General features: G+C 63.4%; 45 protein-coding genes, 2 pseudogenes and 1 riboswitch (2 of these 48 only partly in view). Of the genes and pseudogenes, 36 read left to right on the top strand and 11 right to left on the bottom strand.

Annotated elements, in window-relative coordinates:
- The 19 genes from OZ911_RS13715 to OZ911_RS13625 all read left to right on the top strand — a co-directional run.
- Positions 1-901, top strand: partial view of a LacI family DNA-binding transcriptional regulator gene (locus OZ911_RS13715; protein ID WP_016486740.1) — the 3' portion only. Its footprint begins 146 nt before the window's first position; only the last 901 of its 1,047 coding nucleotides appear in the window; its start codon lies off the left edge, out of view; its stop codon occupies positions 899-901.
- Between the two features lie 84 nt (positions 902-985).
- On the top strand, positions 986-1,876 hold the full coding sequence (locus OZ911_RS13710; RefSeq protein ID WP_016486739.1) for a LysR family transcriptional regulator: 891 nt from the start codon (positions 986-988) through the stop codon (positions 1,874-1,876).
- Between the two features lie 217 nt (positions 1,877-2,093).
- Positions 2,094-3,230: an acyl-CoA dehydrogenase family protein gene (locus OZ911_RS13705; RefSeq protein WP_070086608.1), complete on the top strand. Its 1,137-nt coding sequence runs from the start codon at positions 2,094-2,096 to the stop codon at positions 3,228-3,230.
- A complete protein-coding gene (locus OZ911_RS13700; protein ID WP_016486737.1) occupies positions 3,227-4,171 on the top strand; it encodes a D-isomer specific 2-hydroxyacid dehydrogenase family protein in 945 nt (314 codons plus the stop codon). Before OZ911_RS13705 ends, OZ911_RS13700 begins: the two co-directional genes overlap by 4 nt.
- Before the next feature lie 23 nt (positions 4,172-4,194).
- Positions 4,195-4,989: a class II aldolase/adducin family protein gene (locus tag OZ911_RS13695; protein WP_023048624.1), complete on the top strand. Its 795-nt coding sequence runs from the start codon at positions 4,195-4,197 to the stop codon at positions 4,987-4,989.
- Between the two features lie 129 nt (positions 4,990-5,118).
- Positions 5,119-6,747 (top strand): ABC transporter substrate-binding protein, encoded by a 1,629-nt coding sequence (locus OZ911_RS13690; protein ID WP_016486735.1) that lies wholly within the window; start codon positions 5,119-5,121, stop codon positions 6,745-6,747.
- On the top strand, positions 6,744-7,694 hold the full coding sequence (locus tag OZ911_RS13685; RefSeq protein ID WP_016486734.1) for an ABC transporter permease: 951 nt from the start codon (positions 6,744-6,746) through the stop codon (positions 7,692-7,694). The genes OZ911_RS13690 and OZ911_RS13685 overlap by 4 nt, the downstream gene beginning before the upstream one ends.
- A 2-nt stretch (positions 7,695-7,696) precedes the next feature.
- Positions 7,697-8,587 (top strand): ABC transporter permease, encoded by an 891-nt coding sequence (locus OZ911_RS13680; RefSeq protein ID WP_023048621.1) that lies wholly within the window; start codon positions 7,697-7,699, stop codon positions 8,585-8,587.
- Complete coding sequence (locus OZ911_RS13675) at positions 8,584-10,206, top strand: dipeptide ABC transporter ATP-binding protein (protein WP_268968679.1); 1,623 nt, start codon at positions 8,584-8,586, stop codon at positions 10,204-10,206. Before OZ911_RS13680 ends, OZ911_RS13675 begins: the two co-directional genes overlap by 4 nt.
- Positions 10,207-10,536: 330 nt before the next feature.
- On the top strand, positions 10,537-11,871 hold the full coding sequence (locus tag OZ911_RS13670; protein WP_060516412.1) for an LLM class flavin-dependent oxidoreductase: 1,335 nt from the start codon (positions 10,537-10,539) through the stop codon (positions 11,869-11,871).
- Positions 11,872-11,898: 27 nt separating this feature from the next.
- Positions 11,899-12,999, top strand: coding sequence for an LLM class flavin-dependent oxidoreductase (locus OZ911_RS13665; RefSeq protein ID WP_070086606.1), 1,101 nt, complete (start codon positions 11,899-11,901; stop codon positions 12,997-12,999).
- Positions 13,000-13,143: 144 nt separating this feature from the next.
- Entirely contained in the window at positions 13,144-15,618 is a 2,475-nt protein-coding gene (locus OZ911_RS13660; RefSeq protein ID WP_095117178.1) for a TonB-dependent receptor plug domain-containing protein, read from the top strand.
- Between the two features lie 194 nt (positions 15,619-15,812).
- Positions 15,813-16,035: riboswitch (cobalamin riboswitch) on the top strand.
- A gap of 94 nt (positions 16,036-16,129) precedes the next feature.
- On the top strand, positions 16,130-16,318 hold the full coding sequence (locus OZ911_RS13655; protein WP_016486728.1) for a CbtB domain-containing protein: 189 nt from the start codon (positions 16,130-16,132) through the stop codon (positions 16,316-16,318).
- Positions 16,319-16,327: 9 nt separating this feature from the next.
- Positions 16,328-17,014: a CbtA family protein gene (locus tag OZ911_RS13650; RefSeq protein ID WP_016486727.1), complete on the top strand. Its 687-nt coding sequence runs from the start codon at positions 16,328-16,330 to the stop codon at positions 17,012-17,014.
- Complete coding sequence (locus OZ911_RS13645) at positions 17,014-17,403, top strand: cobalamin biosynthesis protein (protein ID WP_024717644.1); 390 nt, start codon at positions 17,014-17,016, stop codon at positions 17,401-17,403. Before OZ911_RS13650 ends, OZ911_RS13645 begins: the two co-directional genes overlap by 1 nt.
- Before the next feature lie 33 nt (positions 17,404-17,436).
- A complete protein-coding gene (cobM, locus tag OZ911_RS13640) occupies positions 17,437-18,189 on the top strand; it encodes a precorrin-4 C(11)-methyltransferase (RefSeq protein ID WP_023049465.1) in 753 nt (250 codons plus the stop codon).
- Between the two features lie 66 nt (positions 18,190-18,255).
- Entirely contained in the window at positions 18,256-18,498 is a 243-nt protein-coding gene (locus OZ911_RS13635; protein ID WP_016486724.1) for a DUF1272 domain-containing protein, read from the top strand.
- A gap of 219 nt (positions 18,499-18,717) precedes the next feature.
- Positions 18,718-19,332: a response regulator transcription factor gene (locus tag OZ911_RS13630; protein ID WP_016486723.1), complete on the top strand. Its 615-nt coding sequence runs from the start codon at positions 18,718-18,720 to the stop codon at positions 19,330-19,332.
- Between the two features lie 13 nt (positions 19,333-19,345).
- Complete coding sequence (locus tag OZ911_RS13625) at positions 19,346-22,615, top strand: transporter substrate-binding domain-containing protein (RefSeq protein ID WP_070086732.1); 3,270 nt, start codon at positions 19,346-19,348, stop codon at positions 22,613-22,615.
- Here OZ911_RS13625 and OZ911_RS29010 read toward each other — a convergent pair.
- From OZ911_RS29010 to gnuR, 3 genes and pseudogenes are all read right to left on the bottom strand, one after another.
- Positions 22,590-23,021, bottom strand: a pseudogene (locus OZ911_RS29010) (methyl-accepting chemotaxis protein); the annotation flags it as partial. The gene OZ911_RS13625 and the pseudogene OZ911_RS29010 sit on opposite strands and share 26 nt — an antisense overlap.
- Before the next feature lie 153 nt (positions 23,022-23,174).
- A pseudogene (locus tag OZ911_RS29005) lies at positions 23,175-23,804 on the bottom strand (PAS domain-containing protein); the annotation flags it as partial.
- 232 nt (positions 23,805-24,036) lie between these two features.
- Positions 24,037-25,056 carry a transcriptional regulator GnuR gene (gene gnuR / locus OZ911_RS13615; protein WP_016486720.1) on the bottom strand — a complete coding sequence of 340 codons (1,020 nt, stop codon included), beginning with the start codon at positions 25,054-25,056 and terminating at the stop codon, positions 24,037-24,039.
- 207 nt (positions 25,057-25,263) lie between these two features.
- Here gnuR and OZ911_RS13610 point away from each other — a divergent pair, with 207 nt between their 5' ends.
- The 3 genes from OZ911_RS13610 to OZ911_RS13600 all read left to right on the top strand — a co-directional run bounded on the left by OZ911_RS13610 (position 25,264) and on the right by OZ911_RS13600 (position 27,652).
- Positions 25,264-25,803, top strand: coding sequence for a gluconokinase (locus OZ911_RS13610; protein ID WP_016486719.1), 540 nt, complete (start codon positions 25,264-25,266; stop codon positions 25,801-25,803).
- Between the two features lie 110 nt (positions 25,804-25,913).
- Entirely contained in the window at positions 25,914-27,266 is a 1,353-nt protein-coding gene (locus OZ911_RS13605) for a GntP family permease (RefSeq protein ID WP_268968678.1), read from the top strand.
- A gap of 83 nt (positions 27,267-27,349) precedes the next feature.
- Positions 27,350-27,652 (top strand): hypothetical protein, encoded by a 303-nt coding sequence (locus tag OZ911_RS13600; RefSeq protein ID WP_016486717.1) that lies wholly within the window; start codon positions 27,350-27,352, stop codon positions 27,650-27,652.
- A 95-nt stretch (positions 27,653-27,747) separates the two neighbouring features.
- On the opposite strand, the gene OZ911_RS13595 is transcribed toward OZ911_RS13600, so the two are convergent.
- From OZ911_RS13595 to OZ911_RS13580, 4 genes are all read right to left on the bottom strand, one after another.
- Entirely contained in the window at positions 27,748-29,175 is a 1,428-nt protein-coding gene (locus OZ911_RS13595; protein WP_023049198.1) for a sigma-54-dependent transcriptional regulator, read from the bottom strand.
- Positions 29,144-30,637, bottom strand: a complete 1,494-nt coding sequence (locus OZ911_RS13590) for a sensor histidine kinase (RefSeq protein ID WP_016486716.1) — start codon at positions 30,635-30,637, stop codon at positions 29,144-29,146. The genes OZ911_RS13595 and OZ911_RS13590 overlap by 32 nt, the downstream gene beginning before the upstream one ends.
- Before the next feature lie 301 nt (positions 30,638-30,938).
- Positions 30,939-32,396, bottom strand: a complete 1,458-nt coding sequence (locus OZ911_RS13585) for a sensor histidine kinase (RefSeq protein ID WP_016486715.1) — start codon at positions 32,394-32,396, stop codon at positions 30,939-30,941.
- 90 nt (positions 32,397-32,486) lie between these two features.
- Positions 32,487-33,065 (bottom strand): lytic transglycosylase domain-containing protein, encoded by a 579-nt coding sequence (locus OZ911_RS13580; protein ID WP_016486714.1) that lies wholly within the window; start codon positions 33,063-33,065, stop codon positions 32,487-32,489.
- 184 nt (positions 33,066-33,249) lie between these two features.
- Between OZ911_RS13580 and gspG the strand changes: the two genes are divergently transcribed.
- Entirely contained in the window at positions 33,250-33,675 is a 426-nt protein-coding gene (gene gspG / locus OZ911_RS13575) for a type II secretion system major pseudopilin GspG (RefSeq protein WP_024717645.1), read from the top strand.
- A gap of 11 nt (positions 33,676-33,686) precedes the next feature.
- Positions 33,687-34,877, top strand: a complete 1,191-nt coding sequence (locus OZ911_RS13570; protein WP_060516432.1) for a type II secretion system F family protein — start codon at positions 33,687-33,689, stop codon at positions 34,875-34,877.
- Here the strand turns inward: OZ911_RS13570 and OZ911_RS13565 are convergent.
- Together OZ911_RS13565 and OZ911_RS13560 are read right to left on the bottom strand one after the other, a co-directional pair.
- Positions 34,871-36,178, bottom strand: a complete 1,308-nt coding sequence (locus tag OZ911_RS13565) for an LLM class flavin-dependent oxidoreductase (protein ID WP_023048547.1) — start codon at positions 36,176-36,178, stop codon at positions 34,871-34,873. The genes OZ911_RS13570 and OZ911_RS13565 overlap by 7 nt on opposite strands.
- Positions 36,179-36,317: 139 nt before the next feature.
- Positions 36,318-37,253 carry an ABC transporter substrate-binding protein gene (locus OZ911_RS13560; protein ID WP_060516435.1) on the bottom strand — a complete coding sequence of 312 codons (936 nt, stop codon included), beginning with the start codon at positions 37,251-37,253 and terminating at the stop codon, positions 36,318-36,320.
- 302 nt (positions 37,254-37,555) lie between these two features.
- Here OZ911_RS13560 and OZ911_RS13555 point away from each other — a divergent pair, with 302 nt between their 5' ends.
- The 10 genes from OZ911_RS13555 to OZ911_RS13510 all read left to right on the top strand — a co-directional run bounded on the left by OZ911_RS13555 (position 37,556) and on the right by OZ911_RS13510 (position 52,948).
- On the top strand, positions 37,556-38,164 hold the full coding sequence (locus OZ911_RS13555; RefSeq protein ID WP_016486709.1) for a cysteine dioxygenase family protein: 609 nt from the start codon (positions 37,556-37,558) through the stop codon (positions 38,162-38,164).
- A complete protein-coding gene (locus tag OZ911_RS13550) occupies positions 38,161-39,747 on the top strand; it encodes a rhodanese-related sulfurtransferase (RefSeq protein WP_070086730.1) in 1,587 nt (528 codons plus the stop codon). The genes OZ911_RS13555 and OZ911_RS13550 overlap by 4 nt, the downstream gene beginning before the upstream one ends.
- Before the next feature lie 158 nt (positions 39,748-39,905).
- Positions 39,906-40,436, top strand: a complete 531-nt coding sequence (locus tag OZ911_RS13545) for a sigma-70 family RNA polymerase sigma factor (RefSeq protein WP_023048544.1) — start codon at positions 39,906-39,908, stop codon at positions 40,434-40,436.
- Positions 40,433-41,395: a FecR domain-containing protein gene (locus OZ911_RS13540; protein WP_016486706.1), complete on the top strand. Its 963-nt coding sequence runs from the start codon at positions 40,433-40,435 to the stop codon at positions 41,393-41,395. Before OZ911_RS13545 ends, OZ911_RS13540 begins: the two co-directional genes overlap by 4 nt.
- Before the next feature lie 86 nt (positions 41,396-41,481).
- Complete coding sequence (locus OZ911_RS13535) at positions 41,482-43,908, top strand: TonB-dependent siderophore receptor (protein ID WP_023048156.1); 2,427 nt, start codon at positions 41,482-41,484, stop codon at positions 43,906-43,908.
- 167 nt (positions 43,909-44,075) lie between these two features.
- Positions 44,076-45,317 (top strand): multidrug efflux RND transporter periplasmic adaptor subunit MexE, encoded by a 1,242-nt coding sequence (gene mexE, locus OZ911_RS13530; protein ID WP_016486704.1) that lies wholly within the window; start codon positions 44,076-44,078, stop codon positions 45,315-45,317.
- Positions 45,318-45,329: 12 nt separating this feature from the next.
- Positions 45,330-48,509, top strand: a complete 3,180-nt coding sequence (locus OZ911_RS13525; protein WP_016486703.1) for an efflux RND transporter permease subunit — start codon at positions 45,330-45,332, stop codon at positions 48,507-48,509.
- Positions 48,506-49,921, top strand: coding sequence for an efflux transporter outer membrane subunit (locus tag OZ911_RS13520; protein WP_023048157.1), 1,416 nt, complete (start codon positions 48,506-48,508; stop codon positions 49,919-49,921). Before OZ911_RS13525 ends, OZ911_RS13520 begins: the two co-directional genes overlap by 4 nt.
- Positions 49,922-50,198: 277 nt before the next feature.
- Positions 50,199-51,254: a HEAT repeat domain-containing protein gene (locus tag OZ911_RS13515; protein WP_023048158.1), complete on the top strand. Its 1,056-nt coding sequence runs from the start codon at positions 50,199-50,201 to the stop codon at positions 51,252-51,254.
- An 80-nt stretch (positions 51,255-51,334) separates the two neighbouring features.
- The gene (locus OZ911_RS13510) at positions 51,335-52,948 is read left to right on the top strand and encodes a response regulator (RefSeq protein WP_023048159.1); all 1,614 of its coding nucleotides are present in this window, start codon (positions 51,335-51,337) and stop codon (positions 52,946-52,948) included.
- Between the two features lie 6 nt (positions 52,949-52,954).
- Here the strand turns inward: OZ911_RS13510 and OZ911_RS13505 are convergent, their stop codons facing one another.
- Positions 52,955-55,018: an ATP-binding protein gene (locus tag OZ911_RS13505; RefSeq protein ID WP_016486699.1), complete on the bottom strand. Its 2,064-nt coding sequence runs from the start codon at positions 55,016-55,018 to the stop codon at positions 52,955-52,957.
- A gap of 182 nt (positions 55,019-55,200) precedes the next feature.
- Here OZ911_RS13505 and OZ911_RS13500 point away from each other — a divergent pair, with 182 nt between their 5' ends.
- Positions 55,201-55,887, top strand: a complete 687-nt coding sequence (locus tag OZ911_RS13500; RefSeq protein WP_016486698.1) for a type 1 glutamine amidotransferase domain-containing protein — start codon at positions 55,201-55,203, stop codon at positions 55,885-55,887.
- A 132-nt stretch (positions 55,888-56,019) separates the two neighbouring features.
- The gene (locus OZ911_RS13495) at positions 56,020-56,826 is read left to right on the top strand and encodes a CSS-motif domain-containing protein (RefSeq protein WP_023048160.1); all 807 of its coding nucleotides are present in this window, start codon (positions 56,020-56,022) and stop codon (positions 56,824-56,826) included.
- 22 nt (positions 56,827-56,848) lie between these two features.
- Here the strand turns inward: OZ911_RS13495 and hppD are convergent, their stop codons facing one another.
- Positions 56,849-57,671, bottom strand: the 3' portion of a protein-coding gene (gene hppD / locus OZ911_RS13490; protein WP_016486696.1) for a 4-hydroxyphenylpyruvate dioxygenase. It continues 254 nt past the right edge of the window; 823 of the gene's 1,077 nt are visible here — the last part of the coding sequence; the start codon falls outside the window, past its right edge — the gene reads right to left on this strand; its stop codon occupies positions 56,849-56,851.

The following is a 57,671-nucleotide window of genomic DNA, read 5'->3' as shown; positions in this document are numbered from 1 at the left end:
GCGTATCGAAGCCGCCGTGCAGGCGCTGGGCTATGTGCCCAACCTGGTCGCTGGTGGGCTGGCCTCGGCCCGTGGGCGCATTGTCGGCATGGTGATCCCGAATATCTCCGGGCCGATCTTCGCCCAGACTATCCAGGCGTTCAGCGACACCCTCAGCAGCCACGGCTACCAGTTATTGCTGGCCTCCAGTTATTTCAGCGAAGCGCAAGAAGAAAGCGCAGTACGGGCCTTTCTCGGCTGGTCGCCGGCAGCGTTGGTGGTGACCAGCCATTTCCACAGCCCGGCCACGGAAAAGATGCTGGCCGACGCAGACGTGCCCGTCGTGGAAATCTGGGACTACCGCCCTGAGCGGGCGCCCTTGCAAGTGGGTTTCCTTCATCACCAGGTAGGCGTGCAGGCCTGCCGCTACCTGCTGGACAAGGGCCACCGGCGCATTGCCTTCGTGCAAAACAGTGCGGCCGGCGACCTGAGTGCGCTGGAGCGGCGCGATGGCTATATTGCGGCATTGCATGAAGCCGGGCTGGAACCTTGGGTGTTCGTGCCCTCAACCGACTGCGCACCGTTCGAGGCGGGCAAGCAGGCAATGGAAGCATTGATTCGTCGCCAGCCACGGCCCGAAGCGATCATCTTTGCCAATGACAACCTGGCTGCCGGCGCCCTCCTGGCGGGCCAGCGCGCCGGTTTGCGCCTGCCCGAAGACATGGCCATCGTCGGCTTTGGCGACTACCCCTTTGCCGACATGCTGTTGCCCAGCCTGACCACCCTGCGCCCGCCCTCGCGGGCAATTGGCGAACTGGCGGCGTTGCGGGTGCTGCAGCACCTGGGGGTGGTAGCGTGTGAGGGTGAGGTGCAACGGCTTAACCTGTTGGCGTGTGAGTTGATTGCCCGCGAGAGCGCGTGAGATGCACAGGCGCTGTGACAACCCGGCCATTGAGGATTATTCTCCTACGGTATGTCCCACCGCCCCAATATGTGAGCGCCGAATATGAAAATCGATGACATGGACGCCTTCGTGGCGGTCATCCGTTGCCAGTCGACCAACCTCGCCGCCGAGGCCCTGCAACTGACCCAGCCGGCCATCACCCGCCGGGTGCAAAACTTCGAGGAAGACCTGGGCGCCACCCTGCTCGACCGCAACACCAAGCCGCTGAAGCCGACCCCCATGGGCCTGCGGGTGTACGAGCAGTGCAAGGCGATCTTGCGTGAGATCGACTCGCTGCGTGAACTGGTGGCCAACGACGGTGCCCCGTCCGGGACCCTGCGCCTGGGCGTGCCGCAAACGCTTGGCGATGTGGTGCTGCTCGATGCCTTGGCACAAATTCGTGAAACCTATCCCGACCTGCGCACCCAGGTCACCAGTGGCTGGGGCAGCAGCCTGATCGCACGCATGGAAAACGGCGAGCTGGATGGCGCCGCGGCACTGTTCCCGCCCGGCAAGATCTTCCCCGAGGGCATCGCCAGCCAGTCGATCGCACGCATGCCGCTGCGCGTGGTGGCGGCCAAGGGCACTGTCGGCAAGCGCAGCCTCAAACTCAAGGACTGCTACACCCGTGGGTGGGTACTCAACCCCGATGGTTGCGGCTTTCGCGCCGGGCTGCAGCGCGCCCTGAGCGAACAGGGGCTGAGACTGTCGATCAACCTGGAGACCTTCGGCACCGAGCTGCAGCTCGGGCTGGTGGCCAATGGGCAAGGGCTTGGGCTGGTGCCCGAGCCCTTGTTGCAGAACAGCCGCCACCGCGATGCACTGGACGTGGTCAATGTGACGGATTTCAAGCCGCAGGTGGATTTGTGGTTGTTCCACCCGCGCTACCTGGGCAACCTGCAGGAGCCGGTTGAGCAGTTTGGCCGGGTGGCAGGGCAGCAACTCTGCGGGTGAGCCGAAAGCGCAAGCGCTTGCGGGAGCGGCCTTGCGTCGCGATTGGGCTGCGCAGCAGCCCTTGGCAACTCAATCGCAATAAAATAACCAACACGCATAACTTGATCCAAAAGTAATTCTTACAACTAATAATTAGCATAGAACCAAAAAGACTTTTACAGCGCTCATCCATACGAATACGGTCTTAGAAACCAACGTGTTCCAGGGATGAATACCCATGAGTCACCCCCCTTCTGCCAGCGCGCTTGCCGAACTCACCCAGGCCCTGGCCGCCAACGCCGAACGCTACGACCGCAGCGGCCAGTTCCCCGCCGATAACTTCGACCTGCTGCAGCGTCACGGCCTGCTGGGTTTCACCGTGCCGCGCCATTTGGGCGGCGGTGGCGCCGACCTGGCCAGTGCGCGCCAGGTAGTCGCCGCTGTCGGCAAAGGTTGCCCGTCCACCGCACTGATCCTCGTAATGCAGTATCTGCAGCACTTTCGCCTGCAGGACGAAGACCGCTGGCCCGAGCACCTGCGCCTGCAAGTGGCCCGCGACGCGGTGGCCGACGGCGCGCTGATCAACGCGTTTCGCGTCGAACCCGAACTGGGCACGCCCGCCCGCGGCGGCCTGCCGGCCACCGTCGCCCGGCGCACCGCCGAGGGCTGGCGGTTGTCCGGGCGCAAGATCTACTCCACCGGCAGCCACGGCCTGACCTGGTACCTGGTATGGGCCCGCAGCGACGACCAGGACCCACTGGTGGGCGGTTTCCTGGTGCGCAAGGACACCCCGGGCATCCGCATCGTCGAAGACTGGGACCACCTGGGCATGCGCGCCACCTGCAGCCATGAAGTGCAGTTCGACGAGGTGCTGATCCCGCTCGATCATGCCGTCAGCGTCAGCCCGGCCAGCGCACCGCGCGCCGAGCTCGACAGCACCGGCCTGCTGTGGATGGCAGTGTTGCTGCCTGCGCTGTACGACGGGGTGGCCCAGGCCGCACGCGACTGGCTGGTGCAGTTCCTGAACCAGCGGGCGCCATCCAACCTCGGCGCACCGCTGGCCAGCCTGCCGCGTTTCCAGGACGTGGTCGGGCGTATCGACACCCTGCTGTTCGCCAACCAGAGCCTGTTGAACGCGGCCGTGACCGGGCAGGTCGATCCGCGCCACGCCGGGCAGCTCAAGCACCTGGTCAGCCGCAACGCCATCCAGGCCGTGGAACTGGCCATCGAGGCTGCCGGCAACCCTGGCCTGTCGCGGCGCAACCCGCTGGAGCGGCACTACCGTGATGTGCTGTGCAGCCGCATCCACACCCCTCAGGATGACGTGGTACTCGGCCATGTCGGCCGCGCCGCCTTGGCAGAGGTGGCAGCATGAGCCATTCGATCATCGCCAGCCAGCTGGACGCACCGGCCAACCAGTACCTGCGCGAACGGTTGCCCGACCATGAGGTGATCGATATCGCCCCGGGCCAGTTGCATCTGGACGTTCCTGCCGACGTGTTCATCGTGCGCCCGATCAATGTACGCGGTAACCGCGTGGACAACCCTCCAGCGGGCTGGCCGTGGTCGTTGCGCTGGGTGCAGGTGGTGTCCTCGGGCATCGACTTCTACCCTGGCTGGGTGTTTCAGGGCCCGCCGGTCACCAGTGGCCGCGGCGCCAATGCCGAGCAGGTGGCCGAATTCGCCCTGGGCCTGGTGTTTGCTGCGGCCAAGCAGTTGCCAGGCCTGTGGGTCAAGGACGCCGACTGGCGCCTGACCCCGCTGGCCCCCGTGCGTGGTCGCACCTTGGGCATCTTCGGCTTCGGCAGCATCGGCCAGAGCCTGGCACGCAAGGCGGTGGCGCTGGGCATGTCAGTACTGGCGCTGAACCGCCCAGGCCAGCCCATTGCCCAGGTGCCGGGCGTGCAGCGCGTCGACAACCTGCAGCAACTTTTTGCCAGCAGCGATCACCTGGTCATCGCCGCCCCGCTCACCCCCGCCACCCACGGCCTGATCGACCGTCAGGTGCTGGCCCAGGCCAAGCCCGGGCTGCACCTGATCAACATCGCCCGTGGCGGGCTGCTGGACCAGCAGGCCCTGCTCGAAGCCCTGGAAAGCGGCCTGATCGGCCGCGCCAGCCTTGATGTCACCGATCCGGAACCACTGCCGGCGGGCCACCCGCTGTACCAGCATCCTCGGGTGTTTCTGTCACCGCACACCTCGGCGATTTCCGAGGACGGTTACCCGGCCCTGCTCGATGCTTTTCTCGACAACTTCGCCCGTTACCGCGAACAGGCACCGCTGCACAACCTGGTCGACACCCAGCGCGGCTACTGAACCCACACTTATTGGAGAACACCATGACTGCACTGTCTGTCGTCATCGCCCAGGAAAACACCGTACGCCAACGGGTCAGCGCCGAAGAGTGGGAGGTGCGGGTCAAACTGGCCGCCGCCTACCGCCTAGCCGCGCTGTTCCGCTGGACAGACCACATCTACACCCACTTTTCGGCACGCGTGCCGGGGCCCGACGAGCATTTTCTGATCAATGCCTTTGGCCTGCTATTCGACGAGATCACCGCGTCCAACCTGGTGAAAGTCGACGTGGACGGCACCATCATCGACGACCCGCTGGGCCTGGGCATCAACCAGGCGGGCTATGTGATTCACAGCGCGATCCACCGCGCCCGGCAGGACCTCAAGGCCGTGCTGCACACCCACACCCGCGATGGCGCGGCGGTGTCAGCGCAGCGCGACGGCCTGCTGCCGATCTCGCAGCACGCCCTGGCGTACTACAGCCGGGTGGCTTACCACGACTACGAAGGCGTCGCCCTGGACCTGGACGAGCAGCAGCGGCTGGTGGCCAACCTGGGCGACAGCAACATCCTCATCCTGCGCAACCATGGCCTGCTGACCGGGGGTGTCAGCGTGGAGCATGCCTTCCGTGAACTGCACGGGCTGGAGCGGGCCTGCAACATCCAGGTAGCGGCGCAGGCCGGAGGCAATGACCAGTTGCTGCATGCTGCGCCGGCGGCGATTGCCAAGGTGCATGAGCAGTCCAAGCGGTTTTCCGACGGGTTGGGTGAAGGGATCCATCGGCACTGGGATGCGCTGATCCGGCAGCTGGACCGGGAGGGGCTGGATTACCAGCACTGACAGGTTTTCTGTGGCCTCCAGCCCCCACAAGAACCCCACTGGATTGAGGCCTGTGGTGATCCTGTGCGAGCTGGCTTGCCGGCGATAGGGCCCGAACAAACACCTCATACCCCATTTAAGGATCACCCAATGCCCCCATTACACCTGGCCAGAAGCCTGCTGGCCTGCGCAACCCTGGCCTTCACGCTCGCCGCCTGCTCCCCCTCCGGCGAAGATGCCACCAGCAAAACCCTGAACATCGCCTTCTGGGGCGACAACACCACGCTGGTCAGCGTCGACCCGTTCCAGGTCTACTGGCTGGAGCACCGCGTACTGCTGCGCAACGTCGCCGAATCGCTCACTGACCAGGACCCGGCCACAGGCCGCATCATCCCTTGGCTGGCCAGCAGCTGGGAGGTCAGCGACGACGCGCTGCAGTACACCTTCCACCTGCGCCAGGACGTCTCCTTCAGCAACGGCGAGCGCTTCGACGCCCAAGCCGTGAAAACGGCCTTCGACAGCAACAAGGCCTTCGCTGCACAACTGCCCGCTACATTCGGCGCCACCTACCTGGCCGGCTTCGACCATGCCGAAGTGGTCGACCCGTTCACCGTCCGCCTGGTGCTTTCACGGCCCAACGCCGGCTTCCTGCAGGCCACATCCACCACCAACCTGGCCATTCTCGCCCCGGCCTCCTACGCGCTCAGTGCCCAGGAGCGTTCATTGGGCAAAATCATCGGCACCGGCCCGTTCATCCTCGAACACTACACCCCGGAAGTCGGCGCACGCCTGGTCAAGCGAGCGGACTATGCCTGGGCCTCGGCCAACGTCAAAAACCCTGGCGCCGCCCACCTGGACCGCGTGGAGATCAGCTATATCCCCGAAGAAAGCGTGCGCAACGGCCTGTTCCTGCAGGGCAAGGCTGACATCCTCTGGCCACGTAACCCGTTCTCCGAGGTTGACCTGAAGCTGTTCCAGGCAAAGGGTGCGGCCATCCAGAGCCGCTCGTTGCCAGGCCCGGCGCTCAACCTTTACCCCAACACCCGCAACGGCCGCCTGCTGGGTGACCGCCAGGTGCGCCTGGCCTTGCAGAAGGCCATCGACCGCACCAGCTATGCGCACACCGTCTACAACGCCGAATTCCCGGTGGTGACCGGCGTGTACGACGTGACCACGCCGTACTTCAAACCACAGACCAGCAAACTGGCCTACGACCCGCAGGGCGCCGAGCGCCTGCTGGATGCCGCCGGCTGGCGCAAGGGCGATGACGGCTACCGGCACAAGGACGGCAAACGCCTGACCCTGCGCTACAACCTCACCCCTGCCGAAAGCGCCGGTGATGTGCTGGTGCAGGACCAACTGCGCAAGGTTGGCATCGACCTCAAGCTGAACGTGCTGACCCGTGCCGAATGGGTGGCCGGCAACGCTTCGGGCAACTACGACCTCACCTCCACCTACATGACCCGCGCCGATCCGATCATCCTGCAGACCATCCTCGACCCGCGCGCCGCCAGCAGTGCCACCTTGGCCACCAATACTTACGAGCCACACGCACTGGCCCAGGCACAAACCTTGTTCGACAACGGCATTACCGCCACCCACGACGAACAACGCGCACAGGCCTATGGCCAGCTGCAAGACCTGCTGGTTGACGAAGCCTCGGCGTTCCCGCTGTACGAACGCGTGTGGCAAGCCGCCACCGCACCTCGGGTCAAGGACTTCCGCTGGACCGCCGAAGGTTTTGCCTTCCTCAGTGACATCCAGGTCGCGCAGCCATGAACCGCTACCTGATCGGCCGCATCGGCCAGGCGCTGCTGGTGCTGTGGGGCGCCTACACCATCACCTACTTCATTCTCTATCTGCTGCCTGGTGACACCCTGGCGATCATGCTCAGCGCCTCGGGTATGGAAGCCGATGGCCTGTCGCCCGAGGACCTGGCGAAGGCACGCGCCTACTACGGCCTGGACAAGGGCATTTTCGAGCAGTATTTCGACCTGCTATGGCGGGCACTGCACGGTGACCTGGGCCAGTCGTTGTCACTGAACCGCCCAGTGACCGCGCTGCTGGCCGAGCGCCTGCCGCAAACCCTGGCCCTCGCTGGCTTTGCCATCGCGCTGTCGTTGCTGGGCGGCATCGGCCTGGCCTACCTCACCGCCTACCTGCAATGGCAACCGCTGAAGGTGGCGCTGTCACGCTTGCCGTCACTGGGTTTTTCGGTACCGGTGTTCTGGATGGGGCTGCTATTGATCCAGGTGTTCGCCTTTGGCCTGGGCTGGTTCCCGGCCACCGGCAGCCAGGGGTTTGCCAGCCTGGTACTGCCGGCGGTGACGCTGGCCATCCCCAGTGCTGCGGTGTACGCGCAAGTGTTGCAACGCGGTTTCCAGGGTGTGTGGCAGGAGCCCTACATCGCCACCGCATTCGCCAAAGGCCTGAGCCGTGCGCAGGTGCAGGCACGACACGGCCTGCGCAATGCTGCCCTGCCAATTCTGACCCTGGTCGGTTTGCAGGTGGGCAACACGGTGTCCGGGGCCGTACTGGTCGAAACCATCTTTTCGCGCAACGGCGTTGGCCGTTTGGCCCAGGAAGCTGTACTGCGCCAGGACATTCCGGTGGTGCTGGCGATTGTGGCGGTATCGGCGGCAGCCTTCGTGCTGGTGAACCTGATCGTCGACCTGCTCTACCCGTACCTTGACCCCCGAATCGCCCATGCCACGAAGGTGACCTGACCATGACCGCCGATACTCACCTCCTGTGTGCTGCCCCACCGTCAGCCACCTGGAAGCGCCGCACACGCCTGCAACGCTTGGGCCAGGCGCTCGCCCCTTTGCTGGCGCGACCAGGCTTCAGCCTGGCGCTGCTGGTGGTGCTGTTCGCCCTGCTGGCGGCACTGGCGCCGCACTGGCTGACCAGTTTCGACCCTTACGCCACGTCGCCGGTCGACAAGCTACGGGCCCCTGACGCCGTCCACTGGTTCGGCACCGACGAGCTGGGCCGTGACCTGTATACCCGCGTGGTGTATGGCGCCAGCCTGTCGGTGCAGGCGGCATTGCTGGCAGTTGGCATTGCCCTGGCAGGCGGCTTGAGCCTGGGCGTACTCGCCGGGTTTGCCGGCGGGCGTCTGGCTGCCGCCCTCATGCGCCTGGTCGATGTACTGTTGGCCCTGCCCGGCCTGCTGCTGGCCCTGGCCATCGTTACCGCTATCGGTTTTGGCACGGTGCCGGTGGCGATCGCCGTCGGCGTCGGCATCATCCCCGGCTTTGCCCGCACCACCCGCGGCGAAGTGCTGCGGGTCAAGACCCTGCCCTATGTCGAGGCCGCACGCCTGGGTGGCGCCAGCTGGCGCCGCACCTTGCTGCGGCATGTGCTGCCCAATGCCTGGGGGCCTGTGGCCGTGCTGGCCACCTTGGACTTCGGCGCCGCCATCCTGGCCACTGCCGGCCTGAGCTTCCTCGGTTTTGGTGCAGCACCGCCAGCGGCGGAATGGGGCACCTTGATTGCCAACGGCCGGCACTTCCTGATCACCGCACCCTGGGTGTCGCTGCTGCCCGGCCTGTTCGTAGTCGCCGTGGTGTTCAGCCTCAACCACCTTGCCCGCAGCTTCGAGGAACATCCACAATGAACAACCAGCCTTTGCTTGTGGTACGCGACCTCAGCATCCGTTATCACGCCTCTGGCCAGACCACGCAAGCCGTCAAGCACCTTGCCTTCAGCCTGGGTCAGGGCGAAACGGTGGCCATTGTCGGCGAGTCAGGTTCGGGTAAGTCGACCTTGGCAAACGCCCTGCTCGGCCTGCTACCAGGCACGGCGCGCATCGACAGCGGCCAGCTGTGGGTTGACGGGCTGGATGTGGTGCGCGCCAGCGAGCGGCAGAAGCGCCAGCTGCGTGGGCGTACGGTGGGCCTGGTACCGCAAGACCCGATGGTCAGCCTGAACCCCACCCTGCGCATCGGGCAGCAGATTGGTGAGGCACTGGTGCTGGCCCAAGGCGTCCGCTCACGCAGCGTGGATGCCGATGTGCTGGCACTCCTCGCCCAGGTTGGCCTGGACAACCCGGCCCTGCGCGCCCGCCAGTACCCGCACGAGCTGTCTGGCGGCATGCGCCAGCGGGTGCTGATTGCCATCGCCCTGGCCGGCAACCCACGCCTGATCATCGCCGATGAACCCACCAGCGCGCTGGACGTGACCGTGCAACGCAAAATCCTCGATCATTTGCAGCGGCTGGTGGCCGAGCGTGGCATCTCATTGCTGATCATCACCCACGACCTGGGCATGGCCACCGACCGCGCAAACCGCCTGCTGGTGATGAAACAGGGCGAGCTGGTGGAACACGGCTCACCTGCGCAGATCCTGAAGGCACCGCAGCACCCGTACACCCGCGCCCTGCTCAATGCCGCGCCGGCATTCAGTGCCCGTCGCCAGCCCCGGCAACCGCCGCCGGGCGCAAAGCCGATCCTTAGCCTGCAGGGGGTTGGCAAAACGTTCGCGTTGCCCAAGGTAAAAGGCCAGAACAACGGCTTTGTCGCGTTGCAGGGCCTGGACTTGCAGGTTCACCCGGGGCAAACGCTGGCCATCGTCGGTGAATCCGGTTCGGGCAAGAGCACCACCCTGCGCATCGCCCTTGGCCTGGAGGCGCCCAGCCAGGGCCGTGTGCTGTTCGACCAACAGGACGTCACCGGCCACGGCTGGCGCCAGTTCCGCCCCTTGCGCCGACGCATGCAGCTGGTCCAGCAAAACCCCTTCGCCGCCCTCGACCCGCGTTTCACGGTGTTCGACGGCATCGTCGAGCCGCTGGTGGCGTTTGGCCTGCTCAAAGGTGCGGCACTGGAGCAGCGCGCACGCGAACTGATCGAACGCGTGCACCTGCCTCTGCATTACCTTGACCGCCTGCCCCGCGAACTGTCCGGCGGCCAGCGGCAGCGGGTGGCCATCGCCCGGGCGCTGGCACTACAGCCAGAACTGTTGCTGCTCGACGAGCCAGTAAGTGCGCTGGATGTATCGGTACAGGCACAGATTCTGGCACTGCTGGATGAGCTGCAACGGGAGCTGGGCATGGCTTATGTGCTGGTATCGCATGACCTGGCGGTGGTAGCGAGCATGGCTGACCAAGTGCTGGTGCTGCGCCAGGGGCAGGTGGTGGAGCGCGGGACGGTGGCGCAGGTGTTCGACAGGCCGACGAGTGATTACACGCGAGAGTTGATTGCTGCCGTGCCTGGGCGGTTGGTCACTGTTGCAGCTTGAGTTTGAAGGCCTCGGGGGCGCTTTGCGCCCCCAGCAATCTCAGGTCAGCCTCAAACTCAAAATGCGTATTAAGCATCATTAAACACTGCTGTTATTTTTGTTTTTCATAATTAGCATAGAACAACAAAGCCTTTCACAACCCCGCCCCACACCCGCTAAGGTCACTCCAGACCGACCCCTTTCCTGGCGGAGGCCGTCCACCACGACCACCCCAGGAGCCTTGCACGCATGCCACCTCTCTCACCCGCACCCCTGCTTCATCTTCGCCCACGGGCCAGGTGACGCATGACTGTCCCCATTCCATTTGCAACACAACCCACAGGTACTCCGATGAGCAAACGACAAATCCGCCTGGGCGCCATGATCCATGGCGTCGGCCACGGCTGGGGCGAATGGCGCCACCCACAGGCGCTGGCCGATGCCAGCGTCAATTTCGGCTTCTACAAACAGCAGGCAAAGCTGGCCGAGGCGGCAAAGTTCGACTTCGCCTTCATCGCCGACAGCCTGCACATTCACGCCCGCTCCAGCCCGCACTACCTCAACCGTTTCGAGCCGCTGACCATCCTTTCGGCACTGGCGGCGGTGACCGAGCACATCGGCCTGGTGGCCACGGTCACGGTCAGCTACACCGAGCCGTTCCAGGTAGCTCGCCAATTCGCTTCGCTGGACCTGATCAGCGGCGGGCGCGCAGGCTGGAACGTGGTGACCTCCTGGCTTTCCGGCACCGCTGACAACTTCGGCAAGGCTGAACACCCGCCGCATGCCGTGCGTTACCGGATTGCACGTGAGCATGTGGATGTGGTCAAGGGGCTGTGGGACTCATGGGAAGACGACGCCTTTACCCGCAACAAGCACAGCGGCCAGTTCTTCGACCCGGCCAAGTTGCACACCCTTGGCCACCAAGGTGAGTTCTTCAAGGTCAAAGGCCCGTTGAACATCCAGCGCTCGCCCCAGGGCCAGCCGCTGATCTTCCAGGCAGGCGTATCGGAAGACGGCCGCAACTTCGCGGCGCAGAACGCCGACGCCATCTTTGTCAGCCCGGAATCGTTCGACGACGCCCACGCCTATTACCAGGACCTCAAACAGCGAGCCGCACGCCATGGCCGCGCCCCGGACGCACTGTTCATCCTGCCCGGCATCCGCCCCATCGTCGGCCGCAATGTCGAGGAGGTCGAGCAGCGCTACCAGCAGGCCGTCGACCTGGTGAGCATCGAAGATGCCCTGGTTGCCCTGGGCCGCCCCTTCAACGACTACGACTTCAGCCAACATGATCTGGATGCGCCCTTCCCCGATCTCGGCACCCTGGGCAACGACAGCCACAAAGGCACCTCGGACCAGCTCAAGCAGCTGGCCCGGGATGAAAGCCTGAGCCTGCGCGAACTGGCACTGCGCTTTTCGCGCCCGCGCAGGGACTTCGTCGGCACCCCGGAGCAGGTTGCCGATGCCTTGCAGCACTGGTTTGAAAACGGGGCTGCCGACGGCTTCATCATCAACTCATTGCTACCTGACGGCCTGCAGTACTTCACCGAACACGTGGTGCCGCTGCTGCAAGCCCGTGGCCTGGTTCGCCGTGAGTACAGCGATACAACCCTGCGCAGCCATTTTGGCCTCGACGTGCCAGAAAACCGCAACACCCTGCGCCGCAACCAGGCAGCGCTTGCCTGAGCCCCCCCAGACAAGGAGTTTTGTTTCATGAGCCTCGAGTTCATCGGCCTCATCGGCCCGCAGGAAAGCAGCGAATCCCAAGCACCCCGTGGCCCGCTGGTTGATCTGGCGTTCATCAAGGCCTTCTCCCAGGCCCAGGAATATGGCGGCTTCGACAAGGCATTGCTGGCGGTCAACACCAGTGCGCCGGACTCTATGATCCTGGCCAGCTACGTGGCAGCACTGACCGAGCGCATCGGCCTGCTGGTCGCCCACCGCCCGGGCTTCCAGGCGCCAACCTTCGCTGCCCGCCAGTTCGCCACCCTCGACCAGCTGAGCCGTGGCCGAGCTTCGATCAATGTCATCACCGGGGGCGACAGCGGCGACCTGCAGCGCGATGGCGACTTCCTCGACAAGGATGCCCGTTATGCCCGCACGGATGAATACCTGCAGGTACTGCGCGACACCTGGACCCGCCAGGAGCCTTTCGACCACCAGGGCACTCACTACCGCGTTGAAGACAACCTGACCTTGGTCAAACCGGTGCAGCATTTGCCCATCTACTTCTCCGGTGCGTCAGACGCCGCGGTCGAAGTGGCCGCCAAGCACGCCGACGTCTACATGATGTGGGGCGAACCGCTGGAGCAGGTGCGCGAGCGCATCGCCAAGGTGCGCAAGGCCGCCGCCCGCTACGGGCGCGAGAAGCACATCCGCTTCAGCCTGTCGTTGCGACCGATTCTGGGCGGTACCGAGGCAGAAGCCTGGGCCCGCGCCGAACGTATTCTGGCCGATGCCCAAGCGCGCATCGGTATCCGCCAGGGCAATCGCCGCGAGAAAAACTTCGGCAAGAGCAACGCCGGCTCCGAACGCCTGGTGCAGCTGGCCAGCCAGCGCAAGGTGCATGACACCCGGCTGTGGACCGAGATTGCTGCGTTGGGCGGCGGTGCAGGTAATTCCACTTCGCTGGTAGGGACTGCGGACCAGGTGGCCGAGGCGGCGTTGGCCTACTACGAACTGGGGGTGACTACCTTCCTGTTCCGCGGCTTTGACCAGCTGCGCGATGCGGTGGAATACGGCCAGGACCTGATCCCGCGGATTCGTGCGCTGGTTGAACAACGTGAGGCTGGGCGCACCGCGCGCACAGCCTAGATCTCGACTCGCAGCACCGGCCTCTTCGCGGCGGTTCGACGCGAAGAGGCCGGTGCAGGAAAACACTTCCCAAACACCTTACGCCAGCCCTGTCAGGGCCTGGCGCCTATTCGCCTGCGTGCTCCACCGTATTCCGAGGACATGATGTCTAGAACACCGCTTTTCGCCCTGCCCCTGGCCTGCCTGCTCACCCCGTTCGCCGACGCTGCTGCAACCACCGAAGACCAACGCCTGGACACTGTCACGGTGATCTCCACTGGCATGCGTGGCAACCAGCGCACCGTCGCCGACAGCCCGGCCCCCATCGACGTGATCAGCAACGAACAGTTGCTGCGCACCGGCCGCGCCGAGCTGTCCGAGGCCATTTCCAAACTGCTGCCCTCGTTCAACTTCGGCACCAACATCGCCGGTTTCCAGTCTGGCGTGCGGCCGCTGAGCAACCGCGGCCTGGGCCCGGCCTACACCTTGGTACTGGTCAATGGCAAACGCCGCCACAACAGCGCCGTGCCGGCCAGCGGCTCGACGGACAACAGCGGTGCCAACGCCGTGGATATCGACATGATCCCGGTCAGCGCGGTGTCGCACATCGAAGTCCTCAAAGACAGCGCGGCGGCTCAGTACGGCTCGGATGCGGTAGCCGGGGTGATCAACATCATCCTCAAAAGCGCCAGCAGTGGCGGCCATTACGAAAGCAGCTATGGCCAGCTGTACAGCGGCCAGGGCGAAACCATCAAGCTGGCTGGCGACCAGGGTTTCGGCCTGGGTGACGGCGGTTTCCTGCACCTGTCGGGGGAGGCACGCAAGCGCGGCACCGCCAACTGGATCGACAAAGCCGACCCTGGTTACCGGGCCTACTTCGAGGACGACCGCCAGGCCGCCTGGGACCACCGCGCTGTGAAGAACGGCGACCCCGACCTGCGCGCCTTCAACCTCGGTTACAACGCCGAACTGCCCATCAGCGACGACCTGAAACTGTATTCGTTCGCCACCTATGCCGAGCGCAAGCTCGAAGCCTTCAACAACTATCGACTGCCCAACAGCAACGCCTCGATCCCCGAGTTGTTCCCCGACGGGTACTTCCCGCTCAACAACATCAAAGACACCGACTACCAGTGGCTGCTCGGCACCCGGGGTGCCGCCGGTGCCTGGGACTGGGACCTGTCCACCACGTACGGGCGCAACAAGAACCAGCAGTCCAGCGACCTCACCATCAACCCTACCTACGGCCCGGCCTCGCCAACCTCGTTCGATGACCTGGCGACTTTGCAGTTCGACCAGTGGGTAAACAACCTGGACATCACCCGCGCTTTTGATCGCGTGTTTGGCCTGGCCGTACCAACCCGCGTCTCGGCGGGCCTGGAACACCGTTGGGAGCGCTTCCAGACCTTCGCCGGCGACCCCGTCGCCTACGGCGTCGGGCCCTACACTTACCCGGCCACCCTGGCCGACGGGCGCCCCAACCCGCTCTACGCGCTGGCCAACGGCCAGACCGCCGTGGGCGCCCAGGCTGCGCTGACCATCCGCCCGGAAGACGAGGCCGATGTGAAGCGCAACAACTATGCCGCCTACATCGACCTCGGCCTGGACCTGACCCCGCGCTGGTACCTGGGCACCGCCGCGCGCGTCGAGCACTACGACGACAACTCGGGCAACACCGCCAGCTTCAAGCTCAATTCACGCTATGAACTGAGCGAAACCGTGGCAATCCGCGGCACTTTGGGCAGCGGTTTCCGTGCCCCGTCGCTGACCCAGAGCGGCTATACGGTCAGCGACAACCGCACCGCGCTGGACGCTGACGGCAATGTGGTGCCGGCCTTGCGCCGCACCGTGGCGCCTGGCAGTGCCGCGGCGCTGGCATTCGGCGGCGACAAGCTCGACCCGGAGAAATCGCGCAACGCCGGCCTGGGCCTGACCTGGCAACCGGCGCGCCGTACCAGTGTCACCCTGGACACCTACCTGATCGACATCGACGACCGCATCCTGTTGACCGAAAACCTCTACGACCGGCAGAACGGTGCCGGTGCCATTGGCGATATGCTCCAAGCACTGGGCCTGGCACGCACCACCTGGATCAACTACTACACCAATGCCTTCGACACCCGTACCCGCGGCCTCGACCTGGTAGGTGACCACACCAGCGAATTCGGTGCCTGGGGCGATGTGCGCTGGACCTTGGGCTTCAACTGGAACAAGACCACTGTGCGCGGCAGCCGGGGCACGCCCGCAGCGCTGGCGGCAGCCGGTATCGAGGTGGTCGGCCATGGCCGCGAAGGTGACCTGGTGGCGGCCTCGCCGAAAACCAAATGGGTACTGGGCAGTCAGTGGTTGCTGGGTAGCTTCACCGGCACCTTGCAGACCACCCGCTACGGCAAGGTCGAGACCTGGCAGCAGAATCAGGCCCAGGACCGCACCTTCGGCGCCAAGTGGATTACCGACCTGGACCTGTCGTACCTGCTGTTCGACAGCTTGACCGTCAGCCTGGGCGGCACCAACATCTTCAATGTACGGCCCGACAAGAACGGCGTGTACAACGCCAACGGCAACCAGGCGGCCTACGGCAACCCGCCGTTTCATCCAGGTGGCGGGTACTGGTACACCAAGCTGGCGTATGACTTCTGAAAACATCCTTTGGGTTTAGCGCGGACCTCAGTGGGAGCGGGCAAGCCCGCGAATCAGGCAGATGCGGTGGATGGCACCGGCTTTGCCGGTGTTCGCGGGCGAGCCCGCGCCCACAATGATTGGGCAAACTTTCACCCTGAGCACGGCAGTCACTCGCACACATGGCAATTGACGCAAACCCCGCCCCATGCTCTCCTTATGCCTCACGTTCAGGTGCCCCCCAGGGGGTGAAACGGGAAACCGGTGCGTCGCAGGCCCTCCATCAGGGCCGGACAAGCCCGGTGCTGCCCCCGCAACGGTAAGCGAGTGAAGCGTCTGTGCCACTGTGCCTTATAGTCCGGCATGGGAAGGTGACGCTTTTCAGGAGCCCTGCTCCTCCTCGCAAGCCCGGAGACCGGCCTGGCGTTCATGAACACCCCGCGGTGGGCGGGCGCTGTTGCATTCCCCTGGGCGGCCACGCATCAGGGATGCCGCGCTTGCCCGTTGCCCACAAAAAGCAGAGGAACGCGTCATGCCCGTCACCAGCGCCAAGCCACACAGCCTTGCCACCCCCGTCACCCTCAGCCAGCGCATCGTCATTGCCGTTGGCGCAAGCCTGCTGGGCCTGTGCCTGGTGTACTTCGCCGGTTTTTCGCACATCGAGGCCGTGCACAACGCCGCTCACGACACCCGCCACAGCGCCGCCTTCCCCTGCCACTGAGTACGCCTGATGATCACGCGCATTGCCCGTACCGCGGGCTTCAGTGGGCTGCTTGCGGCCCTGCTGCTGACCCTGCTGCAAAGCTTCTGGGTCGCCCCGCTGATTCTTGAGGCGGAAACCTACGAATCCTCGGCCCCGGCCGCACACCACGAACATGGCGGCGAAGTGGCCGCCCATGAGCACAGCGCCGACGCCTGGTCGCCGGAAGACGGCTGGCAGCGGGTGCTGTCCACCACCGGTGGCAACCTGGTGGTTGCGGTCGGCTTCGCCCTGATCCTCGCCGCCCTCTACAGCCTGCGCGAACCGCAGCGTGCCGGCACCGGTGTGCTGTGGGGCCTGGCCGGTTTCGCCGTGTTCTGTCTGGCGCCAACGTTGGGGCTGCCACCGGAACTGCCCGGCACCGCTGCCGCCGACCTGGGGCAACGCCAGGCCTGGTGGATTGGCACGGCCAGCGCCACCGCCCTTGGCCTGGCCTTGCTGGTGTTCGCCCGGCACTGGCTGTTGAAGGCGCTGGGCGCCGTGTTGTTGATAATCCCCCATGTGATCGGCGCGCCACAGCCCGACGTGCATGAAAGCCTGGCCCCCGCAGCACTGGAGACTCAGTTCAAGATGGCCTCCTGGCTGACCAACGCTGCATTCTGGGTGGCCTTGGGCCTGCTCAGTGCATGGCTGTTCCGCCGTTCCAGCCAGGCCTGATGCCGGCCTTCTACGCCGGCTTCGGCTGCCGCCGAGGTTGCCCGGTGGATACATTGCAAACCCTGCTGCACCAAGCCTTGGCTAGCCAGGGCCTGGTGCTTGCCGACCTGCGCGGCATTGCCAGCATCAGCCTCAAGGCCGACGAACCCGGCTTGCAGCAACTGGCCGAACGCCTTGGCTTGCCCTTGGTGCTGTACCATAGCGCACAACTGCAAGCCTTTGAGCCGCTGCTCAGCCACCGCTCTGCCACAGCCCATGCCCACAGCGGCTGCTGGGGCGTGGCCGAGAGCGCGGCACTGGCGTTGGCCAGCCAGCGGCCCGGCTGCACCGCCGGGTTACTGCTGACCCGCCAGGTACTGGGCCCGGCGACCCTGGCCCTGGCCTGCTGAACATTTCGCTCCTCTTTCCTGCAAGGACTTTCCATGACGGTGTACTTCATCGGTGCCGGCCCCGGCGACCCTGAACTGATCACGGTCAAAGGCCAACGGCTGATTCGCCAGTGCCCAGTGATCATCTATGCCGGCTCACTGGTACCTGCTGCCGTGCTCGAAGGCCACAAGGCCCAGATCGTGATCAACAGTGCCGAGCTGCACCTGGAACAGATCATCGCCGCCATGCGCAGCGCGCACGAACAAGGCCAGGACGTGGCCCGTGTACACAGCGGCGACCCCAGCCTGTACGGCGCCATCGGTGAACAGATCCGCCACCTGCAGGCGCTGGGCATCGATTACCAGATCATCCCCGGGGTCACCGCCACGGCGGCCAGCGCGGCGCTACTTGGCTGCGAACTGACCCTGCCACAGGTGGCGCAGACGGTGATACTCACTCGCTATGGCGACAGTTCACCCATGCCACCTGGGGAGCAACTGGGCGACCTGGCGCGCCACGGCAGCACCTTGGCGATTCACCTCGGGGTCAAACACCTCTCGCGGATCGTCGAAGAACTGCTGCCGCACTACGGTGCGCACTGCCCGGTGGCGGTGGTACGTCGTGCCACCTGGCCGGACCAGGACTGGGTGCGCGGCACCCTTGGCGATATCGTCGAACGCGTCGCAGCCAAAGATTTTCGCCGCACGGCGCTGATCCTGGTAGGCCATGTGCTAGGGGATACCCCCTTCGCCGAATCGGCCTTGTACCGTGCCGGGCATGCCCACCTGTACCGCCCTGGGGACTGAGCATTGCCAGTATTGCCGCCCGCGTAGCAGACTCCGGGTTCCCGCCTGCGAACAGGAGTCACGCCCATGCTGGAATTACGCCCCAACTGCGAGTGCTGCGATACTGACCTGCCGGGCGACAGCCCCGATGCGCTGATCTGCTCCTTCGAATGCACCTTCTGCCGTGCCTGCGCCGACACACGCCTGCAAGGCCGCTGCCCGAACTGCGCCGGCCAGCTAGTGCCCCGGCCGACGCGTGTCGGTCAGGCGCTGGCCAATAACCCCGCCGCCACCCAGCGTGTGAACAAAGCGCACGCCACCTGCGCCTGACGCCCTTCCAAACAGACATCGCCGCTTTCTCGGGGTGATGTCTTTCACGCTTCTTGTAGGATTTTTCCACAACAAGCACGCGGATTATCAACACTTCTATACTCGGCATTACCAAACTTCGGGATTGGTCGTATCTTGCAGCGCTTCCGATTAACCCACTTGCAGACGTATTCCGGAGTGATCCAGGAAGCGGACCACATCCCGACAGGAGTTTTCCACATGACAACCGTGCTGATCGTCGACGACCACCCCATTGTCCGACTGTCCTTGCGCCTACTGCTCGAGCGTGAACGCTTTCATGTTGTCGGTGAGGTGGGTAACGGCAGCGAAGTGGCTCAGGTAGCCCGCGATCTGCGCCCGGATGTAGTCGTGCTCGATATTGGCCTGCCCGGTCTGGATGGCATGGAAGTGATCAAACGCCTGCAAAGCCTTGAGCCGGTGCCCAAGATCATGGTGCTGACGGGCCAAGCCACTGACCTGTACGTACGGCGTTGCCTGGATGCCGGCATCGGCGCCTTCGTCACCAAGGAAGAAGACCACGAAGCACTGCTGTTCGCCCTCAAGGCGCTGGTCAAAGGCTATTCGACCTTCCCGCAAATGTCGGTCAACAGCAACTCGCTGGAAAGCGAACCGGTGCGCCTTGCCAGCCTGTCGAACCGTGAAATGGAGGTGCTGCGGCGCCTGGCGCGCGGTGAAAACAACAAGAATATCGGTACCCGCATGAATCTGAGTGCCAAGACCATCAGCACCTACCGAGGCCGGATCATGGAAAAGCTCAAAACCGAATCTCTGGTCGAGATGGTCGACCTGGCCAAACGCAACAGCGTCTACTGAGCGTTCGGCCGCCATGAAGCGCCTGCTGGCGTGCATGCTCCTGGCCATCGGCCTGGCCGCCCCCACCGCGCTGCTGGCCCGCAGCGAAGCTCGGCAACTGCTGGCGCGCTCTGTCAGCGCAGCAGCCCCACTGCAACTGTCCAGCGAAGACCGGGCCTGGCTGCAGCGACGTCAATACCTGGTGCTAGGCAGTTCGCGGCCCGACTATCCACCGTTCGAATTGAACGCCAGCCAACAGGACTACGAAGGGATCAGTGCAGACTACGCAGGTATCATTGCCGAACTGCTGGGCATACACGTCGAGGTGCGCCGATTCGATAGCCGCCACGAAGCCATCGCCGCGTTGCGGGAGGGCGGTATTGACCTTCTGGGCAGCTCCAATGCCTTCGAGGCGGCAGATGCCGAGCTTGAACTGAGCACGCCGTATGCAGACGACCTGCCGGTCATCGTCACACGCGAGGGGAGCAGCCTGAAGAACCAACCCGACCTCGCCGGCTTGCGCCTGGCCATGGTCGATCACTACCTGCCGGCCAGCACCGTACGCGGTCTGTATCCAAAAGCGCAGTTAAGCTTGTACCGCTCGACCCTTGCCGGGTTGGCAGCCGTCGATCTGGGCGAGGCCGATGCGTACCTGGGCGATGCCATCAGCACCGACTTCACGATTGGCAAGAACTATCAAGGCACGCTGAGAATCGACCACTTCTGTCAGGTTCCGGCTGGCGCATTTGCATTTGCCTTGGCCAGCGACAACCCTCGCTTGCATCGGCTGGTCGACATGGCGCTGGCCCGCATAAGCGAAAGCGAGCGCCTTAACATCCTGCGCCGCTGGAGCAGTGGCAACACCAGCCTGCTGTTGCAGCGCCACCTCACTGACTTGAGCAGCGAAGAAAAAGCCTGGATCGCAGCCCACCCCTACATCGATGTATTGGTCAACACTTCGCTGGCGCCATTGACGTTCAACGACGCCGAACACCGCCCAACCGGCATCACCCTTGACCTGCTGAAACAGATTTCATTGCGTACCGGGCTACAGTTCCGCCCGGTCGAAAGCGATTCGGCGCAGGCGATGGTCGAGCGCCTGGTCCGCGGCGATGCACACATGATCGGCGCCCTGGGCTACGGCGCGGAGCGCTCGAAACAGCTGCGCTATACCCGCCCCTACCTGGTCAGCCCACGCGTACTGGTTACGCGCAGCGACAGCACTTACCCCGCACAAACCAAAACGCTGGATGGCCAGCGCATCGCTTTGGTACGCGGCTCGCCGCAGAGGGCACTGCTGCAACAGCGCTATCCGCAAGCCAGGCTGGTCGAAGTGGACAACCCGCTCGGCCTCATGGAGGCCCTGGCCGGCGGGGCTGCCGATGTGGCCCTTGCCAGCCACATCAATGCCGCCTACTACATCAGCCATGTTTTCAAGGGCCGCTTGCGCATCGCCAGCGTACTGGATGAAGACCCGGCCATTGCGGCCTTCGCCGTGGCTGCGGACCAGCCGCAGCTCCAGGCCATTCTCGACAAGGCGCTGCTGAGCATTCCACCCGAAGAGCTCGACCAGCTGGCCAATCGCTGGCGCACCAGCACCCTGGTCAGCGACAGCGCTTGGCGCGATTACCGCACACTGGCCTTGCAGGTACTGGTGTTGTCGGCCCTGCTGCTGGCAGGCGTGGTGTTCTGGAACAGCTACCTGCGCAAACTGATCAATCAGCGCACCGAGGCCCAACACGCGCTGCAAGCTCAGCTGGCCCTGAGCCGAGGCCTGCTCGAACAGCTGCGTCAGGCAAAGGACGACGCCGAACAAGCCAGTCAAACCAAAAGTACCTTCCTGGCCACCATGAGCCATGAAATCCGCACCCCGATGAATGCCGTGATCGGCCTGCTGGAGTTGGCCCTGGAAGACAGCCGCGAGGGCCGTTGCGACGCCCAGACCCTGCAGACTGCCCATGACTCGGCCATCGGCCTGCTTGAACTGATTGGCGATATTCTGGACATTTCCCGCATCGAGTCCGGGCACATCACCCTGCAACCGGTGCCCACAAACCTGGTCGAACTGGTACGCGCTACCGTGCGGGTTTTCGAGGGCAACGCCCGGGCCAAAGGCTTGCTTCTGCACGCTGAGCTGCCTGCCGGGCCGGTCTGGGTGCTGGCAGACCCGCTGCGACTCAAACAGATCCTGTCCAACCTGATCAGCAACGCCATCAAATTCACCGACCGCGGCGAGGTCCAGGCCAGCTTGCTGACGCCCCCAGCCGATGGGCAAAGCCGCCTGCCAGTTGAACTGTCTGTGCGCGACACCGGCATCGGCATCAGCCCACTTGATCAGGCCCGGCTGTTCCACGCCTTCGTTCAGGCTGACGGCCCGCGAACCCACCAAGGGGCGGGCCTGGGATTGGTCATCAGCCGCACCTTTGCCGAACTGATGGGTGGCAGCTTGAGCCTGCAAAGCGTCGAAGGCGTTGGCACCAAGGTACAGGTCAGCCTGCAATTGCCAACCTGCCCAGCACCAGAGCCCGCACAGCAACTGGACCCGGTAGCGGAACGCAGCACTGGCCCGTTGGAAATCCTGGTTGTCGACGACTACCCGGCCAACCTTCTATTGCTGGAGCGGCAACTGCACACCTTGGGCCATCACGTGACCTTGGCAGACAACGGCCAGATTGCCCTGGAGCGCTGGCAGGCAGCGCGTTTCGACCTGGTGATCACCGATTGCAGCATGCCGGTCATGGACGGCCACGAACTCACCCGTCGCATTCGCAGCCTTGAAGCCGAACGCGACCTGCCGGCGTGCCAGATCCTCGGCGTGACTGCCAATGCCCAGGCCGAAGAGCGTGACCGTTGCCTGGCCAGCGGCATGGACGAGTGCCTGTTCAAGCCGATCGGCCTGCACACACTCAAGGCCCATCTCCCCCAGGCCCGCGGCGCCCAAGAAACGCCACTGCACAGTAGCGGCTTCAACCTGGCTGAGTTGCGCCACCTCACCCAGGACGACAAGCAACTGACGCGTCATCTGCTGGAACAGCTGTCGATCAGCGTTGGCGAGGACCTGACCGCCTTGCGGGCGCTGGCGCCCGGGGCCGCCGATGAGGACGTGCGTACCCTGGCTCACCGAATCAAGGGTGGCGCGAAGATGATCAGGGTGCGCGGCGTGGTGAAGGATTGCGAAGCCATCGAGAACGCTCATGCGCGGGGCCTGCCAACGGCTGTCGAACGTGAACGGCTGCAAATCAGCCTGCAGGCCCTGCTGAACGAACTGAAGGATGCGCTCAATGCAATTGCAACGTCGAGCTGATCTGGCTGATCGCATCCACCACGTGCCGTGAGCCCTGCTGGATTTCCATGATCACCGTACCGGCCTCATTGGCCAGCGCAACCCCATGACCGGTGCGGGTCAAACTCGATTGCATGCTGGCCACCGCCAGCAGTGACAGGTCGTGGTTCTGCCGTACAACGTCGACGATTTCCAGGGTTGCCTTGCTGGTCCGCGCCGCCAGGTTGCGCACCTCGTCGGCTACCACGGCAAAACCTCGCCCGTGCTCACCGGCGCGGGCCGCCTCGATGGCCGCATTCAGGGCCAACAGGTTGGTCTGGTCGGCAATTCCACGTATGGTCAGCACGATCTGACCGATTACATCCGATTGCTTGCTGACCGCGTCGATGCTGCGGGCAGCGTCGTTCAGCTCATGGGAAATCTGCTCGATTACCTGCACCGTCTGCTGTACCACCTCGGTGCCCTTGCGCGCGCAGGCATCGGTCTGCATGGAACTGGCATGGGCGGCATCGGCGGCGGTTTGCTGCGTGCTGACCTGGCGGGTGATGTCACTGGCGAACTTCACCACTTTGTACAAGCGGCCCTTGCTGTCGAATATCGGGTTGTAAGAGGCCTCCAGATAGACCATCTGGCCCTGCTTGTTGATGCGCTCGAAGCGGTGCGAATGGTACTCGCCGCGGTTGAGCGATGCCCAGAACTCGCGGTACTCAGCCGACTCGCGCTCCTGCGGCAGGCAAAACAGCCCGTGATGGCGGCCGACTACCTCGTCCAGGCGATAGCCCATGGTATCGAGGAAGTTCTGGTTGGCCTTGATCACGCGGCCTTGCGGGGTGAACTCGATCACCGCCATGGAGCGGCTGATGGCCTTGAGCAGGCTCTCGCTCTCGTGCTCCAGCACCACCCGCTGGCTGATGTCCGCTGCCACCTTGATCACACTGGTGACTTGGCGGTGCTCATCCAGCACCGGCATGTAACTGGCCTCCAACCAGACCTCACGGCCGGCCTTGTCGAGGCGTTCGAATGTACCGCTGATGGCCTTGCCTTGGCCCAATTCGCGCCACAATTGTTGGTATTCGGCACTTTGCGCGTAGCCCGGCTCGCAAAACACCCGGTGATGCTTGCCACGCAGTTCGTCGGCGCTATAGCCCATGGCCTGGCAGAAACGCTCGTTGGCATCGAGGATGGTGCCATCCGGGGCGAACTCGATCATCGCCATCGAACGGCTGATCGCCGCCAATTTGGCTTGCGTGCCGCTCAAGGCCTGGTGAGTGCGCTGGATCTCAACCAAATCGGATTTGCGATGGAAATCGAACATGACGCCGGGCTCCTTTATGCGCGGTGTCCTGAGCATAGATCGCCGTTGGCGCCGTGCAAGCACAGTGCTATCACTTTAGGATTACTACATTAATAGGACAGAACGCCTGCACAGCTACGGGCTCCCGCTACGAACTCTCGCGCACCATCAGCTCAAAGCCCAGATCCTGCTGCGTATCCGCCACCCGCTTGCCATCGAGCAACGCCAGCAGCGCCTGCGCCGCGCCACGCCCAACGGCTGCCCGGGGCGTGCGAATCGAGGTCAGGCGCGGCACCATGTGGGCCGACGCCGGCAAGTCGTTGAACCCCACCATCGCCACCTGGCGGGGCACTTCCACCCCTTGGCGCAATGCCTGCAGCACCGCCCCCTGCGCCAGGTCGTCGTTGCAGAAGAAGATACCGTCGACATCTGGCGCCTGCTGCAGCAACTGGCTGAACAGCACACTGCCCAGGGCAATGGATGAAGGCTGCGGCGCCAGTACCTCCAGCTCGGCCGCCTGCAAACCGGCCTCAGCCAACGCCTGGCGGAAACCTTCGGCCCGCTGCATCACCCGTGGGTCGAGCTGCGCGGCAATGAACGCCAGGCGTTTGCGCCCGCGCTCGATCAAGTGCCGGGCCGCGGCGCGCCCGGCCTGCTGCTGCGAAAAACCGACCGACAATGCCCCTGGCTCGCCATTGAGTTCCATCATGTGCACACACGGCACACCGCTGGCGGTCAACATCTGCCGCGCCGCGTCGCTGCGCTCGAAACCGGTCAACAGCATGCCGCAGGGCTGGTAGGCCAGGTAATTACGGATCAGGTTTTCTTCTTCGGCAAGGTCGTAGTGATAGTTGCCGATCAGCACCTCGAGCCCACGGGGGCGCATGACCTCGTGAATGGCTTCCAGGGTGTCGATGAACAGCTGGTTGGACAGCGACGGGATCAACACCACCACCGACTGGCTGCGAGCCGAGGCCAAGGCGCGGGCTGCCGGGTTGGCCACATAGCCCAGGCTCGCCGCTGCAGCGACGACCTTCTCGACCAGCTCTGGCGCAACCGTGCTGACCCCGCGCAAGGCGCGCGAAGCGGTGATGGGGGAAACCCCGGAAAGCCTGGCAACTTCTGCCAGGGTTGGACGACCTGTAGTACGGGAGCCGGTGCGGGTCATGGATGTTGTAATTTTACTACTTGCAAGGAGAGGGAACGGCCACTAAGGTAGCGCTGTCTCAGGACGCAGGCAATGTAATCTTTGGCGGCAGCCACCGCGCGCTCGCTACCAAGCGTCCATACTGCGTAAGGACAAGACCAATAACACCGGGGAGGTGGCTGTTCGTCGGCGACGAGACAGCGCTATCTCACCCCGCAGGAGGTACTGATGAATTCTCCCCTGTCCGCCATCGTGGTAATGGGCGTGGCCGGTTGCGGCAAAAGCTGCATCGGCGCTGCCATTGCTGCCAGAAGCGGCGGCCGCCTGATTGAAGGCGACGCTTTTCACCCTGCCGAAAACATCCGCAAGATGAGCGCTGGCATCCCGCTGGACGACAGCGACCGTGCCGGCTGGCTGGTGCGCCTAGGCCAGGAGTTGCAGGCCACCACCCAGGCCGGGGAACGCCCGATACTGACCTGCTCGGCGCTCAAGCGCCGCTACCGCGATACCCTGCGCGATGCCATGCCAGGGCTGGTGTTCGTATTTCTCGAACTGTCGCCCGCCGAGGCCGAAAAACGCGTGCTGGCGCGCCCTGGGCACTTCATGCCGGCCAGCCTCATCGACAGCCAGTTTGCTGCCCTCGAATCGCCACATGGCGAGCCGCTCACACTGGCACTGGACGCCACCCAGCCCATCGATGCGCTCGCCGAAGCGGTAGACCGCTGGCTAAAGCGCGCCGGTGAGCAGGGCCTGGCGCAAACCGCCTGACCCCGCGGTTTTCCCGGCTCACCAAAGACAGCGCTACCTCGACCCGCAGGTGCGGGAATAGTTCCAAGACGCTACGCCAAAAACAACGATAAGATCGAGGCCTTCAAACCATGTTCGGACTGGCTACTGACACCTTTCTGCTGCTCGACGCGCTGGTTACCATCGTCGGGCTGATCCTGCTGATCACCCACTTCAAAGTGCACCCCTTCGTTGCCCTCACCCTCGCGGCCGGCTTCCTTGGCCTGACCTCCGGCATGCCGGTGGCCAAGGTCATGAAGTCGTTCCAGGATGGTTTTGGCGGTGTGCTTGGCTTCGTCGGCATCGTGCTCGCCTTGGGCACCATGCTGGGCAAGCTGATGGCCGACTCTGGGGGGGCCGACCAGATCGCGCAAACCCTGATCCGCGCCTTCGGCAAGAAGAACGTGCATTGGGCGATGATGTTCGCCGCCTTCCTGGTGGGCATACCGCTGTTCTTTGAAATCGGCTTTGTGCTGCTGATTCCGCTGGTGTTCATCGTTGCCCGGCGCTCCGGGGTGTCGCTGGTGAAAATCGGCATACCGCTGCTGGCGGGCCTTTCGGTGGTGCACGGCCTGGTGCCGCCACACCCGGGCCCATTGCTGGCGATTGGCATTTTCCACGCCGATATTGGCAAGACCATCTTCTACGGCCTGATCGTCGCACTGCCCACCGCGATCATCGCCGGTCCGCTGTTCGGCAACTTCATCTCCCGCTACATCCCGGGCAACCCGTCCCAGGAACTGATGGACCAAATTGCCAAGGAGTCCGACCAGGGCAACCTGCCAAGCTTCAGCATCACCCTGATCACGGTGCTGCTGCCGGTCGCGCTGATGCTGCTGAAGACCTTCGCCGACGTGGTGTTGCCGGCCGAGCATATCGTGCGCCAGTGGATGGACCTGATCGGCCACCCCATCACTGCCCTGCTCGCGGCCCTGCTGCTGGCCTTTTACACGTTTGGTTCTGCCCGCGGCTTCAACCGCCAGCAGATCATGAAAATGCTCGACCAGAGCCTGGCCCCCACGGCGGCCATCGTGCTGATCGTGGGTGCAGGCGGCGGCTTCAAGCAGATGCTGGTGGACACCGGTGTCGGCAACGTGATCGGGCAAATGGCCGTGCAGGCGGAGATTTCGCCCATCATGCTGGCCTGGCTGGTGGCAGCGGTAATCCGCATCGCTACTGGCTCCGCCACGGTCGCCACCATTACCGGTGCGGGCATTGTGGCACCGGTAATCGACCTGGTACCGGGCGTGAACCGTGAGTTGCTGGTGCTGGCCACCGGTGCGGGCTCGTTGATCCTGTCACATGTGAACGACGCCGGCTTCTGGCTGGTGAAGCAGTATTTCAACATGACTGTAGCGGAAACCTTCAAGACCTGGAGCATGATGGAAACCATCCTCTCGGTGGTTGGCATCATCTTCATCACGTTGTTGGCGCAGGTGGTGTAACCGTTTATCGGGGTAATGGCACCTTGATGCTCAGGGTAGGGCCGAAGGAAATATCAGACCTACCCTAAGCCAAGGAGCCTGTCATGCCCCGCTCAAGCATTCTGCTGATTGCCCTGCTCGCCTCGCCACTGGCCTTCGCCGTCGGCACCGGCCCGACCTACCCTGACGATCCGCACAACCCGGCACCCCGGCCGGGCGTGGATAGCACCCTCAACCCGATCGAAAAGCCCATGCCGCGGGATACTGACACGCGCATTCAAGGTAACGACCCCGAAAGCCCGCCGGCCAAGCAAAATGACAACCGCGACCTGCCGGGGATGGATGGCAGCGGTTCGGAGGGTACCGGTCCTCAGGGAAATAGTGGCACCCGTACAGGTACCCCCTGAGTACGCTACTCAATGGGCCACCGCTCGACATTGCAGGTTATGTATTCCCTGTGGGAGCGGGTTCACCCGCCCGGTTGAGTAAGATTGACTGTTTGTTACCACTGGCGTTTATCAGGACGTGTCAGCCCCAGCTTCTCGATCCGGTAACGCAGCATGTCCCGCGACAACCCGAGCATCCGCGCTGACTTGGTCACGTTCCAGTCCGTACGGTCCAGCGTCTTGCACACGAGGTCGCGCTCCATGTCCGGCAGGCTGGTGCCTGGCTCCGGCTCGTGCCGCGGCATTTCGAACATCGCAGGTGCCGGCTGCGGCACCAATGGCTCGTCAATCAAGGTCATGCACAGGTTCAACTGGTGCGCCTGTATCACCTCATTCGGCGCCAGCAACACGGTCTGCTCAAGCATATTGCGCAGCTCGCGGACGTTGCCGGGCCAGCTATAGCCCAGCATCAGGCTCTCGGCTTCGGCGGAAAAGCGCAGGTTCGGCTTGCCATAACGCCGGCCATGGTGGGCCAGGAAATGCCTTGCCAGCAACAGGATGTCCTGACCACGGGCATACAGGCGCGGTACCTTCAGGGCGATGATGCGCAGGCGGAAAAACAAGTCGCGGCGGAACTTGCCCTGCTGCACCATCTGCTCCAGGTTGCAGTTGGTGGCGCTGATGACCCGCAGGTCAACCTTGCGCTCCTTCACCGCACCAATCCGGCGGATACTGCGATCTTCCAGCAGCTTGAGCAACTTGGCCTGCAACACCAGGTCCATCTCGCCAATCTCGTCGAGGAACAACGTGCCACCGTCTGCAGCCTCCACCAGGCCCAGCCGCCGCTCCTTGGCATCAGTGAACGCGCCCTTCTCGTGACCGAACAGCTCGGCCTCCAGCAAGTTGGCAGGGATCGAGGCGCAGTTGAATTCGATGAACGGCCCCTTGCTGCGAGAGCCGTCAAAATGCAGGGCCCGCGCCACCAGCTCCTTGCCGGTGCCGGTCTCGCCTTCGACCAGCACCGGTGGCAGGTCGTCGCAGGCCATGCGCCGCTCGGCATCCAGCACCTGTTGCAACGTGTGCTTGAGGGTGAGCATTACCGGCGAATCGCCGATCAACGCCTGCAACCCGGATTTCTGCGCCTCGCGTTCCTGGTAAAACGACAGCGTGCGCTCCATGCGTTCGGCCGCCAATGCCTTGTCCAGGGTCAATTTGAGCTCGGCGAGCACCACGGGCTTGGTCAGGTAATGGAAGGCACCCTCCTTCATCGCCTGCACGGCGTCTTCGACATTGCCGTAGCCGGTCATCATGATCACTTTCAGGCCAGGTACCTGCGCCACCAAGCTGCGCAGCAAGTCGTGGCCGCTCATGCCCGGCAGCGAGTTGTCAGTTAGCACCGCGTCGGGCTGAGCCCGCTTGATCTGCTCCAGCGCAAGCTCGGCGCTGTGGCACACGGTGACTTCAAAGCCCTTGAGGCTGAGGTAGGTGCGAATGTTGTCAGCGAGGATTTCATCATCCTCGACGACCAGGATGCTGTGCTCCATGTTCCCCTCCCGCTGCGATATTGAATGTAAGGCTGACGCGGGTTCCTTCCTCTTGGCGGCTGCTCAGGCTGACCGAGCCGCCAAACCGTTCCATGATGCGCTTGACCAGGGCCAGCCCTACACCGAGGCCACCCTGCTTGGTCGTGAAGAACGGCTTGAACACCATCCGCTCCTGCTGTTGGCTCATGCCCTTGCCAGTGTCGGTAAGCACGAACTCGGCACGCTGGCCATCCTGTACGTTGACCTGGGCAGTCAGCATGCCGCCCGCCGGCATGGCCTCCAGGGCATTGGAGAACAGGCTGTTGAGAATCTGCGTGAGCTGCAGCGGCTGGCTGGCCACCCACTGCTGATCAGGCCCTTCGAAATGGAAGCGCACACCATTGCGCTCGATCTGCTGGACGAACGCCAGGTGGGTGTCCTCGATGGCGGCCACCAGGTCCACAGCCTCTGCCTCGTCACTGACCGGGCGCAACGACACCAGCAAGTCGCGCACCCAGCGTGACATGCGGTCGACCTGGCTGATGATGTCGGTGATGTTTTTCTGCGCCGCTGGGTTGGCGATTTCCTGCGCCAGTTCGGCGCTGGAGCGGATGTTGGCCAACGGGTTGCGCAGGCTGTGCGCCACAGCAGACGACATCTCGCCCAGCGCCACGTAGGTTTCGCTGGCCACCAGCCGGTCCTGTTGCAGATGCAGCATCTGCGCCGCCCGACGTACGATCCAGAACAGCCCGAAGTAGATCAGCGCTCCACCCACCAGGGTCGAAGCCCAGATCAGTACATAGCCGCGCTGGATGCGCCGTATCAGGTCCTGTGGCTCCTTGTAGATCTCCACCATGGCCAGCACCTGTTCACCTTGGCTGTCGAACAGGGGGATGTAGTTCTCGATGAACAGGTAGCGCGGTTCACGCAGGAACTTCTGCTCCTCGCGGTCATCTTCAGCCTTGTGATAGCTGGCCGACACCGCCCTGCGCGAATGGAAAGCACGGTCCAGATCGCCATCAGCCTCTATCCGCTTGCCGATAAGCTCGACGTTGGTGGACCAGACGATGGTGCGGTCGCGGGCATAGACATTGGCCAGCAAAATATCAGGCAGGTGCTCGACATGGTCAAGAAATTCGACCCGGGTCGATTCGGCCAGCGCCGGGGCAAACTGCAGGTGCTGCTGGTCCAGGCGCGGGTCGAGCAGTTCGCCCATGGTGGTGCCCGGTGGCAACTGCGAATGGCGGACCTCGGCCTGGGCCATGGCCTGGATGAACTGCGCGGTCAGCATCGCATCACGCTGCACGCTATCGCGGACCACGAAGCGCGTGGACACATAACCCAGCCCGCCCGCCACCGCAGTGATGATCAACAGGCTGATGACTGAAAACCAGCGCAGCAGGTTGAACTCACGCAAGGGTACGGCCAGACCGCTGGCACTCGCACTGGCCTTGTCGCGAACATCGTTTTCCAGCATCTGCATGGCGTGGTTCCCGCACAGTGCGTCCGTTCAGAAATGCATCAAGGCCAACAGCAGCAGCCAGTTGATAGCACCCCACCTGGGCAGCCCTGGCTGCCATTTGTCGTGTGTAGCGCTCCGCACATCACCAAGCAAGAAGTTGGCCAGCCAAACCCAGAGGACCGTAAAGCTATAATTTTCAATGCTTTAAGGTGCATAGTTAAATGCGACTTCAAGAAAAGGCCCCACAGTTGGGTAATAAGTACCCAGGAACCACTGATCTCATATATATCAACGTGTTAGAAACTATTCTTAGCGCAAAACATTAATTTCTGACCAATCGGAAATTCAACGACACCCGGGTGCCATGGCCCTCACTGCTGCTGAGCCTGACGGTGCCGCCGAAGCGCTCCATGATACGTTTCACCAGCACCAGGCCCACCCCAAGCCCACCTTGCTTGGTGGTAAAAAATGGCCGGAAGGCCATGCGCTGCTGCACTTCGCTCATGCCCCTGCCATTGTCAGACAGGCGCAAGGTCAGGCCACGCCGGTCATGGCGTACCACCTCGATACGCAACCGTCCGCCCTGATCCATCGATTCGAGGGCATTGGCGATCAAACTGCTGAATATCTGCCGCAGTAAAGCCGGATGCCCCAATACCTGTACCGCCGGTAACGGCTGCAGGTCCAGGCTTACCCCGCCACGCGCCAGCGGCACGGCGTAGGTTTGAAGGCTGTCCTGCAAGGCCAGCGTCAAGTCCACCGCAACCGCCTCATCGTTCAGCGGACGCAGCGACTGCAGCATCTGGCGGATCCACTGCGACATCCGGTCAACCTGGCTGATGATGTCGTTGATATTGCGCTGCGCCGGGCCTTCGTCGAACGCTTGGGCCAACTCGGCACTGGAGCGGATACTGGCCAGCGGGTTGCGCAGGCTGTGGGCCACCGCTGAGGACACCTCCCCCAACGCGACATAGGTTTCGTTGTTGATCAGCCGCTTCTGCTGCACCGCCAGCAGCCGTGCAGCGCGGTGCATGATGCCGTACAGGCCGACGTAGACCAGCGCGGCGCCGACGGTGATCGCCAGCCAGATCAGTATCAGGCCATGCTCGATGCGCACAATCAGGTCATGGGGCTCTTTGTAGATTTCGACCATTGCCGTGACGTGCTCGCCATCGGCAGCGAACAGCGGAATGTAGTTTTCGATGAACAGCTGCTCGGGCGGGGTGACGAATTTCTGCTCGGCACGGGCCTGTTCGAAGTTGTGGTAGCTGGCCGAGACCCGCATCTTGTACTCGAACGCCCTCGCCAGGTCGTCGTCAGTATCAATCAGCTTGCCAATCAGCGCCGGGTTGGTGGACCAGATCACCGTAAGGTCCGGGGCATAGATGTTGGCCAGCAGCATGTCTGGCAGGTGGGCGATGTGGTCGAGGAACTCGCCGCGAGCCTTGCGCCGGGCATCCGGGTCGACGTCCGGCAGGTTGCCAGGGTCGGTGCGCGGGTCCAGCAACTCGCCCATGGTGCGCACGTTGGGGATCGACACATGGCGCACTTCGGCGTCGGCGATAGAGGTAATGAACTGTGCCGTGAGCAAGGCATCGCGCTCAACGCTTTCATCAATGATGAAACGGCTGGATATCAACCCAAGTCCGGCAGCCACCGAAACGATGATGGCCAGGCTGACCCAGGCATACCAGCGCAACAGGTTGAATGGCTTGCGTGGGGCTGCCAGTTCGTTACCGGCAGGCACTTCTATGGCGTCGGAACGAGGGGCGATGTCCATGGTGGGCTCCACAGCTGAGCACCTTCAGAAGGTTATAGCCCAGACCTGGGGAAGCCGTAGTGCTAAATTGATGGCATCCGCCGAAGGGTATTACTCCAACCCCTGTAACTTGCGATATTCGCGCAGCACGGTGGGTACATAACGCCGGGTCTCGGCAAACGGCGGCACGGCGCCGCGCCGCATTACGGCATCCGGGCCGGCGTTGTAAGCCGCCACAGCCAGGGTGATGTCGTTGTCAAACAAGGTAAGCATCTGCTTGAGGTAGCGTGCCCCGCCCTGCACGTTGTCTTCGGGGTCCAGGCGATCTTCCACACCCATTTCACGTGCTGTATCCGGCATCAACTGCATCAGCCCTACCGCGCCCGCAGACGACCGGGCCTTGGGGTTGTAGCCAGATTCGGCCTTGATCAGCGCATGCAACAGCGCTGGAGGGACGTTGTGGGCCCGCGCGGCGGCAGCGACCAGTTCAGCGTAGGGTCGGCCGGTGATCATCTGCGCATTGGCCGGGCCGGCCTGTGCCAACGGCTCGTTGATCACCTTTTCATAATGGCGCCCAGGCCGATGGACGTTGGTCAGTACGTAGCCGCCCTTGGCATCGATGGAGATGTACACATCAGCCTGGGCGACACCTGCCGCCAGCCATATCAAACCGAGGATGAGTCCACGCATGACGGTCGCCTCTTCGTCGTGGCCCCCGAAGTGGGGGAAATGCCCCGGAAACCCGAGGTCGATGACCACGACGCAAGCACTGTGCCGCTTCCGGCACCGCATGGCGCAAGGCCCCGAGGCAGACGTGCACGGCTGTTGCATGGTGCCTGTCAACCTGTGTCCCCATGCAGTGGAGGGCTTCACCATGCAGCGCAGAACCAAACCGCAACGTGGCTTCACCCTGCTCGAACTCCTGGTGGTGCTGGTGGTGCTCGGCCTGCTGGCCGGCATCGTCGCGCCCAAGTACTTCAGCCAGCTCGGTCGCTCCGAAGCCAAAGTGGCGCGGGCGCAGATTGAAGGGCTGAGCAAGGCGCTGGATTTGTATCGCCTGGAAGTCGGCCACTACCCCAACAGTGAGCAAGGCCTGCAGGCCCTGGTCATCGCCCCCAATGGTGAAGCGCGCTGGACCGGCCCGTACCTGCAGAAGGCCGTGCCGCAGGACCCCTGGGGCCGCCCATACATCTACCGGCAACCTGGCGAAAACGGCGGTGAATACGACCTGTTGTCGATGGGCAAGGACGGCCAGCCCGGGGGTGACGGGGAAAACGCCGAAATCACCAGCTGGCAGTAAGGAGAGTGGCCATGCGCTATAGCCTCAAGGCCCTGGGCAGACAGGGCGTGGTGCAGTTGCAGATCGACGCCGAGGACGCCGACCAGGCCCGCCGCCAGGCCGCGGATCAGGGCCTGCGTGTGCTCAGCCTGCGCAGCAACGGCGGTGCCCTGCGCGGCATGGCCAGGCGGCGCCAAGCGGCCTTTGACCTGGTGCTGTTCAGCCAGGAACTGTCAACCCTGCTAAATGCCGGGCTGCCGCTGATCGACGCACTGGAGAGCCTGGCGGAAAAGGCGCCTGCAGCCACCACCCGCAAGGTGCTGGCCGAGCTGGTACGCCAGTTGTACGAAGGCCGATCGCTGTCCCAGGCCCTGGGCCAGCAGCCGCGGATATTTCCGCCGCTGTATGTGGCGCTGGTGCAGTCCAGCGAACGCACCGGGGCGCTGGGCGATGCCCTCACGCGCTACATCAGCTACCGCCAGCGCCTGGACCTGGTTCGGCAAAAGCTGGTGGGGGCCTCGGTCTACCCGTTGCTGCTGTTGCTGGTGGGGGGCGGCGTGGTGCTGTTCCTGCTCGGCTATGTGGTGCCGCGTTTCAGCCAGGTGTTCGAGGGCATGGGCACCGAATTGCCCTGGCTGTCACGGGTATTGATGCAGATCGGGCTGTTCCTGCACGCCCAGCAACTGCCGCTGGCGCTGGGCACGCTCAGTGGGGTCACGGCACTGTGGCTGCTGCGCCGCCACCCACGGGTACGGCGCTGGGCCTCCTGCCAGTTGCGCCGCCTGCCGGCGCTGCATCAACGCTTGATGATGTACGAGCTGGCGCGCTTCTACCGCTCGTTGGGCATCTTGCTGCAAGGCGGCATTCCCATCCTGACCGCCATGGGCATGGCCCGCGGCCTGCTCGGTAGCGCAGCAGCCCAGGGCCTGGGCCAGGCCAGCCAGCGGGTGGGCGAAGGGCTGCCACTGTCCGATGCGCTGGAAGCCGGCCACCTGGTTACCCCGGTGTCGCTGCGCCTGCTGCGGGCCGGGGAGCAGTCCGGCAACCTGGGGGAAATGCTGGAACGCTGCGCCGACTTCCATGACCAGGAAATCGGCCGCTGGGTGGAATGGTTCGTGAAACTGTTCGAACCGCTGCTGATGACGTTCATCGGCCTGCTGATCGGCCTGATCGTGATCCTGATGTACATGCCGATCTTCGAACTGGCCTCGAGCATTCACTGAATGGCCAGGCCCAGGCTCTCGCGCAGTGTGCTGCCCTCGTAAGCCGTGCGGTACACCCCGCGCTCCTGCAGCAGCGGCACCACCTCCTGGGTAAACCGGCGAAACTGCCCGGGGTGGCCGATGTAGATGTTGAAACCATCCAGCGCCCGCGCCTCGAACCACTCGGTCATTTTTGCCGCGACCGTTTCGGCCGAGCCAACGAAGGCACCTGGGCGCAGCTTACGCCCGAACTCCACCGCCTGGCGCAGGCTGAACCCCTGCTCCCAGGCCTGGTCGGCGATGCGCTTGGCATTGGTGAAAAAGCTGCTGCGCGCATGCTCCAGGCTGTCCTGCGGGAACGGTGCATCGAGGTCGTACTGGCTGAAGTCGTGCCAGCCGAAGTTGCGCCCGAACTCTTTGAGCGCCAGCTCGAAGCTATGGTCCTGCTGGTGGTAGTGGCGTTCGATCTCGCGGGCGTGTTCGTCGGTGTCGCCCACGTAGATCTCGGCACCGGGCAATACCAGCAGTTGCTCCGGGTCACGCCCCAGCCGCGCAGCGCGGCCTTTCACATCGCGGTAGAACGCCTGGCCCTGCTCGATACTGGCAGCATGGGTGAAGATGACATCTGCCGTGGCGGCCCCAAGCTCGCGCCCTTGCTGCGAATCGCCGGCCTGGAAAATGACCGGCTGGCCCTGGGGGGAACGCTGAATATTCAATGGCCCTACGACCGAGAAGTGTTCGCCCTTGTGGTGAAGGGCATGCATCCGGCCCGGATCGAGGAATTGACCGGTAGCGCGGTTGCGCGGGAACGCCCCGTCTTCATAGGACTGCCATAGGCCCTGAACCACCGCCACGTGCTCCTGGGCACGGGCATAACGGGTGTCATAGTCGTAGTGCTCGTCACGGCCATAGTTGCCGGCGGTACCGGCATCACCGCTGGTGACCACGTTCCAGCCAGCGCGGCCCTTGCTGATCAGGTCCAGCGAGGCCAGGCGGCGGGCGACGTTGAAGGGTTCGTTGTAGGACGTGGTCAGGGTGCCGACCAGGCCGATGTTACGGGTAGTCACTGCCAGCGCCGAGAGTAGGGTCAACGGCTCCAGGCGGTTGAGATAATGCGACGGTGAGCCGGGGGTGATGTACTGGCTGTCGACGATGAAGATGAGGTCGAACAGCGCCGCTTCAGCCTGGCGGGCGATGTCGATGTACCAGTCGATGTTGACGCTGGCATCGGCGGGCAGCTCCGGGTCCAGCCACAGGTTGTGCCGGCCTGGGCCGCCGCAGCCCATGGTCAGGGCACCAAGCTTGATTTTGCGGGTGGTCATGTACAGCTCCTCATAACAGTTGTTGCCTGTACCGGCCCAATCGCCGGCAAGCCAGCTCCCACAGGTTTTCCACTGAACCCACGGCTGTGGTGATCCTGTGGCCGCTGGCTTGCCGGCGATTGGGCCACGGCAGGAAAACTCAGTGGTCGAACGCAGCCGCGAACGAGGTATCGAACAGGCTCGACGCCGGGTAGTTCTTGATCAGCCCCAGCCCGGCAAAAAAGTCCACGGTCTTCTGCGCATCCACGATCACCTGAGGGTTCAGCGGTGCCACATCGGTACGTGCGCGGGCAAACCAGGCGCGCGCAATGTCGCGATCGGCACGGGTGCGTTTTGCCCAGGCATCGGCATAAGCCTCGGTATGGGCCGGGTCGCTCAGGGTCCAGTCACGGGCCTTTTTCAGGCGCTGCAGAAAGTCACTGATCTGCGCCCGCTTGGCCTCCACCGCCTTGGCATTGGCCACCACGAAACTCTGCGCCGGTATCAACCCTTCGGCCGTGGCCAGCACGCGCGCCCCTTGGCGCTCCTGCTGGGTGACATAGGGCTCCCAGGTCGCGATCACATCCACTGAACCGCCATCCAGGGCATGGGAGGCGTCCAGGGCGCTGAGGTAGCGCAGCTCCAGGGCATCACGCGGCACGGCGGCCTTGTCCAGCGCGCTGAACAGCAACTGCTGGCTCCAGGAGCCCTTCCAGATCGCCGCACGTTTGCCGCGCAGGTCTTCGAGGCTGTGAATGTTCGAGTCCTTGCGCGCCAGAATCGCCACGCCATCCAGGTTCTGCCGGCTTACCGCAATCACCTTGATCGGCGCGCCCAAGGCGCCCAGGAACAACGGTGGCGCATCGCCCAACAGGCCGATGTCCAGGCTGCCCACGTTCAGCGCCTCGGCTACCGGCGAGCCGGCCGTAAACTGCTTCCACTCCAGGGTATACGGCAGGTCGTCGAGCACGCCGGCCGCTTCCATCACCGCCCGGGCATTGAAGCTCTGGTCACCGACCACCAGGGTTTGCGCGGCAGCGGTCAGGCTGAGGGAGCTGGCCAGCACACAGGCGGCCAATTGTTTTAGATATCGCACGTTCGTCTCCAGGTACCGTCGGGGTACATCAGGCCGATCCGCGCGTGCGGTCTCGTGGGGGCATGGGGCTTTCATATTCACTTTGAATATAAATAACGCAATGCTTATAAGTTATCGATTAAGCCCAGTGCCGTGAAATTCGTTTTGGGCATAACCTAATGCTTTGCCCATGCGCACATTTCAAAACAGATCAGTCACTCTGTAAATGCGTTTTTTGCATATTAGCTTATTCATATTTTTACTTTTGAGAATATTCAGCGCATTTGCTAGGGTTAGCCCAAACCGTCAGCCGAGCCTGAATCATGAGCCAACCCCTGCGCCTTGAGCGCCTGCGCACTTTCATTGACGCGCTTGCGCAACTGGTGGACCAAGAAACCGACGAAGCCACCCTCCTCGACCACGGCCAAGGCCTGCTGCGCAGCCTGGTCGCCCATGACGACTGGTTGCCCGAGGCACTGGCGCAGCCAGACCCGGCCCGTTACCAGCAATATTTGCTGCACTGCGATTCGCGCCAGCGCTTTTCCATCGTCAGCTTCGTCTGGGGGCCAGGCCAGCAGACACCCATTCACGACCATCGGGTGTGGGGCTTGATCGGCATGCTGCGCGGCGCCGAATACTCGCAAGGCTTTGCCCGCAGCGAACACGGCGCCCTACTACCAGCAGGCGCGCCCGTGCGCCTCGAGCCCGGTCACGTAGAGGCCGTTTCGCCGCGCATCGGCGATGTGCATCAGGTCAGCAATGCGTTCGACGACCGGGTGTCGATCAGCATCCACGTCTATGGCGCCAACATCGGTGCCGTCAGCCGCGCGGTGTACTCGCCCGACGGCAGCGAAAAACCGTTCATTTCCGGCTATTCCAACAGCCTTCTGCCCAACATCTGGGACCTGTCCAAAGAGAACCCTGCCCCATGAGTACCGTTGCCACCCGCTCCTACCAAGACATTCGCCAGGCCTTGCTGGCCCATGAAGAACTGGCGCTGATCGATGTGCGCGAGGAAGACCCGTTCGCCCAGGCACACCCCCTGTTCACTGCCAACATCCCCTTGTCCAAGCTGGAACTGGAGATTTTCGCCCGCGTGCCACGGCGCGACACCAGCATTACGGTGTATGACGACGGTGAAGGCCTGGCACATCAGGCCGCCGAACGCCTGCTGGCGTTAGGGTACAGCGATGTCGCATTGCTCGAAGGCGGCCTGGCCGGCTGGCGCGCCGCCGGTGGTGAGCTGTTCCGTGACGTGAACGTGCCGAGCAAGGCCTTTGGCGAGCTGGTTGAAAGCGTGCGCCATACCCCGTCGCTGGCGGCCGAACAGGTGCAGGCGCTGCTGGACGACAACGCCGATGTGGTGGTGCTCGACGCCCGCCGCTTCGACGAATACCAGACCATGAGCATCCCGGGGGGCATCAGCGTGCCGGGTGCCGAGCTGGTACTGCGGGTTGCCGAACTGGCGCCCAGCCCCGCTACCCAGGTCATCGTCAACTGCGCAGGGCGCACCCGCAGCATCATCGGCACCCAGTCGCTGGTCAACGCCGGCATCCCCAACCCCGTGGCCGCCCTGCGCAACGGCACCATCGGCTGGACCCTGGCCGGGCAAACGCTGGCGCACGGCCAGGAGCGCCGCTTCGCCGAGGTGAGCGACAACACCCGCGCCAACGCCGCCCAACGCGCACGCAATGTGGCCGACCGTGCCGGTGTGCTGCGCCTGGAGCGCGAAGCCCTGGCCGCCTGGCAGGCCGATACCCAGCGCACCACCTACCTGTTCGATGTGCGCACCCCCGAGGAATATGCCCACGGCCACCTGCCGGCCAGCCGCAGTGTACCGGGCGGGCAACTGGTGCAGGAAACCGACCACGTCGCCAGCGTGCGCGGGGCGCGCATCGTGCTGGTGGATGATGACGGCGTGCGGGCCAACATGAGTGCTTCATGGCTGGCGCAAATGGGCTGGCAGGTCGCCGTGCTCGATGGCCTGTCGGCGCAAGATTTCAGCGAGACCGGCGATTGGCAGCCCCCCCAACCTCCACTGCCTGCAGTCTCCGAAATCGGGGTCGAGCAGCTGGACGACTGGCTGCAAACGCCAGGCACCGTGCTGCTGGACTTCACCACCAGTGCCAACTACGTGAAACGCCACATTCCGGGTGCCCACTGGGCAATTCGCGCGCAGTTGCCGCAGGTGCTGGAACAGCTGCCAGTAGCCGAGCGCTATGTACTGACCTGCGGCAGCAGCCTGCTGGCACGCTTTGCGGCGGTAGACTTGCGGGCGCTTACGCAGACACCGGTGTACGTACTGGAGGGCGGCACGGCGCGGTGGATTGCGGCAGGCAAGCCGCTGGAAAGTGGCGAAACGCACCTGGCGGTGGCGCGTACCGACCGTTATCGCCGGCCCTATGAAGGCACTGATAACCCGCGGGAGGCCATGCAGGGGTACCTGGACTGGGAGTTCGGGCTGATTGCCCAGCTAGAGCGGGATGGCACCCACGGGTTCAACGTATTGAGCTGAGATTGCCGGGGGCGCGTTGCGCCCCTTTTCGCAACACATCACCGCCCCTGCCTGTTCCGGGCAGCGTCTCTTCCCCCTCACCTTTGTAGCTGGGCCATTGCTGAATGTGCGTAATTGAAATAAATTGCGACTAATTCTCATTAGCGCGCAACAGCACCATGCCTGACTCCCTCCCCTCGACCGGACACAGCCTGGCCGGCCTGTACGCCAACCACCATGGCTGGCTGGTGAACTGGCTGCGTGGCCGCCTGCAGTGTTCGCAGCAGGCCGCCGACCTGGCCCAGGACACGTTCGTGCGTGTACTGCTGGCCGACCGCAGCCAGCCTTTGCTCAGTGAACTGCGCGAGCCACGCCACTTTCTGGTCACCATGGCCAGGCGCGTGATGATTGACAGCTTCCGCCGCCGGGCACTGGAGCAGGCCTACCTGCAACTGTTGGCCGAACAGCCCGAACAGTATGCGATTTCCCCCGAGGAACGCTGGATGCTGGTAGAAACCCTGCAAGCACTGGATGCGATGCTTGAAGGCCTGGGCAAGAAGGTCAAGCAGGCGTTTCTGTTATCGCAGTTGCGTGGCCTGGGCTACAAGGACATCGCCGCCCAGATGGGCGTATCAGTCAGTTCGGTCACCAAGTACATTGCCCGCGCCACCGAGCACTGCTTGCTGTTTGCCCTGGAACACGCCCAGTGAGCCCGCTGCCCCAAAGACAGGCACTGAGCGCCGCCGCGCAGTGGTTTGCCCGGCTGGGCGAGGCCCCTGCCGACCCGGACCTGCAGCAACGCTGGCAGGCCTGGCATGCGGCCGACCCGCAGCACCAGTGGGCCTGGCAACGGGTGGCCATGTTGCAGGCTCAACTGAACCAAGCACAAGGCGCACTGGGCCATGACGTGCTGGAGCGTGCTGGCCAGCAGGGCCCGGCGCTGCAGCGGCGCATGCTGCTCAAGGGGCTGTTGCTGGGCGCGGGGCTTGGCGCCCTGGGCTGGCGCGGTTATCGCGATGCGCCGGCGTGGCTGGCCGATGTGCGCACCGCCATCGGCGAACAGCGCAGGTTGACGCTGAGTGACGGCAGCCGCCTGATCCTCAACACCGGCAGTGCGGTGGACATTGCCTTCAGCAACGACACCCGCCAGCTACGGCTGCGTGCCGGGGAGATCTTTGTCGAAACTGCCGCCGATCACCGCCCGTTCATGGTCAGCACTGCCGAAGGCCACATCAGGGCGCTGGGCACCCGGTTCAGCGTCAGGCAACAGGACCACCAGACCCGCGTATGCGTTTACCAGCATGCCGTCGTCGTGAACCCGATCAACGCGGGTGGCGAGCAAACCCGCCTGGACAGTGGCCATGGCCTGTTGTTCGACAAAACCCGCATCCTGCAACGCATGCCACTGGCCAGTACCGACGCGGCCTGGACCGAAGGCCAACTGGTGGTGGACGATTGGCGCCTGGATCACCTGCTCGAAGAATTACAGCGGTACCGCAGCGGCTACCTGGGCTGCGACACGGCCGTCGGCCACTTGCGGGTTTCCGGCGCCTATTCGCTCACCGATCTTGACCTGACCCTGGCTACCGTTGCCCGCTCGCTGCCGGTAAAGCTGGTGCGCCATACCCGCTTCTGGACACGCGTGGAGCCATTGAGAGGCAATGCCTGAAAAAAATGCACAGGGCATTGTCGATTTGCCCTCGCCCATTCGCCTCCCTGGCAATACACCGAAAACCCTACGCCCAGGAAGCCCGTATGCGCCGCCTTATCTCACCACCCCGCCAAGCACTCACGTTTGCCTTGCTCGGCGCCTCGCTCGCCCTGCTTGCGCCGCTGCTACCCGGTGCAGCCGTGGCCCAGGCAGCCAACGCGCAGAAGACCTACGCCATCAGCAGCGGCCCGCTGAGCACGGTGCTCGGCCGCTTCGCCAACGCGGCCGGGATTGTGCTGTCGTTCGACAGCCAGCTCACTGCTGGCAAGCAAAGTGCCGGCCTGCAAGGCACCTACAGTGTCGAACAGGGCTTCGCCACTCTTCTGGCTGGCACCGGCCTGGGCGTTGCGCCTGCCGAGCAAGGTGCCTATGTGCTGTACCCAGCCGAAACCGGCAATGCCGTGCAGCTGGGCGCGACCAGTGTGGTGGGCGATGGCCTGGGCGAAACCACCGAGAACACCGGTGCCTACACCACCGGGCGTACCCGTACCGCAACCAAGCTGGGCCTGTCACTGCGCGAAACGCCGCAGTCGGTCAGCGTGGTCACGCGCCAGGTGATGAATGATCACCACCTGGCCTCGATCGACGATGTGGTGAAGTTCACACCGGGGCTTTCCAGCAACCATCGTGACAGCGAACGCTATACCTTCTACGCCCGCGGCTTCCAGATCCAGAACTTCCAGTACGACGGTATCCCTGCGCAAATCGCCAACGAGTCGCAGCAATTCACCAGTACCTTGGCCGACATGGCAATTTATGACCGAGTCGAAGTGGTACGAGGTGCCACCGGCCTGCTCAGTGGCGCAGGCACGCCGTCAGCCACGCTCAACCTGGTGCGCAAGCGGCCTACGGAGGATGCACAGGCGACGGTGGCTGGCGAAGTCGGTTCATGGGACCGCTACCGCACCGAGGCCGATGTCTCCGGGCCGCTCACCGAAGCCGGCAACATCCGTGGCCGCCTGGTCGGGGTGTACGAAACCGCCAACTCGTTCGTTGACTGGTACAAGACCGACAAGCGCGTGATGTACGGCGCCCTGGACATCGACCTGAGCGAAGACACCCTGCTGCGCCTGAGCCTCGACTACCAGAACAACAATGCCGACGGCGTCAGCTTCGGGCACATCCCTTTGTTCAACAGCGATGGCAGCGCAACAAACTTCTCGCGGTCGTTCAACCCGGCCGCACGCTGGAGCTACCTGAACAATACCCAGTACAACTTCACCGGCATGCTGGAGCACAAGCTGGCCAACGACTGGGTCGCCAAGGCCGCATACAGCCACCAGTACGCGTACCGCCGTGGCGTCACCGGCTCCGCCAGCGCCGGTACGCCCGACCCGCTTACCGGCAGCGGCGTATCGATGTATATCAACCGCCTGGACAGCTACCAGACCCAGGACAATTTCGACCTGTACGCCACCGGCCCCTTCCAGCTGGGTGGCCGCGAACATGAGCTGGTGTTGGGCAGCAACCTGGCCTACACCCACCTCAACTACCCCACCTACGAACGCGGCTTCCCTGCGGTCGACAACATCTATGAGTGGGATGGCAACCCCCATGGCAAACCGCACCTGGCCAAGACCGAAGAGAGCCTGTCACGCCTGAGCCAGTCCGGTGTCTACGCCGCCGTGCGCCTCAAGCCGTATGATCCGCTGTCGATCATCCTCGGCAGCCGGGTCAGCTGGTGGAACCAGAAGGACGACAGCAGCGATGATTTGACCGGCGAGGTCACTGGCCGCGACCGGACGAAGAAGTCCGGCGTGGTCACGCCCTACGCCGGTGTGGTGCTGGACCTGAACGACACGTATTCGGTGTACGCCAGCTGGACGCAGATTTTCCTGCCACAGACCTATTACAAGACCGCCAGCAATACCTCGCTGGACCCGCTCGAAGGCGACAACTACGAGCTTGGCATCAAGGGCGAGTTCTACGACGGCGCTTTGAACGCCAGCGCCGCACTGTTCGAAGTCAAACAGAAGAACACGCCGCAATTGGTGGATGACAGTGGCCCCCAGGAAATCTACCGGGCCATTGCCGGCACCACCACCCGCGGCATCGAGACGGAAATTTCCGGCGAGGTACTGCCAGGCTGGAATCTATTTGGCGGCTACACCTACCGCGAGTCCCACGACAAGGAGGGCAACCGCGTCGAGACCAACCAGCCGATGAACCTGTTCAAGCTGGCCACCACCTATCGCCTGCCCGGTGACTGGAACAAGCTGACAGTGGGCGGCAACATGACATGGCAAAGCGATATCTACGCGGTCAATTCAGACCTGGGCACCAAGGCGCACCAGCGTGACTATGGCGTGGTCGGGCTGCTGGCCAACTATGCCTTCGATGAACACCTGAGCTTGGGGCTGAACCTGAACAACCTGTTCGACAAGAAGTACTACGACGGCCTGGGCACGTTCAGCTCCGGCTCTTATGGTGAGCCACGCAACCTGGTGGCGAATGCCCGCTGGCGGTTCTGAGGGAATGCACGCGAACGGGGCTGCCGGGCAGCCCCATCATGCCCGCCATCGATGAATGATCCACACATATCATTCAGCGTGATATTAACCTTCGTCCCGTTCGATTCGTGCCTCACGCGCAAGACACTCACACTCCGCCCACTACTAATACATTGGCGGAGTTCTCCATGGAACAATCTCTCAAACCCTTGCGCTTTCCCCTCGCTGCCTTGGCAGTGGTGGTGATCAGCGCTTGCGGTCGAACCCCAGACGCCGTGCAGGCTCCCGCCGCGCCGAAGGTCACTGTGGCCAAGGTGATCGAGCAACCGATCAACGAATGGGACGAGTTCACCGGCCGCCTCGAAGCCCCGGAAACGGTCGAAGTTCGCCCGCGGGTCGCTGGCCAGATCGATCAGGTCGCCTTCACCGAAGGCGCCCAGGTCAAAAAAGGCGACCTGCTGTTCCAGATCGACCCGCGCCCGTTCCAGGCTGAAGTCCGCCGCCTCGAAGCCCAACTGCAACAAGCCAAAGCCACCGCCATTCGCAGCGCCAACGAAGCCCGCCGTGGCGAGCGCCTGCGCGACAGCAACGCCATTTCTGCCGAGCTTGCAGAATCGCGTAGCAGCGCTGCCGCCGAAGCCCGCGCCGGCGTCGACGCGATCCAGGCGCAACTCGACCTGGCGCGCCTGAACCTCAGCTTTACCCGCGTCACCGCGCCTATCAGTGGCCGCGTCAGCCGCGCCCAGTTCACTGCCGGCAACATTGTCACTGCCGATGTCACCCCGCTGACCAGCGTGGTGTCCACCGACAAGGTCTACGCCTACTTCGACGCCGACGAGCGCGTGTACCTCAAGTACACCCAGCTGGCGCGCGAAGGCCAGCGTGGCCAGAGCACCCCCGTGTACCTGGGCCTGACCAACGAAACCGGCAACCCGCACCTGGGCCAGATGAACTTCGTCGACAACCAGGTCAACCCGCGCACCGGCACCATCCGCGGCCGTGCAGTGTTCGACAACCGCGACGGCCAGTTCACCCCGGGGCTGTACGCACGCCTGAAGCTGGTGGGCAGCGCGCAGTACGACGCCGTACTGATCAATGACGAAGCTGTGGGCACCGACCTTGGCAAGAAGTTCGTGCTGGTCATGGACAAGGACAACAAGGCCGCCTACCGCGCCGTGGAACTGGGGCCAAAGCTGGAAGGCCTGCGCATCGTGCGCAGCGGCCTGGGCAAGGATGACCGCATCGTGGTCAAGGGCCTGCAGCGCGTGCGCCCAGGCTCGCCGGTCACCCCGGAAGAAACCCAGATGGCCAGCGAACAGACCCTCGCTGCCCTCGCCCAGCAGCGCCAGGCACTGGAGGCCAGCAACCCGGCGCCGAAGGTGGCGGGCAACAACGTGAAAGTCGCCAGCGCCCAGGCGCCACGCGGTTAAGGGAACCTACCGATGAACTTCTCGAAATTCTTCATTACCCGGCCGATTTTCGCCGCGGTGCTGTCGCTGGTGCTGCTGATTGCGGGTTCGATCTCGCTGTTCCAGCTGCCGATCAGTGAATACCCCGAGGTGGTGCCGCCCACCGTGGTGGTGCGTGCCAACTTCCCGGGCGCCAACCCCAAGGTCATTGGCGAAACCGTTGCCGCGCCGCTGGAGCAGGCCATTACCGGTGTGGAGAACATGCTGTACATGTCTTCCCAGTCCACCGCAGACGGCAAGCTGACGCTGACCATCACCTTCGCCCTGGGCACCGACCTGGACAACGCCCAGGTGCAGGTGCAGAACCGCGTCACCCGTACCCAGCCCAAGCTGCCTGAAGAAGTGACGCGTATCGGTATCACCGTTGACAAGGCCTCGCCCGACCTGACCATGGTCGTGCACCTGACCTCACCGGACAACCGCTACGACATGCTCTACCTGTCCAACTACGCCATCCTCAACATCAAGGACGAGCTGGCACGCCTGGGCGGCGTTGGCGATGTGCAGCTGTTCGGCATGGGCGACTACTCGCTGCGCGTGTGGCTGGACCCGAACAAGACCGCTTCGCGCAACCTCACCGCCAGCGATGTGGTCGCGGCCATCCGCGAGCAGAACCGCCAGGTGGCCGCCGGCCAGCTGGGCGCCCCGCCCGCCCCCGGTTCCACCAGCTTCCAGCTGTCGATCAACACCCAGGGCCGTCTGGTCAACGAGGAAGAGTTCGAAAACATCATCATCCGTGCCGGTGCCGATGGCGAGATCACGCGCCTGAAAGATATCGCCCGGGTCGAACTCGGCTCCAGCCAGTACGCCTTGCGCTCGCTGCTGAACAACCAGCCAGCGGTGGCGATCCCGATTTTCCAGCGCCCAGGCTCCAACGCCATCGAGATCTCCGATGAAGTGCGGGCGAAAATGGCCGAGCTGAAGAAGGACTTCCCTGAAGGGATGGACTACAGCATCGTCTATGACCCGACCATCTTCGTGCGCGGCTCCATCGAAGCAGTCGTGCACACCCTGTTCGAAGCCCTGGTGCTGGTCGTGCTGGTCGTCATCCTGTTCCTGCAGACCTGGCGTGCCTCGATCATCCCGTTGCTGGCTGTGCCGGTATCGTTGATCGGTACCTTTGCGGTGATGCACCTGTTTGGCTTCTCGCTCAACGCCTTGTCGCTATTTGGGTTGGTGTTGGCCATCGGCATCGTGGTGGACGACGCCATCGTCGTGGTGGAAAACGTCGAGCGCAACATCGGGCTGGGTCTCAAACCGCTGGAAGCCACGCAAAAAGCCATGAGCGAAGTGACCGGGCCGATCATTGCCACCGCCCTTGTGCTGTGCGCCGTGTTCGTCCCTGCGGCCTTCATTTCGGGCCTTACCGGGCAGTTCTACAAGCAGTTCGCCCTGACCATCGCCATTTCCACCGTGATCTCGGCGTTCAACTCGCTGACCCTGTCGCCGGCCCTGGCTGCCGTGCTGCTCAAGGACCACCATGCGCCCAAGGACCGTTTCTCACGGTTCCTCGACAAGCTGCTGGGCAGCTGGCTGTTCTCCCCGTTCAACCGTTTCTTCGACCGCGCCAGCCACCGCTACGTGGGTGGCGTGCGCCGTGTCATCCGCTCCAGCGGCATCGCCCTGTTCGTCTATGCCGGCCTGATGGGCCTGACCTACCTCGGCTTCTCGTCCACGCCGACCGGTTTCGTGCCGGCCCAGGACAAGCAGTACCTGGTGGCATTTGCCCAGTTACCTGACGCCGCCAGCCTCGACCGTACCGAGGCGGTGATCAAGCGCATGAGCGAAATTGCCCTGAAGCAACCTGGCGTGGCCGACTCGGTGGCCTTCCCTGGCCTGTCGATCAACGGTTTCACCAACAGCCCGAACAGCGGCATTGTGTTCACCCCGCTCAAGCCGTTTGATGAGCGCAAGGACCCGAGCCAGTCGGCCGCTGCCATCGCGGCTGCACTCAATGCCCAGTTCGCCGATATCCAGGACGCCTACATCGCGATCTTCCCGCCGCCGCCGGTACAGGGCCTGGGCACAATCGGCGGCTTCCGCCTGCAAATCGAAGACCGTGGCAACCTGGGTTACGAAGCGCTGTACAAAGAAACCCAGAACATCATCGCCAAAAGCCACAACGTGCCGGAGCTGGCGGGCCTGTTCACCAGCTACCAGGTCAACGTGCCGCAGGTTGATGCCGCCATCGACCGGGAAAAGGCCAAGACCCACGGCGTGGCGATCACCGACATCTTCGACACCTTGCAGGTTTACCTGGGCTCGCTGTACACCAACGACTTCAACCGCTTTGGCCGCACGTACCAGGTCAACGTCCAGGCTGAGCAGCAGTTCCGCCTCGATGCCGAGCAGATCGGCCAGTTGAAAGTGCGCAACAACCTCGGCGAGATGATTCCGCTGGCGACCTTCCTCAAGGTCAGCGACACCTCCGGGCCAGACCGCGTCATGCACTACAACGGGTTCATCACCGCAGAAATCAACGGTGCAGCAGCCCCGGGCTACAGCTCTGGCCAGGCCGAAGCTGCCATCGAGAAGCTGCTGAAAGAGGAACTGCCCAACGGCATGACCTTCGAGTGGACCGACCTGACCTACCAGCAAATCCTCTCGGGTAACACCGCGCTGCTGGTGTTCCCTCTGTGCGTGCTGCTGGCGTTCCTGGTGCTGGCCGCCCAGTACGAAAGCTGGAGTTTGCCGCTGGCGGTGATCCTGATCGTACCGATGACCCTGCTGTCGGCCATTACCGGTGTGATCGTGTCAGGTGGCGACAACAACATCTTCACCCAGATCGGACTGATCGTGCTGGTGGGCCTGGCGTGCAAGAACGCGATCCTGATCGTCGAGTTCGCCAAGGATGAGCAGGCCAAAGGCCTTGACCCGCTGGCTGCGGTACTGGAAGCCTGCCGCCTGCGCCTGCGGCCGATCCTGATGACGTCGATTGCCTTCATCATGGGTGTGGTTCCGCTGGTGTTCAGCTCCGGTGCCGGCTCGGAAATGCGCCATGCCATGGGTGTGGCAGTGTTCTCGGGGATGATTGGCGTGACCGTGTTCGGCCTGTTCCTGACCCCGGTGTTCTTCTTCCTGATCCGCCGTTTCGTCGAGCGCCGCCAGGCCCGCAAGGCCGAACACGCTCAAGTGCTGGAGAACCATGCATGAACCTGCTCAAACCCCTGACCCCAAGCCTGCTGGCACTGGCCCTGGCGGCCTGTGCGGTAGGCCCGGACTACCAGGCCCCGGCCACCGAACCTGCACTACTGAACAGTGATGTGCAGGCCAAAGCTTATGACCGTAGCCGCTTCGAAAGCCTGTGGTGGAAGCAGTTCGACGACCCGGTGCTCAACCAGCTGGTGCAGGCTTCGCTGGACGGCAACCGTGACTTGCGCGTGGCCTTCGCCCGTCTGAAATCCGCCCGTTCGATCCGCGAAGACGCCGAGAACGACCAGTTCCCGGTCGTGACCAGCCGCGCCAGCAGCGACATCGGCAAGGGCCAGATCCCCGGCCAGACCACGCAGCGGGTGAACAGCGAGCGCTACGACCTGGGCCTGGACATGGCCTGGGAGCTTGACCTGTTCGGCCGCATCCAGCGTCAGATCGAAGCCAGCGAGGCCCAGGAAGCGGTAGCTGCCGCCGACCTGCAACAGTTGCAGGTCAGCCTGATCGCCGAATTGGTCGATGCCTATGGGCAGCTGCGCGGTGCGCAACTGCGCGAGAAAATCGCCCTGGCAAACCTCAAGACCCAGCAGGAGTCGCGGACCATTACCGAAACCCTGCGCGATGCCGGTGTGGGCAACGACCTCGATGTCGTGCGTGCCGATGCACGCCTGGCCGGGGTCGAAGCCACCGTGCCGCAACTGCAGGCCGAACAGGCCCGGGCGCGGCACCGCATCGCCACCCTGCTCGGCCAGCGCCCTGACGCGCTCAGCGTAGACCTGTCGCCCAAGGCCCTGCCGGCCATCGCCAAGGCATTGCCGGTGGGCGACCCGGGGGAGCTGCTACGCCGTCGTCCGGACATCCGTAGCGCCGAACGCCAGCTGGCTGCCGCCACCGCCAATGTCGGCGTGGCCACGGCAGACCTGTTCCCTCGCGTCAGCCTCAGTGGCTTCCTTGGCTTTACCGCCGCTCGCGGCTCGCAGATCGGCTCCTCGGCAGCCAATGCCTGGGCGTTGGGCCCCAGCATTACCTGGGCGGCCTTCGACCTGGGCAGCGTGCGGGCCCGCCTGCGCGGTGCCAAAGCCGATGCCGAAGGGGCTCTGGCCAACTACGAACAGCAGGTATTGCTGGCCCTGGAAGAGTCGGCCAACGCCTTCAGCGATTACGACAAGACCCAGCAGCGCCTGCTGTCGCTGATGCGCCAGAGCGACGCCAGCCGCAAGGCCGCGGAGCTGGCCTCGATTCGCTATCGCGAAGGCACGGTGGACTACCTGGTACTGCTCGACGCCGAGCGCGAGCGGCTGAGCGCTGAGGATGCGCAGGCCCAGGGGGAGGTCGATCTGTACCGCGGCATCGTCTCCATCTACAAAGCCCTGGGCGGCGGCTGGCAACCGCAGACGGTGGCCAGCGTACGCTGATACACCCGTTCAAACGACTCCTTTGGTTGGCTCCTCCCCCAACCGTTTGCCCCGCAGGCCTTGGTCGGCGGGGCTTTTTTATGTCGTTGAATTTTCAGCGCCTGCGAGATCGAGCGCCGCCCGCGCGGCGCATCGCGAGCTGCGCTCGCTCCTACGTTTGTTTCGGGCCAATCGAAACCTGCGAGATACGCGCGCGACCGCCTTGATGCCTGCACTCGGTTGCATTTACCCCCCGGCTGGCCCAAGCTCTGCCCTTCCCGCCACCACGGACCGTCCGATGCACAGACGCAACCGCTACCTGATCGCCCTGCTGCTGTTGATCCTGGTATCGGCGCTGTTCGGTTACCTGTGGCGCGATGAGCAGCCAGCCCCGCCGACCTTGCCTGCACACAGCTATGCCAAGGCCCTGCGCCAGGCCCATGACGGCCTACCCGGTGCAGCACGGGTGCTTTACCAGCAATTGCAACGCAACGACCTGCCCCCTATCCGCCGCGCTGCCCTCTATGCCGAGTTACCCAACTACCCCTCTCCCCAGGCATTGAAACTTGCCCGCCAGGACCTGGAGCATGCCGACCCGCTGGTGCGCCGTGCGGCTATTGCAGGTATCCGCCGCCTGCTGCCGGCAGCGCAGCGCAGCCTGGTACTCGGCCCACTGCTGGACGACGACGAACAAAGCGTGCGCTTTGCTGCCGTGGATGCCCTGCTGGGCCTGAGCCCCGATGCCATCGGCCTGTATTTCGGCCCGTTGCAGGCAGCCCTTGAACACTACCAGCAGGCGCTCGAGCAACACCCCGAGGATGCCGACGCCCAGATACACCTGGCACGCCTGTACCTGCACGAAAACGACTACGCCCAGGCAGCCGCGGCCCTGCAGCGGGCGCTGGACGTTGCACCCGGCAACCTCGACGCCTTGGCCACCCAGGTGCGTTTGCTGGAGCGTCAGGGCCAGCACGATGCCTCGCGCCAGGTACTGGGCAAAGCCTTGGCACTCAGCCCCGACTCAGCCTTCCTGCAGTACGAGCTTGGGCTCTGGCTGATCCGCCACGAGCAACGTGAATACGCCTTGCTTGCCTTGTCCCGCGCCGTCGAACTGGACCCGGACAACGCCGATTACCGCTATACGCTGGCAGTCACTCTGCACGAACTGGAACAACTCGACGCAGCCCAAAAGCAGCTGGAAACCGTGCTCAACCGGGAGCCGGCCAACCGCCGCGCTCGAGTGCTGCTGATCCAGTACTGGAAAGAGACCGGGCAATTGCAGAACGTTCAAGTGCTATTGGCCGAGCTGGAACGGCAGAACCCGGACGACCCCGCACTGCAGCAAGGCCTATAGGCAATATCTGACTATTGTTGAACCCAGGCCGTTTGCCAAGGGTCCAGTGGGTATCAGGCCACCCCTGCAGGAGAGTCGTTTTGTCCCATTCATTGGCGCTGGATGAACGTGCCTTGATCCTGGCACCCCCGCCATTAGCGGCGGATACCTCGCGCCTGCTCGCCTCAGCCGGCATCAATAGCCTGTGCACCGTTGACCTGTCCAACCTGCAGACTTGCCTGGCAGAAGGCGCAGGCCTGGCAATCATTGCCGAGCAAGTGTTCGACAACGGCCCCAGTGCGTTGCTGCAAGCATTCATCGACCAGCAACAGAGCTGGTCGGACCTGCCCATCGTGCTGCTCATGCAGGGCGCCTGGTCGGCCGCTTGTGCAGGCAACCACCCAGTGGGCAATCTTTTGCTGCTGGTCGCCCCGTTCGACAACGACCAACTGCTGCACATGACCCGATCCGCCTTGCGCAACCGACGACGGCAATACGCTGCACGCGACCAGTTGCACGACCTGCAGCAGCGCCTGAACTCACTGGGAGCGCCGCCAGAGAAGGAACACAAACCCAGCGAGTTCGCCTGCTACGAGACACGCAAGATGGAAGCCATTGGCCAACTGGCCGGGGGTGTTGCTCACGACTTCAATAACCTGCTTACCAGCATTGGCGGCAGCTTCGAACTGATTGAACGGCGCCTGCATCAAGGCCGCAGCGATGGCCTTGACAGCGTACTGCGGATGGGACGTGAGGCAGTAACACGCGCCGCTCGCGTGACCCACCGCTTGCTGGCCTTCTCCTCCCGTCAATCGCTGAACAGCCAGCGTGTCGACCTGCACGGCCTGCTCGAGGTGAAACGCCTGAAAACCTGCCTCAACCCTGCCATAACGTTACACGTGCATACCGCCAAAGACCTGTGGCCCGTAGAAGCTGATGCCAAACAGTTGCAGGAAGCCCTCGACAACCTGCTGTTCAATGCCTCAGAAGCCATGCCCAGTGGCGGCCAGCTGCGAGTCGAGGCAAGCAACCAGCATATCCCCAGCAAGCAGTTCACCAGTGGAGCTCTGTGTCCTGGTGACTACCTGCGCCTGAGCATCATCGATGACGGCCAGGGCATGGCGCAAAGCACCCTTGAGCGCGCTTTCGAGCCGTTTTTCAGTACCAAGGCGATCGGCCAGGGTATCGGCCTCGGCCTGTCGATGGTCTACGGCTTCAGCAGGCAGTCTCACGGGCATCTCGCACTGCACAGCCAGATTGGCCTGGGCACTCGGGTAGACCTGTACCTGCCGCGCCATATCGGCCAGGCAACGGCACCAAGCAAGCCGATACCTGTGCAGGAGAGCCAGGGCCGTCACGTGCTGGTGGTCGAAGACGACCCCCATGTGCGCCAATTGTTGTGCCAGGCACTGCGTGAGAGCGGCTTCCCCTGCCGCAGCGCGGCCAACGCCACCCAAGGGCTCAAGGTGTTGCGCTCCTCTCAGCCCGTGGATTTGCTGGTCAGCGACATCGGCCTGCCCGGTATGAATGGCCGTCAACTGGCCGAAATTGCCCGCAGCCTGCATCCACATTTGCCCGTGCTGTTCATCACCGGCTACGCGGAAACGGCCATGGCCCGCGAGGGTTTTTTGGGCACGGGCATGCACTTGATCTGCAAACCATTCGAACTGAAAGACTTGCAGACGCAGGTCACGCAGATTCTGGGCCGCCCCTGAACCCCGTCATTGTTCGAGCATGCTTAGCGCCTGATCGGCAAGGTCCGCCAGCAAAAACGGCTTGTTCATCAATGCCGTTCCCGGCTGATCAAGCAGCTGCGCTTCAACAGGATGGTCAGCGTAGCCGGTGATGAACAGGATCTTCTGCGAAGGAAGCTGCATGCGCATGGCCTTGGCCACTTGCCGGCCACTGAAGCCGCCGGGTAAACCGATGTCGGTAATCACCAGGTCGAAGGGGCCATCAAGGCGAAAGCGCTCCAGCGCAGCATTGGCGTCACTCGCATCAGTGACCACAAAACCGCGTTCAGTCAGGTACTCGCGCATCACGGCACGCAAGTTCAGCTCGTCATCGACCAGTAACAGGCGCTCACCCTGGGCCATGCGCTGGGAACGTTGCACTGGCTTCGGCGCTTCGGGTGCCGGGTCGTGGCACCTTGGGAAAAGCATGGAAACCCTGGCCCCCTGATTCGGGCTCGACTCGATCCAGGCGTATCCCCCCGATTGACCGACAAAACCATACACCATCGATAGCCCAAGCCCGGAACCACGGCCGATGGGCTTGGTGGTGAAGAACGGCTCAAAAGCCCTGGCAATGTCGCGCGTCGAAAAGCCGTGGCCGTCGTCCTCCACATGCAAGGCAACGTAGTCGCCTGGCGGCAGCCCATTTTCATCAGGGAAGCTGGCCGTCAACCGCTCGTTGACGCTGCGTACAGTGACATTGCCACGTTCCAGGCAGGCCTCCCGGGCATTGGCGCAGAGGTTGACCAAGGCATTTTCAAGTTGGGTAACGTCAAGGCATACGGCCCACGGCGCGACATCCAGTTGCCAGTGCAAGCGCATCTCTGCGCCCAGCGTCTTCAATAGCAACGGCTCGCTTAGCCGCAACTGCCGGTTGAAGTCCAGGGGCTTGGGTGCAAGCGGTTGATGCCGAGAGAATGCCAGCAGGCGATGGGTCAGTTCCATGGCGCGTAAGACCGATTCGCGAGCGACCTCCAAATAGGCGTCAACACGCTCCAGGCGGCCATCCTGAAGGCGCCGCTGCAGCAGTTCCAGGCTGCCACCGATGCCAGACAGCAGGTTGTTCATCTCATGGCCCATGCCGCCGGCCAACTGGCCAACCACCTCCATGCGTTCGCTATTGCGCATCAGCGCTTCAGACTTACGCGCGGCCTCTTCGCGGTCTTCGGTGATATCCCGACCGACTGCCGTCAACAGGCTGCCATTGAACCGGGCACTCCAGCGGAACCAGTGATAATGGCCATCGCAGTGACGCAAGCGCGTCTCCAGTTGCTCGGTATTGCGGTATTGCAGGAACCCGGAGACTGCCACTTGTACCTCGGCGCGATCCGCCGGATGCACCAGCTCCAGCACCGGCACATCGTGAACCTGCTCCTCGGACCAGCCCAGAATGCGGTACCAGGCGGGGTTAACGGCATGCAGCTTGAGTTCAGGGGTAACCGTCATCATTGCATCCGGGGACAGTTGCCAGATCTGCTCGCGCTCGGCCACATGGCGCGCTATCTGTCGTTCATAGCCCTGCACCTGCTCACGCCAATGATGGTACGCCTCCACACTGGCCGTGGTCTCGATCACCTTGTGCAGAAACCCCGCCACGTTTCCAAATTCATCGCGCAGGGGTGCATAACCGAACGCGCACCACAGCGGCTCGTTGCCTTCGACGCAGACGAGCAGGGGCTGGTCCTCGACAAAGTTCGAACGCCCTTCAAGCGCCTTGAATACCCAGGGCCCCATTGCCTCCCAGAGGTCACTCCAGAGCGCATCGAACGCATTGCCCAGCGCATCCGGCCTGGCGGCCCGCAGCGCCCGGTAGCCATCATTGTGCACCACGCAGAGGTCTGCCCCCCAGACCACTGCGCAAGGAAACGGTGACGAGTGCATCATGTCGACGGCAATGCGCAACGAGGCCGACCAACGTGGCAACGGCCCAAGTGATGTGTGCCCCCAGTCGAACTGCGCAATTCGTTGGCTCATCAGATCGAGCGGTGCCGATACGGGCGTTTTCAAGGTGAGCTCCCGCGCAGGCTTGCGCGGCGTACCGTGTGCGGGCAATAGCGTTACTCCACCAATGCGTAGATTACCTCGGTTCCGAGGCTGCCCCGGAGGGGTTCGTTCACGTTAGCACAGCACAAGCTGCGCACGATGGCGGACTTGCGCCTGGCAGCTATGCTGATTAGGTTTTCCCCTGGGCCAGGGAGCAACGGCCCATTCAGGTTGCCGACAGGAGCATGGTCATGAGCAAGAAAATGCTGGTAGTGCTGACCAATACAGCCAAGTATCCGACCTTGAATCGGGCGACCGGGCTGTGGCTGGGTGAAGCGGTGCACTTTGTCGAAAAAGTCGAAAAGGCCGGCTACACGGTCGATTATGTAAGCCCTGAGGGTGGCTACGTCCCTGTCGACCCACACAGCCTGCAGATGGCCCCCGACCTGGACTGGCAATGGTATGACGACAAGCGTTTCATGACGCGGCTGGGCACAAGCTTGAGCCCTGGCCAGGTAAAAGCCGACGAATACAGCGTCATCTACTACACCGGCGGCCACGGTGTGATGTACGACTTCGCCGATAACCAGCCGCTGCAAGAGGTGGCACGCAGGATCTACGAGAAAGGGGGTATCGTTGCCGCGGTCTGCCACGGCGTAGTCGGCCTGCTCAATATCAAGCTCAGCGACAACAGCCTGCTGCTTAAAGACCGCAAGGTGACCGGGTTTTCTAATATTGAGGAAAAACTGGTCGAACTGGACAACATAGTGCCGTTCCTGACAGAAAACGAGCTAGGTGGCCGTGGTGGGGTATACAGCAAACATGAGGACCCGTGGAAACCCTACGTGATCGGGGATGGTCAGCTGATCACCGGGCAGAACCCTGCCTCCACTGCACTGCTCGCGGACAAAGTACTGGCAAAACTCGACGGTAGATAAAGCCTTACACCAGCCTTTTGGTTTTCCTGCCCCGCAAACTGCACGCGGACTACAGCCGGCCGATCAAATGAACGCTTAGGCTCATGGCTCAGCTGTACACCTCGAACAGCTAGGCCGGAGAGCGATTGCGCTATGTTGAAAATCATGCACGCCGGGCGTCGCCTGCGGGAGCTGCTGCTACTTGCTACGGTGGCCCTGGTGCCTGTGGTTTCAGGTTTGCTGGTGATGATTGTCCAGTTGGAAATGAAGCTTGCGGAAAACGCGACCATCTCAGTCAAGGAGGCGGTATTCAGCGTTGACCAGGCACTGAACCGCATGCATGAAGCTGCCCAGCGTACCCTGCCGCTTGCAGGCCAAGCTTGCGACAGCGTCAAAAAAATGCTGCAGGAACAGGTCATGAGCCGCTCCATGCTCAGGTCGCTTACCCTGGTCGAAAGTAACAAGGCCTATTGCAGCAGTACTTCAGATTCCCTGGAAGACCTATCGTCCTTTGCCTTGTCCGGCAAACAGGTCGAACTGTCCTACGGGCAACCCGACAAACGCCGCAAGCTGGTTGTCAACTATCACTTGCAGGGCATGAACGGTAGCGTGATCGTGACCGCCTATGCCACCCAGCTACGCAGCGAACTGGATGGTTTTCAGGATGGGCTGACACTGCTGCTGGAGTTCGACGACCGCTACATCTGGAGCCAAGGCGACAGCCGTGACGCACAGCGCCCCTCGCAGTCCGAGTTCTTTGCAAGCGCGGTGTCTTCCAGGTATGGATACAGGGTAAAAGGCGGTTACGCCGAGGGCTTCACCGCACAGGAAATCCACCAGTCGATGATGCAGATCGTTCCATCATTGACACTGGTAGGGATCGCGACCGCCTCGATTGTCTACCTGGGTTTGTTCAGGGCACGCGCCCGCAGGCGTGGGGCGGCCACCGAGCATGCATGATGGCGGCGCCCCTCCAGCAGGTTCAGTCGGTGCTCAGCACGCCACGGCGTACCTGGTCGCGCTCGATGGATTCGAACAATGCCTTGAAGTTGCCTTCGCCAAAGCCATCATCCCCTTTGCGCTGGATGAACTCGAAGAACACCGGGCCGAGCAGGGTTTCCGAGAAAATCTGCAACAATAGGCGCTTGTCTTCAGGTTGAGAGGCACCATCGAGGAGGATACCGCGAGCTTGCAACTGGTCGACCGGCTCACCATGGCCAGGCAACCGCTCTTCGAGCATTTCGTAGTAAGTTTGCGGCGGCGCCGTCATGAAGCGCATGCCGAAGCCTTTCAGGGCGTCCCAGGTCTTGAGCAGATCGTCGGTCAGGAAGGCCACGTGCTGGATACCTTCGCCGTTGAACTGCATCAGGAACTCTTCGATCTGCCCGGCGCCCTTGGACGATTCTTCGTTGAGCGGGATACGGATCATGCCATCGGGAGCCGTCATGGCCTTGGACGTCAGGCCGGTATATTCACCCTTGATATCGAAGTAGCGGATCTCGCGGAAATTGAACAGCTTCTCGTAGAAGCCAGCCCAGTAGGCCATGCGCCCGCGGTACACGTTGTGGGTGAGGTGGTCGATGATCTTCAGGCCGGCACCCACCGGGTTGCGGTCCACACCTTCGATGAAGTTGAAGTCGATGTCGTAGATCGAGCTGCCTTCGTCGAAGCGGTCGATCAGGTACAGCGGCGCACCACCGATGCCTTTGATCGCCGGCAAGCGCAGTTCCATCGGGCCGGTTTCGATTTCCACCGGCTGGGCGCCCAGTTCCAGAGCTCGGGCATAGGCCTCATGGGCATTGCGC

It is taken from the genome of Pseudomonas fortuita (assembly GCF_026898135.2).
Taxonomy (GTDB): Bacteria; Pseudomonadota; Gammaproteobacteria; order Pseudomonadales; family Pseudomonadaceae; genus Aquipseudomonas; species Aquipseudomonas fortuita.
Note: the sequence above shows the minus strand (reverse complement) of the source record. Positions and strands in the feature narration are given on the sequence as shown.

What these genes read in the sequence shown, in the direction of transcription:
- OZ911_RS13710 (WP_016486739.1), top strand. Translation starts at nt 986, where the DNA reads ATGAAAATCGATGACATGGACGCCTTCGTGGCGGTCATCCGTTGCCAG.
- OZ911_RS13705 (WP_070086608.1), top strand. Translation starts at nt 2,094, where the DNA reads ATGAGTCACCCCCCTTCTGCCAGCGCGCTTGCCGAACTCACCCAGGCC.
- OZ911_RS13700 (WP_016486737.1), top strand. Translation starts at nt 3,227, where the DNA reads ATGAGCCATTCGATCATCGCCAGCCAGCTGGACGCACCGGCCAACCAG.
- OZ911_RS13695 (WP_023048624.1), top strand. Translation starts at nt 4,195, where the DNA reads ATGACTGCACTGTCTGTCGTCATCGCCCAGGAAAACACCGTACGCCAA.
- OZ911_RS13690 (WP_016486735.1), top strand. Translation starts at nt 5,119, where the DNA reads ATGCCCCCATTACACCTGGCCAGAAGCCTGCTGGCCTGCGCAACCCTG.
- OZ911_RS13685 (WP_016486734.1), top strand. Translation starts at nt 6,744, where the DNA reads ATGAACCGCTACCTGATCGGCCGCATCGGCCAGGCGCTGCTGGTGCTG.
- OZ911_RS13680 (WP_023048621.1), top strand. Translation starts at nt 7,697, where the DNA reads ATGACCGCCGATACTCACCTCCTGTGTGCTGCCCCACCGTCAGCCACC.
- OZ911_RS13675 (WP_268968679.1), top strand. Translation starts at nt 8,584, where the DNA reads ATGAACAACCAGCCTTTGCTTGTGGTACGCGACCTCAGCATCCGTTAT.
- OZ911_RS13670 (WP_060516412.1), top strand. Translation starts at nt 10,537, where the DNA reads ATGAGCAAACGACAAATCCGCCTGGGCGCCATGATCCATGGCGTCGGC.
- OZ911_RS13665 (WP_070086606.1), top strand. Translation starts at nt 11,899, where the DNA reads ATGAGCCTCGAGTTCATCGGCCTCATCGGCCCGCAGGAAAGCAGCGAA.
- OZ911_RS13660 (WP_095117178.1), top strand. Translation starts at nt 13,144, where the DNA reads ATGTCTAGAACACCGCTTTTCGCCCTGCCCCTGGCCTGCCTGCTCACC.
- OZ911_RS13655 (WP_016486728.1), top strand. Translation starts at nt 16,130, where the DNA reads ATGCCCGTCACCAGCGCCAAGCCACACAGCCTTGCCACCCCCGTCACC.
- OZ911_RS13650 (WP_016486727.1), top strand. Translation starts at nt 16,328, where the DNA reads ATGATCACGCGCATTGCCCGTACCGCGGGCTTCAGTGGGCTGCTTGCG.
- OZ911_RS13645 (WP_024717644.1), top strand. Translation starts at nt 17,014, where the DNA reads ATGCCGGCCTTCTACGCCGGCTTCGGCTGCCGCCGAGGTTGCCCGGTG.
- cobM (WP_023049465.1), top strand. Translation starts at nt 17,437, where the DNA reads ATGACGGTGTACTTCATCGGTGCCGGCCCCGGCGACCCTGAACTGATC.
- OZ911_RS13635 (WP_016486724.1), top strand. Translation starts at nt 18,256, where the DNA reads ATGCTGGAATTACGCCCCAACTGCGAGTGCTGCGATACTGACCTGCCG.
- OZ911_RS13630 (WP_016486723.1), top strand. Translation starts at nt 18,718, where the DNA reads ATGACAACCGTGCTGATCGTCGACGACCACCCCATTGTCCGACTGTCC.
- OZ911_RS13625 (WP_070086732.1), top strand. Translation starts at nt 19,346, where the DNA reads ATGAAGCGCCTGCTGGCGTGCATGCTCCTGGCCATCGGCCTGGCCGCC.
- gnuR (WP_016486720.1), bottom strand. Translation starts at nt 25,056, where the DNA reads ATGACCCGCACCGGCTCCCGTACTACAGGTCGTCCAACCCTGGCAGAA.
- OZ911_RS13610 (WP_016486719.1), top strand. Translation starts at nt 25,264, where the DNA reads ATGAATTCTCCCCTGTCCGCCATCGTGGTAATGGGCGTGGCCGGTTGC.
- OZ911_RS13605 (WP_268968678.1), top strand. Translation starts at nt 25,914, where the DNA reads ATGTTCGGACTGGCTACTGACACCTTTCTGCTGCTCGACGCGCTGGTT.
- OZ911_RS13600 (WP_016486717.1), top strand. Translation starts at nt 27,350, where the DNA reads ATGCCCCGCTCAAGCATTCTGCTGATTGCCCTGCTCGCCTCGCCACTG.
- OZ911_RS13595 (WP_023049198.1), bottom strand. Translation starts at nt 29,175, where the DNA reads ATGGAGCACAGCATCCTGGTCGTCGAGGATGATGAAATCCTCGCTGAC.
- OZ911_RS13590 (WP_016486716.1), bottom strand. Translation starts at nt 30,637, where the DNA reads ATGCAGATGCTGGAAAACGATGTTCGCGACAAGGCCAGTGCGAGTGCC.
- OZ911_RS13585 (WP_016486715.1), bottom strand. Translation starts at nt 32,396, where the DNA reads ATGGACATCGCCCCTCGTTCCGACGCCATAGAAGTGCCTGCCGGTAAC.
- OZ911_RS13580 (WP_016486714.1), bottom strand. Translation starts at nt 33,065, where the DNA reads ATGCGTGGACTCATCCTCGGTTTGATATGGCTGGCGGCAGGTGTCGCC.
- gspG (WP_024717645.1), top strand. Translation starts at nt 33,250, where the DNA reads ATGCAGCGCAGAACCAAACCGCAACGTGGCTTCACCCTGCTCGAACTC.
- OZ911_RS13570 (WP_060516432.1), top strand. Translation starts at nt 33,687, where the DNA reads ATGCGCTATAGCCTCAAGGCCCTGGGCAGACAGGGCGTGGTGCAGTTG.
- OZ911_RS13565 (WP_023048547.1), bottom strand. Translation starts at nt 36,178, where the DNA reads ATGACCACCCGCAAAATCAAGCTTGGTGCCCTGACCATGGGCTGCGGC.
- OZ911_RS13555 (WP_016486709.1), top strand. Translation starts at nt 37,556, where the DNA reads ATGAGCCAACCCCTGCGCCTTGAGCGCCTGCGCACTTTCATTGACGCG.
- OZ911_RS13550 (WP_070086730.1), top strand. Translation starts at nt 38,161, where the DNA reads ATGAGTACCGTTGCCACCCGCTCCTACCAAGACATTCGCCAGGCCTTG.
- OZ911_RS13545 (WP_023048544.1), top strand. Translation starts at nt 39,906, where the DNA reads ATGCCTGACTCCCTCCCCTCGACCGGACACAGCCTGGCCGGCCTGTAC.
- OZ911_RS13535 (WP_023048156.1), top strand. Translation starts at nt 41,482, where the DNA reads ATGCGCCGCCTTATCTCACCACCCCGCCAAGCACTCACGTTTGCCTTG.
- mexE (WP_016486704.1), top strand. Translation starts at nt 44,076, where the DNA reads ATGGAACAATCTCTCAAACCCTTGCGCTTTCCCCTCGCTGCCTTGGCA.
- OZ911_RS13525 (WP_016486703.1), top strand. Translation starts at nt 45,330, where the DNA reads ATGAACTTCTCGAAATTCTTCATTACCCGGCCGATTTTCGCCGCGGTG.
- OZ911_RS13520 (WP_023048157.1), top strand. Translation starts at nt 48,506, where the DNA reads ATGAACCTGCTCAAACCCCTGACCCCAAGCCTGCTGGCACTGGCCCTG.
- OZ911_RS13515 (WP_023048158.1), top strand. Translation starts at nt 50,199, where the DNA reads ATGCACAGACGCAACCGCTACCTGATCGCCCTGCTGCTGTTGATCCTG.
- OZ911_RS13500 (WP_016486698.1), top strand. Translation starts at nt 55,201, where the DNA reads ATGAGCAAGAAAATGCTGGTAGTGCTGACCAATACAGCCAAGTATCCG.
- OZ911_RS13495 (WP_023048160.1), top strand. Translation starts at nt 56,020, where the DNA reads ATGTTGAAAATCATGCACGCCGGGCGTCGCCTGCGGGAGCTGCTGCTA.